Origin of the sequence: Paenibacillus sp. FSL R5-0914, from assembly GCF_038004525.1 — a bacterium.
Taxonomy (GTDB): Bacteria; Bacillota; Bacilli; order Paenibacillales; family Paenibacillaceae; genus Paenibacillus_AQ.
In genome coordinates, this window is record NZ_JBBORH010000001.1 from 2,537,543 (window position 1) to 2,595,213 (window position 57,671).

General features: G+C 45.3%; 49 protein-coding genes and 1 other annotated feature (2 of these 50 running past the window's edge). Of the genes, 46 read left to right on the forward strand and 3 right to left on the reverse strand.

Annotation, left to right across the window (positions count from 1 at the left end; translation table 11 throughout):
- Both MKX60_RS11105 and MKX60_RS11110 read right to left on the reverse strand, forming a co-directional pair.
- On the reverse strand, positions 1 to 770 hold the 5' portion of the coding sequence (locus MKX60_RS11105; RefSeq protein ID WP_262495767.1) for a coiled-coil domain-containing protein. Its footprint begins 358 nt before the window's first position; the window shows 770 of its 1,128 coding nt (coding positions 1–770); it begins with the start codon at positions 768 to 770; its stop codon lies beyond the left edge, outside the window.
- A 327-nt stretch (positions 771 to 1,097) separates the two neighbouring features.
- The gene (locus MKX60_RS11110; protein ID WP_042130273.1) at positions 1,098 to 1,334 is read right to left on the reverse strand and encodes a DUF2626 family protein; all 237 of its coding nucleotides are present in this window, start codon (positions 1,332 to 1,334) and stop codon (positions 1,098 to 1,100) included.
- A 345-nt stretch (positions 1,335 to 1,679) separates the two neighbouring features.
- Here MKX60_RS11110 and MKX60_RS11115 point away from each other — a divergent pair, with 345 nt between their 5' ends.
- The 37 genes from MKX60_RS11115 (at position 1,680) to MKX60_RS11295 (ending at position 44,694) form a co-directional block, all read left to right on the forward strand.
- On the forward strand, positions 1,680 to 2,330 hold the full coding sequence (locus tag MKX60_RS11115) for an RsfA family transcriptional regulator (protein WP_042130271.1): 651 nt from the start codon (positions 1,680 to 1,682) through the stop codon (positions 2,328 to 2,330).
- A 164-nt stretch (positions 2,331 to 2,494) separates the two neighbouring features.
- Complete coding sequence (locus MKX60_RS11120) at positions 2,495 to 3,457, forward strand: ketopantoate reductase family protein (protein WP_341059793.1); 963 nt, start codon at positions 2,495 to 2,497, stop codon at positions 3,455 to 3,457.
- Between the two features lie 21 nt (positions 3,458 to 3,478).
- A complete protein-coding gene (locus MKX60_RS11125) occupies positions 3,479 to 3,865 on the forward strand; it encodes a DUF3397 domain-containing protein (protein WP_076284770.1) in 387 nt (128 codons plus the stop codon).
- 151 nt (positions 3,866 to 4,016) lie between these two features.
- Entirely contained in the window at positions 4,017 to 5,726 is a 1,710-nt protein-coding gene (locus tag MKX60_RS11130; protein ID WP_076284769.1) for a peptide ABC transporter substrate-binding protein, read from the forward strand.
- A gap of 222 nt (positions 5,727 to 5,948) precedes the next feature.
- On the forward strand, positions 5,949 to 6,881 hold the full coding sequence (locus tag MKX60_RS11135; protein ID WP_042190878.1) for an ABC transporter permease: 933 nt from the start codon (positions 5,949 to 5,951) through the stop codon (positions 6,879 to 6,881).
- A 33-nt stretch (positions 6,882 to 6,914) separates the two neighbouring features.
- Entirely contained in the window at positions 6,915 to 7,829 is a 915-nt protein-coding gene (locus tag MKX60_RS11140; RefSeq protein ID WP_042194363.1) for an ABC transporter permease, read from the forward strand.
- 11 nt (positions 7,830 to 7,840) lie between these two features.
- Positions 7,841 to 8,836, forward strand: coding sequence for an ABC transporter ATP-binding protein (locus tag MKX60_RS11145; RefSeq protein WP_042190876.1), 996 nt, complete (start codon positions 7,841 to 7,843; stop codon positions 8,834 to 8,836).
- Positions 8,833 to 9,753: an ABC transporter ATP-binding protein gene (locus MKX60_RS11150; protein WP_042190873.1), complete on the forward strand. Its 921-nt coding sequence runs from the start codon at positions 8,833 to 8,835 to the stop codon at positions 9,751 to 9,753. Before MKX60_RS11145 ends, MKX60_RS11150 begins: the two co-directional genes overlap by 4 nt.
- A 231-nt stretch (positions 9,754 to 9,984) precedes the next feature.
- Complete coding sequence (gene bshC / locus MKX60_RS11155; protein ID WP_341059795.1) at positions 9,985 to 11,616, forward strand: bacillithiol biosynthesis cysteine-adding enzyme BshC; 1,632 nt, start codon at positions 9,985 to 9,987, stop codon at positions 11,614 to 11,616.
- Positions 11,617 to 11,738: 122 nt separating this feature from the next.
- Entirely contained in the window at positions 11,739 to 13,010 is a 1,272-nt protein-coding gene (locus tag MKX60_RS11160) for an adenosylhomocysteinase (RefSeq protein ID WP_179085783.1), read from the forward strand.
- A 364-nt stretch (positions 13,011 to 13,374) separates the two neighbouring features.
- Positions 13,375 to 13,812, forward strand: coding sequence for a division/cell wall cluster transcriptional repressor MraZ (gene mraZ / locus MKX60_RS11165; RefSeq protein ID WP_036683674.1), 438 nt, complete (start codon positions 13,375 to 13,377; stop codon positions 13,810 to 13,812).
- A gap of 36 nt (positions 13,813 to 13,848) precedes the next feature.
- The gene (gene rsmH / locus MKX60_RS11170; protein ID WP_042190866.1) at positions 13,849 to 14,802 is read left to right on the forward strand and encodes a 16S rRNA (cytosine(1402)-N(4))-methyltransferase RsmH; all 954 of its coding nucleotides are present in this window, start codon (positions 13,849 to 13,851) and stop codon (positions 14,800 to 14,802) included.
- A 23-nt stretch (positions 14,803 to 14,825) separates the two neighbouring features.
- Positions 14,826 to 15,218 (forward strand): septum formation initiator family protein, encoded by a 393-nt coding sequence (locus MKX60_RS11175; RefSeq protein ID WP_076284765.1) that lies wholly within the window; start codon positions 14,826 to 14,828, stop codon positions 15,216 to 15,218.
- A 45-nt stretch (positions 15,219 to 15,263) separates the two neighbouring features.
- Positions 15,264 to 17,495, forward strand: coding sequence for a penicillin-binding transpeptidase domain-containing protein (locus MKX60_RS11180; RefSeq protein ID WP_341059797.1), 2,232 nt, complete (start codon positions 15,264 to 15,266; stop codon positions 17,493 to 17,495).
- 80 nt (positions 17,496 to 17,575) lie between these two features.
- Complete coding sequence (locus tag MKX60_RS11185) at positions 17,576 to 19,501, forward strand: stage V sporulation protein D (RefSeq protein WP_076284763.1); 1,926 nt, start codon at positions 17,576 to 17,578, stop codon at positions 19,499 to 19,501.
- 55 nt (positions 19,502 to 19,556) lie between these two features.
- Positions 19,557 to 21,044 (forward strand): UDP-N-acetylmuramoyl-L-alanyl-D-glutamate--2,6-diaminopimelate ligase, encoded by a 1,488-nt coding sequence (locus tag MKX60_RS11190; RefSeq protein ID WP_339243128.1) that lies wholly within the window; start codon positions 19,557 to 19,559, stop codon positions 21,042 to 21,044.
- Positions 21,044 to 22,447, forward strand: coding sequence for a UDP-N-acetylmuramoyl-tripeptide--D-alanyl-D-alanine ligase (locus tag MKX60_RS11195; protein WP_341060295.1), 1,404 nt, complete (start codon positions 21,044 to 21,046; stop codon positions 22,445 to 22,447). The genes MKX60_RS11190 and MKX60_RS11195 overlap by 1 nt, the downstream gene beginning before the upstream one ends.
- A 21-nt stretch (positions 22,448 to 22,468) precedes the next feature.
- Positions 22,469 to 23,434 (forward strand): phospho-N-acetylmuramoyl-pentapeptide-transferase, encoded by a 966-nt coding sequence (gene mraY, locus MKX60_RS11200; protein ID WP_042190854.1) that lies wholly within the window; start codon positions 22,469 to 22,471, stop codon positions 23,432 to 23,434.
- A gap of 3 nt (positions 23,435 to 23,437) precedes the next feature.
- Complete coding sequence (gene murD, locus MKX60_RS11205; RefSeq protein ID WP_076284760.1) at positions 23,438 to 24,859, forward strand: UDP-N-acetylmuramoyl-L-alanine--D-glutamate ligase; 1,422 nt, start codon at positions 23,438 to 23,440, stop codon at positions 24,857 to 24,859.
- Positions 24,860 to 24,913: 54 nt separating this feature from the next.
- Complete coding sequence (gene spoVE / locus MKX60_RS11210; RefSeq protein WP_042130238.1) at positions 24,914 to 26,011, forward strand: stage V sporulation protein E; 1,098 nt, start codon at positions 24,914 to 24,916, stop codon at positions 26,009 to 26,011.
- A 5-nt stretch (positions 26,012 to 26,016) separates the two neighbouring features.
- Entirely contained in the window at positions 26,017 to 27,129 is a 1,113-nt protein-coding gene (gene murG / locus MKX60_RS11215) for an undecaprenyldiphospho-muramoylpentapeptide beta-N-acetylglucosaminyltransferase (protein WP_042190850.1), read from the forward strand.
- Between the two features lie 308 nt (positions 27,130 to 27,437).
- The gene (murA, locus tag MKX60_RS11220; protein WP_042190848.1) at positions 27,438 to 28,721 is read left to right on the forward strand and encodes a UDP-N-acetylglucosamine 1-carboxyvinyltransferase; all 1,284 of its coding nucleotides are present in this window, start codon (positions 27,438 to 27,440) and stop codon (positions 28,719 to 28,721) included.
- 63 nt (positions 28,722 to 28,784) lie between these two features.
- Positions 28,785 to 29,555 (forward strand): cell division protein FtsQ/DivIB, encoded by a 771-nt coding sequence (locus MKX60_RS11225; RefSeq protein WP_042190846.1) that lies wholly within the window; start codon positions 28,785 to 28,787, stop codon positions 29,553 to 29,555.
- A gap of 344 nt (positions 29,556 to 29,899) precedes the next feature.
- Positions 29,900 to 31,162 (forward strand): cell division protein FtsA, encoded by a 1,263-nt coding sequence (gene ftsA, locus MKX60_RS11230; protein WP_042190844.1) that lies wholly within the window; start codon positions 29,900 to 29,902, stop codon positions 31,160 to 31,162.
- Between the two features lie 61 nt (positions 31,163 to 31,223).
- Entirely contained in the window at positions 31,224 to 32,345 is a 1,122-nt protein-coding gene (gene ftsZ, locus MKX60_RS11235) for a cell division protein FtsZ (protein WP_076284759.1), read from the forward strand.
- A 635-nt stretch (positions 32,346 to 32,980) separates the two neighbouring features.
- Positions 32,981 to 33,928, forward strand: coding sequence for a sigma-E processing peptidase SpoIIGA (spoIIGA, locus tag MKX60_RS11240; protein WP_042194361.1), 948 nt, complete (start codon positions 32,981 to 32,983; stop codon positions 33,926 to 33,928).
- A gap of 91 nt (positions 33,929 to 34,019) precedes the next feature.
- Entirely contained in the window at positions 34,020 to 34,742 is a 723-nt protein-coding gene (gene sigE, locus MKX60_RS11245) for an RNA polymerase sporulation sigma factor SigE (RefSeq protein ID WP_028530613.1), read from the forward strand.
- A gap of 78 nt (positions 34,743 to 34,820) precedes the next feature.
- Positions 34,821 to 35,603 (forward strand): RNA polymerase sporulation sigma factor SigG, encoded by a 783-nt coding sequence (gene sigG, locus MKX60_RS11250; protein WP_036683631.1) that lies wholly within the window; start codon positions 34,821 to 34,823, stop codon positions 35,601 to 35,603.
- A 209-nt stretch (positions 35,604 to 35,812) separates the two neighbouring features.
- Complete coding sequence (locus tag MKX60_RS11255) at positions 35,813 to 36,157, forward strand: YlmC/YmxH family sporulation protein (protein WP_076284758.1); 345 nt, start codon at positions 35,813 to 35,815, stop codon at positions 36,155 to 36,157.
- Between the two features lie 133 nt (positions 36,158 to 36,290).
- Positions 36,291 to 37,148: a peptidoglycan editing factor PgeF gene (gene pgeF, locus MKX60_RS11260; RefSeq protein WP_339266544.1), complete on the forward strand. Its 858-nt coding sequence runs from the start codon at positions 36,291 to 36,293 to the stop codon at positions 37,146 to 37,148.
- A gap of 3 nt (positions 37,149 to 37,151) precedes the next feature.
- A complete protein-coding gene (locus MKX60_RS11265) occupies positions 37,152 to 37,838 on the forward strand; it encodes a YggS family pyridoxal phosphate-dependent enzyme (RefSeq protein WP_042190837.1) in 687 nt (228 codons plus the stop codon).
- An 11-nt stretch (positions 37,839 to 37,849) separates the two neighbouring features.
- Complete coding sequence (locus tag MKX60_RS11270; RefSeq protein ID WP_042190833.1) at positions 37,850 to 38,290, forward strand: cell division protein SepF; 441 nt, start codon at positions 37,850 to 37,852, stop codon at positions 38,288 to 38,290.
- Between the two features lie 34 nt (positions 38,291 to 38,324).
- Complete coding sequence (locus MKX60_RS11275; protein ID WP_042194359.1) at positions 38,325 to 38,564, forward strand: YggT family protein; 240 nt, start codon at positions 38,325 to 38,327, stop codon at positions 38,562 to 38,564.
- Positions 38,565 to 38,573: 9 nt separating this feature from the next.
- Positions 38,574 to 39,356: a YlmH family RNA-binding protein gene (locus MKX60_RS11280; protein WP_341059799.1), complete on the forward strand. Its 783-nt coding sequence runs from the start codon at positions 38,574 to 38,576 to the stop codon at positions 39,354 to 39,356.
- 227 nt (positions 39,357 to 39,583) lie between these two features.
- Positions 39,584 to 40,105, forward strand: a complete 522-nt coding sequence (locus tag MKX60_RS11285; RefSeq protein ID WP_076284755.1) for a DivIVA domain-containing protein — start codon at positions 39,584 to 39,586, stop codon at positions 40,103 to 40,105.
- Between the two features lie 231 nt (positions 40,106 to 40,336).
- Positions 40,337 to 40,611 (forward strand) — a binding site (T-box leader).
- A gap of 364 nt (positions 40,612 to 40,975) precedes the next feature.
- Positions 40,976 to 44,068: an isoleucine--tRNA ligase gene (gene ileS / locus MKX60_RS11290; protein WP_341059800.1), complete on the forward strand. Its 3,093-nt coding sequence runs from the start codon at positions 40,976 to 40,978 to the stop codon at positions 44,066 to 44,068.
- A gap of 335 nt (positions 44,069 to 44,403) precedes the next feature.
- On the forward strand, positions 44,404 to 44,694 hold the full coding sequence (locus tag MKX60_RS11295; protein ID WP_371915735.1) for a DUF5665 domain-containing protein: 291 nt from the start codon (positions 44,404 to 44,406) through the stop codon (positions 44,692 to 44,694).
- Between the two features lie 428 nt (positions 44,695 to 45,122).
- On the opposite strand, the gene MKX60_RS11300 is transcribed toward MKX60_RS11295, so the two are convergent.
- On the reverse strand, positions 45,123 to 45,848 hold the full coding sequence (locus MKX60_RS11300) for a TraR/DksA C4-type zinc finger protein (RefSeq protein ID WP_341059802.1): 726 nt from the start codon (positions 45,846 to 45,848) through the stop codon (positions 45,123 to 45,125).
- Between the two features lie 246 nt (positions 45,849 to 46,094).
- Between MKX60_RS11300 and lspA the strand changes: the two genes are divergently transcribed.
- From lspA to pyrF, 9 genes are all read left to right on the forward strand, one after another.
- Entirely contained in the window at positions 46,095 to 46,607 is a 513-nt protein-coding gene (gene lspA, locus MKX60_RS11305; RefSeq protein WP_042190823.1) for a signal peptidase II, read from the forward strand.
- Entirely contained in the window at positions 46,600 to 47,571 is a 972-nt protein-coding gene (locus MKX60_RS11310) for an RluA family pseudouridine synthase (RefSeq protein WP_042190820.1), read from the forward strand. Before lspA ends, MKX60_RS11310 begins: the two co-directional genes overlap by 8 nt.
- A gap of 201 nt (positions 47,572 to 47,772) precedes the next feature.
- A complete protein-coding gene (locus MKX60_RS11315) occupies positions 47,773 to 49,026 on the forward strand; it encodes an LL-diaminopimelate aminotransferase (protein ID WP_341059804.1) in 1,254 nt (417 codons plus the stop codon).
- A 626-nt stretch (positions 49,027 to 49,652) separates the two neighbouring features.
- A complete protein-coding gene (gene pyrR / locus MKX60_RS11320; protein WP_042130202.1) occupies positions 49,653 to 50,216 on the forward strand; it encodes a bifunctional pyr operon transcriptional regulator/uracil phosphoribosyltransferase PyrR in 564 nt (187 codons plus the stop codon).
- A 4-nt stretch (positions 50,217 to 50,220) separates the two neighbouring features.
- Positions 50,221 to 51,126 carry an aspartate carbamoyltransferase catalytic subunit gene (locus tag MKX60_RS11325; protein WP_042190812.1) on the forward strand — a complete coding sequence of 302 codons (906 nt, stop codon included), beginning with the start codon at positions 50,221 to 50,223 and terminating at the stop codon, positions 51,124 to 51,126.
- A gap of 110 nt (positions 51,127 to 51,236) precedes the next feature.
- A complete protein-coding gene (locus MKX60_RS11330; RefSeq protein ID WP_188114730.1) occupies positions 51,237 to 52,520 on the forward strand; it encodes a dihydroorotase in 1,284 nt (427 codons plus the stop codon).
- Positions 52,521 to 52,638: 118 nt separating this feature from the next.
- Positions 52,639 to 53,817: a glutamine-hydrolyzing carbamoyl-phosphate synthase small subunit gene (gene carA, locus MKX60_RS11335; RefSeq protein WP_042190808.1), complete on the forward strand. Its 1,179-nt coding sequence runs from the start codon at positions 52,639 to 52,641 to the stop codon at positions 53,815 to 53,817.
- Between the two features lies 1 nt (position 53,818).
- On the forward strand, positions 53,819 to 57,046 hold the full coding sequence (gene carB / locus MKX60_RS11340; protein ID WP_341059807.1) for a carbamoyl-phosphate synthase large subunit: 3,228 nt from the start codon (positions 53,819 to 53,821) through the stop codon (positions 57,044 to 57,046).
- 110 nt (positions 57,047 to 57,156) lie between these two features.
- On the forward strand, positions 57,157 to 57,671 hold the 5' portion of the coding sequence (gene pyrF / locus MKX60_RS11345) for an orotidine-5'-phosphate decarboxylase (protein WP_076284747.1). The gene runs 232 nt beyond the window's last position; 515 of the gene's 747 nt are visible here — the first part of the coding sequence; its start codon is at positions 57,157 to 57,159; the stop codon falls past the right edge of the window.

The window sequence follows — 57,671 nt, forward strand, 5'->3', positions numbered from 1 at the left end:
TAAGTCATCCCCTTACGAGTAAGAACTCCCTCTCGATTCTGGACAAACTGCGGTAATTTATTCATTGCGGAAGACAATGCTTTGAAGTAGGTCTTTACCTCGCGCAAACCAATATTCTCCCAATATAATGTGAATTCTTGAAGTAGAGCGCTCATATTATCAGGATCACTACTGTCTTTAATCCCGCCTTCAATTTCTTTATTGAGCGCGGCTACCCGAATTTTCTGTTCCTCCAGAGCGGTTCGCAGCTGTGCAAGATCCTTCGAGCTGCGCTGTGCAGTCTGGAGGGTCTTCTTTAGATCCTTATATTGGTCCTCGTATTGTGTGAGAATGTTGCGGTCATTTCCGATAATAATTTCATAATAATCGAATAGTGCCAGGAATCTGCTAATGCTCTTCGCGGATAGAAATGCGGCCAAGAGACCGTCTCTATCCCCCATATAATAAGAACGAAGGACCGCGCCTGCACGCTCTTGTTGGTTTGCGATGGCAGATTTTTTCTGGATAGCTTGCTCTTCTAGGTAATCTACCTTTTCTTCAAGCGCTTTTTGTTCAGCTGTAATCTTGATGATCTCCCGTTCGATTTCTGCGGAAGATAAGGTCTGCTCCAGAAGTTTACGGGTTTCTTCATTATCTGGTATAGAGGAATTGAAAAAAGAACCGCTAGGATCGGCAGACAGGTACATCGTAGATTGTAACGGAAACAATGTACAGCAGAAGAGAATTAGTATGGTTGCCATCATGCGGCTTTGGGCATTGCGGGAGCGCACCACACCACCACCTTTTTTTGAAATTTAAGATAAAAATTTATCTGTTTCACTCCATAAATCATCCTTCTATTTCTCGTAGAAACGGAAACTGTCTGTAAAAGACGGCAAAACCGGTTCTTCCTGAATGGATATATGTATGTACTAATAATATGTTTAACCCTTCTAAAATAGCATACATACAAAAAATCCCCACAAAGTGAGGCTATCCTTCAATGCGTACACAGGTATTTGAGGGACCTCATATATAATATATTAACTGATAAACAAAAAAACGGAAGTGATCCTTATTAGATAAGGACCTCATCCGCTTCAAGAGAGCACTGCAATTTATAGTGGAAGACCCATTTGAAAGATCGTCCAATAGCTGAAACCGGTGAAAGTCAAAATCATGTATGCCCAGAAAAGTAGGACATAAGTTTTTTCAGTAAACTTCAAATAACCGAGAATTACGAAAAAAGCGGTTTGCAAAAAGAAAAGCAAGGCCATTTCTGTCAGACCTCCGGCGAAAGCCATCAATCCAATAGCCAATGTAAAAAAACCTAATACCCGAAACATGCGGTCCAAGAGAGAGTCCCCCTTCCAGTATGTATCTCACGAATATTCCTTCGACTTATTATACCCGTTCAGTAAAAATGTGTAAACGAATTCATTGAAAAAAATACACTAATCTTGAAAAAATGTGATTTTTATAATTGACTGAAGTGATTAGTGCTTGAAAAAAGAGAATTTATTACTTAAAGCGTATGATGTGGGCAGATAATGGAAATACAATTTAGTATCAAATAGATTCTATGAACTCTATGAGAAGCATAGAAATGGAGTAAGCAGCTTTTATCCCTATTCACTACCCGGCAGAGCTGTCGGTTATGGAGATGGTTATTTCAAGATGTTGTTAGGAGGTTTGGTTGGATGACAGCCGTTAGACAGGATGCTTGGAGTGCAGAAGATGATCTAATACTGGCAGAAGTAACCTTGCGCCACATTCGGGAGGGCAGTACACAACTTGCTGCTTTTGAAGAAGTGGGTGAGAAAATCGGCAGAACGTCGGCTGCTTGCGGATTCCGCTGGAACAGCTGTGTTCGAAAAAGCTATGAAGGTGCAATTGGAATCGCTAAAGGCCAACGTCAAAAGAGAAGTTACCTGAAAAAGCAACCGTCGGTAAGAGGAGCGCAGGTAGCGGGTCTGATTCTCGGGGATACCGATGAGGAATTCGGACGAGGCGAAGGATTAAGTGAAAACACATTATCCATTGATGCGGTTATACGTTTCCTGAGACAATGGAAAGGTACGATCCAGGAGGCAGGACGCCAGCTGAAAATGCTGGAGAGAGATTTGCGCGAGAAGGAAGATGAATTAACAGAATTAAGATCTGAGAATGAGCGGTTGTCAAAAGAGGTTAATCTTGCTCAAAGTGACTACCGGGTAGTCAATGATGATTACAAAGCTTTAATTCAGATTATGGATCGTGCGCGTAGGCTAGCTTTCTTAAACGAAGAAGAAGAAGAAATGAAGACTCGTTTCAAAATGGATGGGAACGGAAATTTAGAACGTATTGAATAAAAGATAGGCAAACTAAAACACCCGTAAGTGGTTCGCTTTATTAGCGCCATTTGCGGGCGTTTTGGTTTTGTATTGTCATTTATGGAGGACGACAACGGCGGTTCTTCTTGGTATATTAAGGCTATACTTAGAAAAATTGCGCTTGAGATCAACAGGAGGATCAGATGAAAATCGATATAATCGGTGCGGGTTCACTTGGGCTGCTTTTGGCAGGGAGGCTGACCCAGTCCGGGAATGAAGTGAGATTGTGGTGTCGAGGGGTAGAGCAGTACCGGAAATTAAAAGATGAGGGCTTAACTGTGAGCTATGAGGATGGGCGCGATCCAATTTCGATTTCGGGGGATCGATTTGTGTCCGCACCAATAGAGGGATTTGCAGATGCCTATCTCCGTGAGCCCAGTGATTGGATCATAGTAACGGTTAAACAGGACATACTACATAATGTTTTACCTGAATTTCTATCCCCTCTTAGGGAACAACAGGTACACATCATTTGTTTTCAAAATGGCATTGGACATATGGAGATGCTCAGTAACTTGCTGCCGAAAGCAAATTTATATGCTGCCGTAACAACAGAAGCTGCGAAGCGAAAGTCTTTAACTGAGGTCATTCATGCAGGTGCGGGGGAGGTATGGATAGGGAAATGGAGCTTAAAGAATGGACAAGCCCATAGTATACATACTGATTTACAAGTGAATTATTTAATAGAAGTTCTCATTATGGCAGGATTCTCAGCCTTTTTGTCGAATGAAGTGGATACCATGATTTACCGGAAGCTCCTAATCAATGCCGTTATTAATCCGCTCACAGCGATTTGGCGTATTCCAAATGGTGAACTGCTTGCTTCAGAAGAGCGCCTGCAGTTAATGAGAGAACTTTTTAGAGAAGTTACTATGGTATATGATGCCTGCGGAATTACTTATGATCATGATGCGTGGGATAACATCCTTAAAGTGTGCAGGACAACGGCTGGCAATACTTCGTCCATGCTGGCAGATGTTCTAGCTTCAAGAAGCACAGAAATTCATTGGATCAATGGAAGTCTTGTAGAAATGGCAGAACGCACTGGAACATTGGTTCCTTTACATCGCTTGATCTGCCAATTAGTAGAGGGAATAAAGGTATGATCTCGGAGGAGAGGTGAAGCTATGGGATTGCTGATGAATTCGGTTGTTACTTTAAGCTTGATTCCAATAATACCGTTTTTAATTGTTTATTTCATTGGAAGAGGCTTAAAAAAAGATAAAAAGAAAACTTTTATGCTCGCTATGGACGTGACTACATTTTTTTTATTATTATCGGTCTCCGCATTATTTAACAACTTGTTTAATAACGGTTTTGGGTTTTATCTTATACTACTTATTGTATTAATATCCACTGGATTGATTGGCGGCGCTCAGAATCGACTGAAAGGAAAAGTAGATGGGAAGCGGTTATTTCGGGCAGTTTGGAGACTTTCCTTCTTTTTTATGAGCGTCGGATATTTATTATTTATGTTTGTAGGGCTAATTAAGTACATATCACAAGCGATGTAATGTTCCACTGCTCCGGTGAAGCGGCAACGTCACAAAAGTTTAAAGTTTTAATAAAAAAAGAATTTTCTGAAAACATACCACTAGATTTTTTTGACCACTGGTTGTATAATCATAAACCATATACCACATTCTATTTAGGGGGAACTGCTAGATGAAGAAGAGTAAAAGTCTATTGCTAATGCTTGCATTAGTACTTGTTATCGGCACAGTGCTTGCTGGCTGCGGCGGAAACAACGCGAACAGCGGCAATAAAGGTAACGCTGGTAACACTGGTAACACGGCAACTGGTAATGCGGCTACAGAAGAGAAATTGGCTGCGGACCAAACATTGAGAATCAACCTAAGCTCTGAGCCTCCGACATTTGATCCAGGATTGGCACAAGATAGCCAAGCTAACACAGTCCTGAAGACTATGTATGAAGGTTTGACTCGCATGAATGATGAATCTGGTCAAGCTGAACCAGGTGTTGCTGAAAGCTGGGACATTTCTGCTGACGGTCTGGTATATACTTTCAAACTCCGTGATTCACAATGGAGCAACGGCGATCCTGTAACAACAGAAGACTTCGTTCGCGCTTGGAAACGCGTGCTCGATCCTGCTGCTGCATCTGCAGCGCCTTACGCTTATCAATTGTACTACATCAAAAACGCTCAAAAGTATTACAACAAAGAAATTACAGATTTCAGTCAAGTTGGTGTCAAAGCGGTTGATGAGAAAACTCTAGAAGTTACTCTTGAAGCCCCAACTCCATACTTCCTTGGATTGCTTTCCTTCTATACTTATTACCCAATTCACAAATCCACTGAGGGTAATGCTAAATGGGCAACAAGTAAAGACAGTATGATCGTTAACGGTGCTTTCACTCTTACTGAGTGGACTACTGGACAAACGCTTGTTGTATCTAAAAATGATAAATATTGGGATAAAGATGCCATTAAACTTAGCAAAATCGACTTCTCCCTTGTAAACAGCGGTGCAACTGAACTACTCAGCTACAAGAATGGTGAATACGATCGTGCCGGTGGACCAACTGGTGAAATTCCATCAGAACAAATTCCAATCGTGCAAAAAGAACTTCCAAAAGAATTCAGCCGTAAAGGTATTGCTTCCGTATACTACTACGAATTCAATATCACTGAAAAACCTTTCACAAACGCTAAAATCCGTAAAGCTCTTGCAATGTCCATTAACCGTCAAGCTTTGATTGACAATGTAGTACAAGGTGGACAATTCCCAGCATTCGGTTATGTACCTCCGGGTATCGCTGGTGCTGATGGTGAATACCGTACAGCAGTTAAAGATAACTACTTCACTGAAGATCTAGAACAAGCTAAAACTTTGCTTGCTGAAGGTCTGAAAGAAGAAGGTATGGATAAACTGCCTACATTCTCTTTGACTTACAACACAAGTGAAGGTCACAAGAAAATCGCTTTGGCGATTGCTGATATGTGGAAAAACAATCTTGGTATCGACGTGCAAACCGTTAACCAAGAGTGGGCTGTATTTATTGAAAACCGTCAAAACCTGAACTACCAAGTTGCACGTGCTGGTTGGACTGCGGATTACAATGATCCAATGACTTTCCTTGATATGTGGGTAACAGGTGGCGGTAACAATGATACTGGTTACGCTAACCCTGAGTATGACAAATTGATCAGCGAAGCTAAAGCAAGTACTGACTTGAAAGTACGTCAAGACAAGTTTGCAGCAGCTGAGAAATTGCTCATCGAGCAAGATCAAGTTTTGATTCCTTTGTACTACTACACTAACAACTCCCTGACTAAAGAGTACCTCAAAGGTGTTACTCTTGACTTCAGTGGTGCAATTGACTTGACTCGTGGATACTTGCTTGAGCACTAGGATTTAGCTCATGTAATTTAAACAGAATAGTTAGTTGACTGAAGTAACACAATACTTCGGGATATATATGTGGAACTCCATATATATCCCTTTTTTTTGTATTTCCGTCTATTTGTTATTTATTGTTATTTATAACATATTTAGAAAATGGACAAAAATCCGTTTTTTTCATAAAATCAATATAATGCTCTCAAAAAATTTGTCGGAGGAGGTGTGATGGGGATGGTTCGTTATGTCGCAAATAAATTCTTCTATATGTTGGTTTCATTATTTGTACTGATTTCAGCAACTTTTTTCTTGATGAAAGCTATTCCAGGGGATCCGTTTACTTCTGAGAAAAAAGTACCGCCAGAAATTAAAGCGCGTTTGATGGAGCAATATGGTCTGGACAAGCCGCTCTCTCATCAGTATTTTAAGTATTTAGGTGATATTATCCAAGGTGATCTGGGTGTATCCATGAAACGCCTGAATCAAGATGTATCACATTTGATCGGTCAAACCTTTTCAGCGTCGCTGAAGCTGGGACTCGTCGCAATTGTTGTGGCGGTTATTGTTGGGGTTCTTCTCGGCATGTTAGCGGCACTCTATCACAGAAAGTTTCTTGACAGCGCCGCGATGGTGTTGGCAGTTCTGGGGATTGCGGTTCCGAGCTTTGTAGTCGCGTCATTATTACAGTATGTGTTCGCTTTCAAATTGGGTTGGGTACCGGTTTCAGGTTTTAAAGGGCCAATCTATTATTTCCTTCCTGTAGCAGCGCTCTCGGCACAGCCAATAGCATTTATAGCGCGCTTGACACGTTCAAGTATGCTTGAAGTTCTGAATGCGGATTATATCAAAACGGCTAAGGCTAAGGGATTAAGCTGGATGGCTATTCTAAGCCGTCACGTACTTCGTAATGGTATCCTGCCGGTTGTTACTTACATGGGACCTATGACAGCTAACATCGTAACTGGTTCGGTTGTTATCGAGCAGATCTTTGGTGTTGGGGGTATTGGTAAACAGTTCGTGGAAGCGATTGGTGTCCGTGACTATACCGTTATTATGGGGATAACCATTTTCTATGGTGTACTACTCATGGTGGCCCGTTTCATTACTGATATTGCTTATGTATTGATTGACCCACGTATGAAATTAAGTGGAGGAAAGGAGGGCTAAAGAGTGGCATCTGATAATAACTTGTTAAAGAACATGAATCTAAAACCGGAAGACTTTCAAAAAGTCGGTGTAGATGAAAAAGAAGCCGAGGTAATTCAGCGGGAGAGTCTCTCTGCCTGGAAAGATTCTTGGCAACGGTTGCGTCAAAACAAAATGGCGATGACCGCGCTTGGGATTCTAGGCTTGATCGTGCTTGCAGCGATTATCGCTCCTTTATTCTCGAAATATAACTATTACTCCAATGACTTGATGAATACCAATAAGCCCCCTTCCTCCGATCACTGGTTTGGAACGGATGATCTTGGACGTGATATTTTCGTTCGTACTTGGTACGGCGCACGGATCTCCTTGATCGTTGGTCTAGCTGCGGCAGCCATCGACTTGTTTATCGGTGTTATCTATGGAGGTATTATGGGCTTCTTCGGCGGCCGTGTAGATAATATCATGAACAAATTCTCTGAAATTTTGTACTCCATTCCTTATCTGCTTGTTGTAATTTTGCTTTTGGTTGTGCTTGAACCAAGTCTTGGTACCATCATCCTGGCCTTAACCATCACGGGTTGGATTACGATGTCGTGGATTGTACGCGGTGAAATTATGCAGCTCAAGAATCGCGAGTTCGTATTGGCTTCTCGTTCCATGGGTGCAGGTTCTGCGAGACTGTTGTTCAAACACCTTCTGCCGAACGCAGTGGGTCCGATTATTGTAACGATTACACTTTCTGTACCAAATGCAATTTTTGCTGAGGCTTTCCTAAGCTTCTTGGGTCTTGGTGTACAAGCTCCTATCGCTTCACTTGGATCTATGATTAACGATTCACTCACCGGTTGGTTGTACTATCCATGGCGCTTCCTGTTCCCTGCCATTCTGATCAGTTTAACCATGCTTTCTTTCAACATTTTCGGTGATGGTCTTCGTGACGCGCTTGATCCTAAGCTGAAAAAATAGGAGGGTTATGGATGGAACCTATTTTACAAGTCAAAGATTTGCATGTTTCGTTTTTTGTTAAAGGCGGAGAAGTGCAAGCTGTCCGTGGTATGAATTTTGAAATTGGCAAAGGTGAAACGGTTGCCATCGTCGGCGAGTCCGGCAGCGGTAAGAGTGTAACTGCACAATCGATTATGCGGTTGATCCCTTCCCCACCCTCTAAAGTGAAAAAGGGAGAAATTATTTTCCAAGGACAAAATCTGCTAGACAAAAGCATGAAAGAAATGGAATCCATTCGCGGTAAAGATATTGGCATGATTTTTCAAGACCCGATGACTTCTTTGAACCCAACCATCAAAGTGGGCAAACAGATCACTGAAGTTTTGATTAAACATCAGAAAATGTCAGCGGCCGAAGCGAAAAAGCAAGGTATTGAGATGCTCAAATTAGTTGGCATCACAAATGCTGAGGCTCGCTTTAACCAATATCCCCACGAGTTTTCAGGCGGTATGCGCCAGCGTGTAATGATTGCAATCGCGCTAGCCTGCCGTCCGGCTTTACTCATAGCGGACGAGCCTACAACGGCTCTTGACGTAACCATTCAGGCGCAGATCATGGAAGTTATGAGAGAGATGCAGCAAAAACTAGGTACCTCCATCATTTTGATTACCCATGATCTTGGCGTCGTTGCCGGTATGTGTGATCGGGTTATTGTAATGTATGCAGGTGAAGTTGTGGAGACCGGAACAAGATGGGAAATCTTTAAGAATCCACAGCATCCATATACCAAAGGTCTGCTGCGCTCGATGCCGCGTCTGGACCAAAAGAAGGGCGAGCCGCTCATTCCGATCATCGGCACACCGCCAGATCTGATCAAGCCGCCGATCGGCTGTCCGTTCACCGCGCGTTGCAATGAAGCAATGCATGTTTGCGAACAAATCGATCCCGGCGCCACAGAATTCAGCGAAACGCATATGGCGCGTTGCTGGAATCTGCATTCGATGGCCAAGGAGGTGCAGTACTCTTGAGTAAGAACCTAATAGAGGTAGAAGGTCTTAAGAAATATTTTAATGTAGGTCAAGGCAAGGTTCTTAAGGCTGTTGATAATATTAACTTCTCCATCCGTGAGGGCGAGACGCTTGGAATGGTAGGGGAATCCGGTTGTGGTAAGACTACTGCTGGACGTACAATTCTTCGCTTGTATGAGCCAACTGCCGGAAGTGTGAAATATAATGGTACAGACATTTATAAATTGCCTTCTAACAAAATGAAAGCAATGCGCCGTGACATGCAGATGATTTTCCAAGATCCGTACGCATCACTTAACCCGCGTTTTACGGTTTCTGATATCATCGGCGAGGCACTGGACATTCACGGAATGGCTGGCAGTCGTGCAGAACGTAAAAAACGGATCGAAGAGCTGCTCGATATGGTTGGTCTTAACCATGATCACGCTACTCGTTATCCGCATGAATTCTCTGGTGGACAACGCCAACGTATTGGGATTGCCCGTTCGTTAGCGGTAAATCCTAAGTTCATCGTTTGTGATGAGCCGATTTCCGCGCTTGACGTATCCATTCAGGCTCAGGTCGTAAACTTGCTTAAAGAATTGCAAGATCGTCTGGGATTGACTTATCTTTTCATCGCGCATGATCTGTCCATGGTTAAACATATCAGTGATCGCGTAGCAGTTATGTATTTGGGTAAAATGGTAGAATTGGCGGAAAGTGAAGAGCTTTATGCAAATCCTATCCACCCTTATACCAAATCTCTCTTGTCAGCTATTCCAATTCCGGATCCGGAAATTGAAGTGAACAAGAAACGTATTCACTTGCATGATGAGCTTGGTAGTCCTATTTATTCTGCTAACGAAAAGAGCAATGATAGTGACTTTGAATTAGTAGAAGTATCCAAAGGACACTGGGTAAGCAAAAAATTTGCTTAAATCTATAGCGAGTATTAGACAGGCGGGAGCGTTATGCTCTCGCCTCTTGTATGTAGTGGGGATATTTAATAATCATTTTAATGGATAAGAAAATAAAACGGCTGCTCTTGCATTGCTTTTTTGCAGGTATGTAATTCTTTTGACGCGGCACCTAACTTTGGATACAATCATATAGAGTTTACGAACTTGGATTTACATATAACTGCTCAGTAGAACTGGAGGCACTAGCAAATGAATATTGTTAAGGAACCGCTCCGGGGTGGATCTGCACTCGCGCGCGACTATATAGAAAATTTTGAGAAGGTTAGTCATTTGTATGGTGGGGATTTCCGAAGCAAAGAGAGTCGAAGCATTCGGGCAGAATGGCTGGATCGTAGTGATGGTCTCCGTGCAGACCGGACACAAGTTGCTGCATGTCTACGGCAATATAATGAAAAGCATAATTCACATGATGCGGTGATGTCTTCCCTGGCACTTTTAGAACAGCCGGGAACGTTAGTGGTTACTGGCGGACAGCAAAGCGGATTATTTACAGGACCACTACTTGTAGTATATAAAGCAATGACAACCATTATGGCGGCAAAAGAAGCAGCAGAACAGCTCGGTCGGCCTGTAGTCCCATTATTCTGGATTGCAGGAGAGGATCATGACTGGGATGAAGTGAATCATACGTATGTATTGAATCGTACGCAAGAGATTACAAAGATTAAGATAGAGAAATCAGATGAGAAACGCTCCTCGGTGAGTAATATTCGTGTAGAAGATGAAAGCTGGCAGCAAGTAGTGGAACAGCTGGATGCGCTACTTCAAGATAGTGACTTTAAACCGCAAATTATGGAATTTATTCGATCTTCTTCGTTTAGAGCAGATAGTATGACGGATGCTTTTGCCAAGCTGATGGGTTCTTTATTTGGTAAATTTGGTCTGATCCTGCTCGATTCTGCTGATCCTAACCTTCGTAAGTTAGAAGAGCCTTTCTTTACTTCGCTAATTATGCAGAATGATGCACTGGAAACAGCGTACATGAATTCTGCTTCTGATATCGTGAACGCTGGGTATGAGCTTCAAGCTGACGTTACGGCAGGCAATGCCAATCTCTTTTATATACATGAAGGTGTACGATTGTTGCTTCATAAGAAAGATGGCGTTTTTGCCGATCGCAAGGGCCAGGTATCGTTCACCCGGGATGAACTACTGGAGGAAGTGAAGGTTCATCCGGAACTATTCAGTAACAACGTGCTGACACGTCCGCTTATGCAGGATTATGTGTTGCCGGTTCTAGCAACGGTGCTAGGTCAAGGTGAGATTGCTTATTGGGCCATTCCGCATCGTGCGTTTGAGATCATTGGGGGACAAATGCCCCTGATCATCCCGCGAATGTCTTTCACAGTGGTGGAAGGTACGCTTCATAAGCATATGGATAAATATCAACTAAGCTTTGAGGACGTAAGACAGGGACTAGATCGTAAAAGACATGAGTGGTTGGCTGCACAGGATGAGCTGGGGATTGAACAACGTTTCGAAGAAACTAAAGCTACTTTCTCCGCCATGTACGAACCACTGATTGAGCAGCTTGGAACCATTCAGGCAGGTCTGCTAAAACTAGGGAATAACAATAAAGATAAGATTTTAGATCAGATCACTTTTTTACAAGCGAAAGCCCAAGATGCAATGGCAAAACAGAATGAAGCTGCAATCCGTCAATGGGAGCGAATCGAGCTGTCGTTAATGCCACTGGGTAAACTGCAAGAAAGAGTGTACAATATCATGTATTACTTGAACCGCTACGGACTTCCATGGTTAGATGAGCTGATGGCTATTGAACCGGATTATAGTGGGACGCATCGTATCATTTATATGTAGAGAAGTATTGCTCCATAAAACAAGGAAGAAACGCTCACAAAACTTGGATTATGCTTACGAAGCGAGTTTTACTGCGAAGTAAAACATAGAAGTATCGCTCCATAAAACTTTTAGGAGGTTTCATTATGAGTTCATCAAAACAAAATAGTATCGTGGCTGATATGTCACTCGCACCCGAAGGTCATTTGAAAATCGACTGGGTTCGTCAACATATGCCGGTATTGAACCGTATCCGTGAGCAGTTCGAAGCTGAACAGCCATTCAAAGGACTAAAAGTATCTATTACACTTCATTTGGAAGCTAAAACCGCTTATCTGGCGAAGGTAGTCAAAGCAGGCGGTGCAGAAGTAACCATTACTGGATCGAATCCACTGTCTACACAGGATGATGTATGTGCGGCGCTTGTAGAGGACGGAATTACCGTATTTGCTAAATACAACCCGTCACCTGAAGAGTTCAAAGCCCTTAATATCAAGGCGCTGGAAAGCAAACCGGATTTGATTATTGATGATGGTGGGGATTTTGCTACATTGCTGCATTCGGAGCGTCCTGATCTAATGGAGAATATTCGTGGGGGTGCTGAAGAAACAACAACCGGCATCATTCGTCTAAAAGCTCTTCAAAAGCAAGGTGTGTTGAAGTTCCCAATGGTCGCAGTAAATGATGCTTATTGCAAATATTTGTTTGATAACCGCTATGGCACAGGCCAATCCGCATGGGATGGAATTATTCGAACAACCAACCTGATCGTTGCGGGCAAAACCGTAGTTGTTGTCGGATACGGCTGGTGCGGTAAAGGTGTTGCTATGCGTGCCAAAGGTTTGGGCGCAAAAGTGGTTGTCACAGAAGTGGATGCTATTAAAGCCGTTGAAGCACATATGGACGGTTTCGAAGTTATGCCTATGCTGGAAGCTGCTAAGGTTGGTGATTTCTTCGTTACAGTAACTGGTAATCGTTATGTCATTCGCGGTGAACATTATGATGTGATGAAGGATGGCGCAATTATGTGCAATGCAGGTCATTTCGACGTTGAAGTGAATAAGCCTGAATTGTCTGAAAGATCCGTATCTCAGCGTACTGTTCGCAAAAATATCGAAGAGTACCAGCTTCACGACGGACGTAAACTATATCTGCTTGCAGAAGGCAGACTTGTAAATCTGGGTGCTGCGGATGGACACCCTGCCGAAATTATGGATACGACCTTTGCGCTACAAGCGCTGTCGTTGAAATATGTAAATGATAATTATAAGAGCATCGGCGTAAAAGTTGAGAATGTTCCTTACGAGCTGGATGAGCAGGTAGCACGCTACAAGCTGCAAAGTCTGGGCATTAACATTGATAGTCTGACTCCAGCACAAGTGGATTATTTGGACAGCTGGAATCTGAACGATTAATTACGGAACGCACAACAATAAAGTATATTAACCAAGTGTACCTTGAACTGAAGCAACTTTTGTAAAATATAAGAGAGTATAAGTTTTACGCTATACATTATCCTTATATTTCTCGCTTAAACGCTTCGGCGTCCTTATAAGGACACCGAAGACGTTTATGCTTGAAAAGCCATGCAGCGGACAAGATTCCGATTGTATGGCTTTTTTCTGTGGCGAAATGTTTTTTGGGTAACGATCCATCTGATTTAGCAAAAAATTCCTTTCACCAGAAAAAGGTTTTTGATTTTTAATGGCGAATCTATTATGCTTAAGTGGTGAAAAGTGGGGTAAAGTGGGGATTCGGGGATTAGGGGTGGGAAAAAGGATGTTCATGGGAGAGTATCAACACAGCATTGACGACAAAGGCCGAATTATTATTCCGGCTAAACTCCGTGAATTGCTTGGAACCTCCTTTGTGACGACCCGTGGTCTAGACTCCTGTTTATTTGTTTATCCCATGGAAGAATGGGCAATCATGGAACAAAAGCTAAAAAGCCTTTCACTGATGAAATCAGATGCCCGTGCATTCAGTCGCTTTTTTTTCTCAGGCGCAACAGAATGTGTATGGGATAAACAGGGAAGGGTAAATCTGCCGGCCAATTTAAGGCAGTATGCCAAACTGGACAAAGACTGTGTTATTCTGGGCGTTTCGAACCGGGTGGAAATCTGGAACAAAGAGCTATGGGAGCAGTACTTCGAACAGTCCGAGGAATCGTTCAACGAAATTGCCGAAAAATTGGTGGATTTCAATTTTGATCTATAAAACACAATATCGAATACTGTCCTGGAGGGATGCAGCTTGTTTCACCACATCACGGTGCTTAAAGAAGAAGCGACAGAAGGGCTGCACATCAAAAAAGACGGAATCTATGTAGATTGCACTCTCGGTGGAGCAGGCCACAGCGCACTAATTGCTTCCAAACTTAGCGGCGAAGGCCGATTAATCTGTTTGGATCAAGATGATTGGGCTCTGGAGAACGCAAAAGAAAGACTAGCTGAATACGGAGACAAGGTTGTACTCATTAAGACCAATTTCCGTGATCTGGAGAGTGTACTTAAGGATGTGCCCTTTGTACCACAAAAAGATGGCATTCCCCAAGTGGATGGGGTCCTCTTTGATCTTGGCGTATCCTCTCCCCAGTTTGATGAGGGAGAACGCGGATTTAGTTACAATCATGATGCTCCGCTGGACATGCGAATGGATCAGACGGCGCTATTAACGGCTGCTGATATTGTGAATACGTGGTCTGAGCAGGAGATTGCCCGTGTGCTTTTCCAATATGGAGAAGAGAAGTTCTCGCGGAGAATTGCTAAGAAAATTGTAGACAGAAGAGAAGAAAGTCCTGTGGAGACCACAGGAGAATTAGCTGAGCTTATCAAGGAAGGTATTCCGGCGGCTGCACGAAGAACGGGAGGACACCCCGCTAAACGTAGCTTTCAAGGTTTACGGATTGCTGTAAACGACGAGTTGGGTGCTTTTGAAGAAGGATTACATAGCGCAGTACGTTGCCTTGCACCAGAAGGTAGAGTATCCGTTATCACTTTTCATTCACTCGAGGACCGAATTTGCAAGCAAATACTAAGCAGCTATTTAAGCAGATGTACATGCCCGCCTGACTTTCCGTTTTGTGTATGTGGCGCGAAAGGCACGCTTAAGTTAATCAACCGCAAACCGCTTGTGCCTTCTGAAGAAGAGCTTGAGCTTAATACTCGAGCCCGTTCAGCTAAGCTGCGCATTGCAGAAAAATTGTAATTGACGATAAAGGAGAGTCAGAGATGGCCTATACCCGCGGCAATTTAGCAGTTCAGCCCAAAAGAAAAGAAGAGGTAAACCCCCTTTACCGCGAGAAGACAAAAGTAGTTACCAAACGAAGAGTACTTCCGCTGCAAGAGAAACTTTTGTATATGCTGACGCTAGGAGTATGCGTTTTGGTGGCTATCACCCTGATTTCACGTTACGTTCATATTTATGATTTGAACTTGCAGGCCCAGAAATTAGATAAGGATATAGCGACTGCTAAGAAGCAAATTTCCACGTTTGAGATGGAGAAGCAGAACTTGGAGCAGAAGGTTGCCCAAAAGGCAAAGGATCTTGGATACGTAGCACCGGATGAAAATGCTACAATCTTTATTCCGGCGAATCCGATATCGACAGAAGGCGATAATTAGTGAGCGATTGGCAAGATCGCAATAAAAAAATTGTGAGGTTCGCTTATGGTAAAGAGAATAAAACTTCGCACGCTGTTTATAGGAGGGTGTATTACCCTCTTTTTTCTTGTTTTGATAGCTAGAGTGTTCTGGATTCAAGTTATGGAGGGCTCAGAATGGCAAGAAAAGGCTGCTACACTTTGGGCGCACACTTCGACTATCAAAGCAGAGCGAGGAACGATTTCTGACCGTAATGGGAGTGTGCTCGCAAGTGATGTCCCTGCTTATACTGTGGTTGTAAACCCGGCAGTCATTGCTGAAAAGGGAATTGGTGATGAGGTCGTCAAGGGATTGCATGAGCTACTCGGCAAGCCAGAAGATGAGCTGCGGAAACTGGTTGAAGCGAAAGACGAGAACGGTAATTACCTCAAGAATCGTGAGGTTCGTAACGAAGGCTGGAAGATCGATCAGGAACTTGCGGATAAGGTGAAAGAATTTTATGTAGCCCTAGGTAAAGAGCATAAAATTCAAGAGACTGGGATTGGTCTTGTTAGAGAGCAGAAACGATATTACCCTAAGGGTTCGCTTGCTGCGCATATATTAGGCTATACAGATCGAGATGGCAAGGCGATTATGGGTCTGGAAAAATCCCTGGATGAACAGCTTAAGGGAGCCGATGGCAAGCTGCTTTATCAAAGTGACGGTCAAGGGGTTAAGCTGCCGGATTCAAAAGATACCTATAAACCTGTAGTAAATGGAAGTAATTTCAAGCTTACAATCGACAGTACAATCCAGCAATATATACAAGCGGCCATGGAAAAGGCATATGCGCAATATAAGCCGAAAAGTATGAGTGTCATTGCTGCTGATCCGAATACGATGGAGATTTTGGGGATGGCGAATATGCCTACCTTTGATCCTAATAAATATATGGATACGGGTGCTGATGCAGCGGGTTTCTACAATCATGCTATCAAATCAACTTATGAGCCCGGTTCGACCTTCAAAATTGTAACACTTGCTGCAGCTGTAGAAGAGAAGCTTTTTGATCCCGTAGCTACATTTCTGTCAGGATCTATCAGAATTAAGGGATACAGTAAGGCATTACATGATATTAATCGTGCCGGCTGGGGGCAAATCAGTTTCCTGGAAGGTGTGAAGCGGTCTAGTAACGTTCTTTTTGTAAAACTTTATGAAATGCTCGGACAAGATAGACTTTTACAGTATATTGATGATTTTGGCTTTAATGGGAAGACAGGAATCGATTTGCCAGGGGAAGCCAGTGGGGTCGTTAACCCTAACCTTGGACGTCCTATCGAAATTGCTACACTTGCATATGGGCATGGTAAAGTGCTAGTTACCCCGCTTCAACAATTGGTTGCTGTATCTGCTATCGCCAATGGTGGGAAACTGATGACTCCATATGTGGTAAAAGAGGTTACGGACCCAAACACCGGTGACACTAAGGTTACTCAGCCTAGTGTAGTGCGTCAGGTGATTGATGAGGCAAGCGCCAAGAAAACCGGTGAATACTTGGAGCAGGTAGTTGCCGACCAAGTCAAAGGTACAGGACGCAACGCTCACATAGAAGGTTACCGTGTCGCAGGTAAGACAGGAACGGCTATCAAGGTTGAAGGTAAGGACTACGTGAAGTCCAAAGTACTGGTCTCCTTTATTGGTTATGCGCCTGTGAATGATCCAAAGATCGCTGTTATTGTTATTATTGATGAACCGAACGTTGAGGTTGGCGGCGGTAAAGCTGCAGCTCCTGTATTTAAAGAAATCGTATCTCAGTCTCTGCAATACATGGGAGTTCCAAAGTTAGCGACTGAAACTAGCGATAAGGATAGTAAAAAAACAGTTGAATCTGAAGCGCCTGTGCTCCGGACCACACCTGATCTGATGGGCAAAACGATGAAAGAAGCAAGAGAGACACTTCTGGATCAAGGATTTGATTTTGAAGTGGTCGGTGAAGAAGCTTCTGTGGAAACCCAATATCCAGAGGCTGGAACGAAGCTTGCTCAAGGACAGCGTATATACCTATTAAGCAAGCAAGGGGACAAGCCTACCATTCCAAAATTACAAGGAGAGTCGCTGCGTGATGCGCTTGAGATTCTAACACTTCTAAAAGTGGAGATTGCGGTAGAAGGCGAAGGATATGTCTCGGAACAGATTGAAGGAACAAAGAACGGCAAAACATTGGTTACTTTGAAGCTGAAACCATTAAATGATAAGAGTGAAGAGGATCCTACAACTTCGACTGCTGATGAGGGTACGGAATCGGAGAGTGGGCCATAGGCTTGTTCTAACCCCTGTTTGTCCCGAATAGTCATGAAGATAAGAGCTCATGTCTATAGGTGAAAGCGGGGGAGAACGGAATGAAAGTTTCGAAGGTCGTAACACGGCGGAGAATGTTGTGGACGCTGCTGGGACTGGCAGTGTTATTCGGTTCGCTGGTCGTGCGTCTTGCTTATGTGCAATTATCCCAAGGCGAGAAATTAAGTGACAAGGTAGAAGATTCCTTGCGCCGCAATATTCCTTTTACAGCCAAGCGTGGTGAAATTTTGGATCGTGAAGGTATACCGCTGGCCTATAATATCAGTACGCCTACGGTTTATGCGGTGCCTGTGCAGGTGAAGGAGAAGCAAAAGACAGCGCAGCAATTGGCGCCTCTGCTTGGGATGACCGAGGAGAAGCTGATGAGCTTGCTGACTAAAAAATCAATGTCGGTGAAACTACAGCCCGGCGGCCGCAAAATTACGATGGAACTTGCCGCGAGCATCCGTGATTTGCAGTTGCCGGGCATCGTTGTCGCTGAGGATAGCAAAAGATATTATCCGTACGGCGATCTTGCCGCGCATATACTAGGCTTTACAGGTATTGATAACCAAGGAATTACCGGGGTCGAGAACATATACGATAATTTACTTAAAGGAATAGCAGGCAATATTTCGTATTTGTCTGACGCAGGTGGAAGACTCATGCCTGGATCATCGGAGAAGTATTCTGCCCCTCAGGATGGACTTAATCTGCAATTGACGATTGATAAACAGATTCAATCCATTATGGAACGTGAGCTAGATCAAGCTATGGTAAAATATCAGGCGCAGGGTGCTTGGGCTATAGCGATGAATCCGAAGAATGGTGAAATTCTGGCCATGGCTAGTAGACCGGGTTATGAACCGGGTTTATATAAGGAATATGATCCGCAGATCTATAATCGGAATTTGCCCATTTGGATGACTTACGAGCCTGGTTCGACGTTCAAAATCATCACACTTGCTGCAGCACTGCAAGAAGGTAAGGTAGACCTGCAAAATGATCATTTCTATGATCCTGGGTTTATCGAAGTGGCGGGTGCGAAGCTGCGCTGTTGGAAAAAAGGCGGCCATGGCAGCCAAACCTTCCTTCAGGTGGTTGAGAACTCCTGTAACCCTGGTTTTGTTGCTCTTGGGCAACGGCTGGGCAAAGAAACCCTCTTCAAATATATTCGTGATTTTGGTTTCGGCAGCAAAACAGGAATTGATCTAAACGGAGAATCTAATGGGATTCTGTTCAAGCTTAGTCAAGTAGGTCCGGTGGAGCTTTCGACTACGGCCTTCGGCCAAGGGGTCTCGGTTACACCTATTCAGCAGATTGCTGCGGTATCCGCGGCTATCAATGGTGGCAATCTCTATAAACCACATGTAACAAAATCATGGGTTAATCCGGAAACGGGAGAGACTGTATCAGAGGTGAAGCCTGAGCTTGTGCGGCAGGTCATTTCGGAGGAGACATCCAAGAAGGTGCGGGCAGCACTTGAGAGCGTGGTTGCCAAAGGCACGGGACGGCCGGCTTTTATCGACGGCTATCGTGTAGGTGGCAAGACGGGTACTGCACAGAAGGTTGTAAATGGACGTTATTCTCCGACAGAGCATATTGTTTCTTTTATTGGCTTTGCGCCGGCGGATGATCCACAGATCGTTGTCTACACTGCAGTGGATAATCCGAAAGGGATTCAATTTGGGGGTGTAGTTGCAGCTCCAATCGTGCAAAATATTTTGGAAGACTCGCTGCACTATATGAAGGTTCCTGAGCGCAGTGATCAGCTTCCAAAAACTTATAAGTATGGTGAAACTCCGATTGTGACCGTGCCTGACCTTACAGGTGCAACCGTACAAGATATCTATGAGGATTTAAATATGAATTTTAATCTGGCGCGTTCAGGCTCTGGCAATACGGTCATCAATCAGGCTCCGAAAGCTGGGGCAAGAGTAGAACAGGGCTCAACCATCAGGATTTATATGGGAGCTTCTAGTGAATAATGATAAAGGTATAAGGGTTCAGTTTGTATCCGAAAATGTAGAGTGAGGGATTACTATGAAAGTTAATGAATTATCTGCTTGTCTTGCCACTTCGCGTCTATATGGGGACGGGGAGGTGGAGATTACTGATCTTCAGACGGATTCCCGCCGTGTAAGTCCGGGTGATCTGTTTATCTGTTTACCGGGTCACACTGTAGATGGACATAAATTTGCGCCGCAAGCCGTAGCCTCTGGAGCATCTGCTATCGTATGTGAGCATAAGCTAGAGCTTGATATCCCACAGATCGTTGTGGATGACTGCCGTTTTGCGATGTCTGTCATGTCGAATGCATTCTTTGGCTCACCTAGCAGCCGAATGAGAATGATCGGGGTTACGGGTACAAACGGGAAGACAACTACGACTTATCTTATTGAGCGAATTATGCAAGACCAGAATATGAAGACGGGTCTGATTGGGACCATTCAAATGCGCTATGACGGCAAAAGCTACCCTATGTCAGGGACCACTCCAGAATCGCTAGATCTGCAGCGCTCGCTTCATGATATGGCCTCCAAAGGTGTGGAATGTTGCGTCATGGAAGTCTCCTCCCATGCGCTTCAGCAAGGACGTGTGAAGGGTGCGGACTTCCGTACAGCAATATTTACGAACTTAACCCAGGATCATCTGGATTATCATCATACAATGGAGGAGTATCGGGCGGTTAAAGGTCTATTCTTCTCTAGACTAGGAAATGTGATCTCTCCTTGGAAAGAAGAACGCAAATATGCGGTGCTTAATGCTGATGATGAGGCGAGCCACTATTTTGCAACCCAAACTGCAGCGGAAGTGATTACATATGGCATTGATAACAACGCTAATGTCCGAGCTTCGCAAATCTCGATCACTGCAAAAGGAACTTTTTTCCATGTAGATACGTTTAAGGGTGAGACGGACATTTCGCTTCGTATGGTTGGTAAGTTCAATGTCTATAATGCACTTGCGGCGATTACGGCAGCGTTGTTGGAGGATGTGTCACTGTCAGATATCAAGACTAGTCTTGAGGCGATTGATGGGGTAGCTGGACGGGTAGAGTCAGTAGATGAGGGGCAAGAATATGCCGTTATCGTTGACTATGCACATACACCAGACGGGCTGGAAAATGTATTAAGAACGGTCTGCGAATTTGCTACAGGTAAAGTGCTTACTGTGTTTGGCTGCGGAGGAGACAGAGACCGCACGAAACGTCCTTTAATGGGTAAGATAGCTGCAAAATATAGCGACATGATATTCGTAACCTCTGACAACCCTCGGACGGAGGACCCTGGGCTAATTCTGAAGGATATAGAAGCAGGACTAGTAGAGGATGGAGTCACCTCTGACCGGTATCATATGATTGTTGATCGCCGAGAAGCAATTGGGAAGGCTATTGAAATGGCAAGCTCTGGCGATGTAGTATTGATTGCGGGGAAAGGTCATGAGACCTATCAACTGATTGGCGGAGTGGTTCACGATTTCGATGACCGCATCGTCGCTAAAGAAGTTATAAGGGGTCGAAGCTATTGATTACAAGAACACTGGGACAAATTGCTGTGATGTGCGCAGGGGAACTTCCTGCTGCCGAAGCTATGAATATACCACTTACGGGCGTCGTTACTGACTCCCGTAAGATAACTACAGGTTGCCTGTTTGTTCCTCTAACGGGAGACAAATTTGACGGTCATCATTATGCAGCTACAGCTATGGCTGCTGGTGCTGCAGGGACCTTATGGCAGCGTGATAAAGGTCCTGCGCCTGAGGGTGGCGGAGTCATAATTGTTGAAGATACGCTAGAGGCGCTTCAGAAGCTGTCCGCTGCGTATTTAAATGAGGTCGCTCCGAAGGTTGTCGCAGTTACGGGCAGTAATGGCAAAACAACGACAAAAGATATCATTATGGCCTTGCTCGAAACGCAGTACAAGGTGCACAAGACAGAAGGAAACTTCAATAATCATATCGGTCTTCCGCTCACGATTCTATCCATGGCTGAGGATACAGAGATTGCAGTGCTTGAAATGGGTATGAGCTCGCGGGGAGAAATTGCTCTGCTGGCTTCTTTGGCTGCACCAGATGTTGCAGTCATTACTAATGTAGGTGAGTCACATCTGCTGCAACTGGGATCCCGCAAAGAAATCGCCCGTGCCAAGCTGGAAATAGTTGAAGGGCTAAAGCCAGATGGACTGCTAATTTATAACGGTGATGAACCGCTGCTGACTGAGGTAATGCAAGAGTCCACTTTTGAGGCTCCGGAGGGGATGGTGTCCTTCCGTTTCGGCCTGAACGGAGATAATGATGATTATCCGACTGGGATGATGTCCCATAGTGGTGGTATGACGTTTACGTCAAGCCTTCATAAGGAACATGCTTTTACATTACCGCTGCCAGGCCAGCATAACGTTGTTAACGCGTTGGCTGCACTAGCGGTTGCTCGCCATTTTGGAATTACAGAACAAAATGTAGAGAATGGGTTAAGTAATCTTAAGTTGACGGGCATGCGGATTGAAGTGATTCGGACTTCTTCCGGGCTTACACTTTTGAATGATGCTTATAATGCCAGTCCGACTTCTATGAAGGCGGCCATTGATGTGCTTCAAACTATGAAATGCAGTGGCAAAAAAATCGCAGTACTGGGGGACATGCTGGAACTTGGGCCGGATGAGATACAGTTTCATAAAGAAATTGGCTACTACCTAGACCCCGCAGTGACTGATTTTGTATATACCTATGGTCCATTGTCAGTCCATATTGCAGAAGCTGCAAAGGAAAGATTCGGAAACGAGCGTGTGCTGGCTTTTACGGATAAGTCAGAATTAACAGCCGTCCTTATCGAGAAAAGCAGCTCCAAGGATATTGTACTATTCAAAGGATCTAGAGGGATGAGGCTTGAGGAAGTGCTTCAGAGCCTTAATAAAGAGATTAAAGAGACCTAAAAAAATGGAGGGGGTGCACCCATGGATTATCAACTATTGTTATTGACTATTGCTGTTTCCTTTATCCTTGCGGTCATTGCCGCTCCGCTCTTCATTCCGCTACTGCGCAGGATGAAATTCGGACAGCAGGTGCGAGATGACGGACCGCAATCCCATTTAAAGAAAGCGGGAACGCCGACGATGGGCGGTATCGTAATCATCGTGGCTTTTACATTGGCTTATCTGAAATTTTCCGTGGTGAATAACGATTTCTACGTACTACTAGTGGCTACGCTTGGTTTTGGACTGATCGGATTTTTGGATGATTATATCAAAATCGTATTCAAGCGTTCTTTGGGCCTTACGGCGCGTCAAAAATTGTTCGGGCAGCTGTTGGTAGGTGCTGTGATGTGCGGTCTGCTGATTTCTGCAGGACATAGCACAAGTATCAGCGTTCCGGGTACTGATTTCAGCTTTGACTGGGGCGGCTTTTTCTACTATCCATTCATTATTATTATGATGATGGCAGTAACGAATGCTGTTAACTTTACCGATGGAGTAGATGGTTTGCTGTCTGGTGTAAGTGCTATTGCTTTGGCAGCTTATGCTGTTGTAGCGATGCAGGCTACGTCAATTGCAGCTGGCGTGTGTGCAGCGGCAATGATCGGGGCCGTTCTTGGATTTCTGGTCTTTAATGCCCATCCGGCTAAGGTGTTCATGGGAGATACCGGTTCATTTGGTATTGGCGGTGCGATAGGTGCGATTGCCATTGTCACAAAGAGCGAACTGCTGTTTTTAATTATTGGCGGTGTGTTTGTGGTGGAAATGTTATCTGTCGTGATACAGGTAGTTTCTTTCAAAACCCGTGGCAAACGTGTATTCAGAATGAGCCCGATTCACCATCATTTTGAACTTGGTGGCTGGTCGGAATGGCGTGTGGTAATTTCGTTCTGGGCGGTAAGCTTGATATTAGCCGCTGTTGGACTATTTATTAGCAAGGGGTTGTAGCGAATGAAACATCCAGATATGTATCATGGTGAAGAAGTTGTGGTTCTTGGGCTCGCAAAAAGCGGTGTCCAGGTTGCTAAAGTGCTGCATGATCGAGGCGCTGTAGTTACGGTGAACGATAAAAAGGAAAGAGATCAAAGTCCCGAAGCTTCCGAATTGGAATCTTTGGGAATTTGTGTTATAAGCGGTGGGCATCCGGATGGACTGATTCATGAAGGTGTAAGTCTGGTCATTAAGAATCCAGGCATTCCTTATTCTGCGCCTCCTGTGCAAAAGGCTCTTGAGCTTGGCATTGAAGTAGTTACAGAGGTAGAGGTTGCTTACCGTCTTTGTGCAGCACCGATGATTGGCATCACGGGATCCAATGGCAAGACGACAACGACGACCTGGGTAGGTCAAATGCTGGACGCTGCAGGTATGAATCCGATTGTTGCAGGTAACATTGGCACGCCTCTCTGTGAGGCTGCGCAAGAAGCTACAGAGGATAACTGGATGGTGGTCGAACTCAGCAGCTTCCAGCTCAAAGGTACGGAGACTTTCCGCCCCAAAATAGGTTGTTTGTTGAATATTGCGGAGACCCACCTGGATTATCATGGGAGCATGAAGGATTATGTCGATTCCAAAGCAAAGCTGTTCGCCAATCAAGTAGATACGGATACGGCTGTGCTGAACTGGGACGATCCTTTTTGCCGGGAGCTTGTGCCGTATATGAAAGCTACTATTCTTCCGTTCTCTATGTCCGAGGAGCTCACTCATGGTGTGTTTGTTAGCCCATCCTATATTACGGGTCAAGATGACGATCTGAAGCGCCGTATCATCTATCGCGAATCTGCAGACCGTGAAACAATCATTGCTGATGTAGATTCCATTAGCATTCCGGGACGGTTCAATGTGGGAAATGCACTGGCTGCATGTGGAATTGCCATTGCTGCTGGAGCGGACCCCTCTTTATTGGGTGAAGTGCTTGCTTCATTTCGCGGTGTGGAGCACCGGCTGGAGTATGTGGCTGATAAGGCTGGAGCCACTTATTATAATAACTCCAAAGCAACAAACTCCAAAGCGACGATTATGGCATTAACGTCCTTTGAGCGCCCTGTAGTGCTGATCGCTGGTGGATTAGACCGTGGTTCCGATTATTTGGAACTGCTGCCTGTCCTGAGCGGACGTGTTAAAGCGCTAGTGGCGTTAGGGGAAACTAAGGACAAGCTAACGAATGTAGCGCAGCTTGCAGGATTAAAGCAGATTATCTCCGTCGATAATGGGGAGAGTGCCGCTGCCGTGCTTGAGCAAGCTGTGCAGGAAGCTTCCGCTCTGGCGGAAGAAGGAGATATCGTTCTTTTGTCTCCTGCCTGTGCAAGTTGGGATATGTTTACATCCTATGAAGAGCGCGGGCGTATTTTTAAAGAGGCGGTGCATAACCTTTAAGTAGGGGGGTGGATAAGCCCCATCCCTACTACGGATGCAAGAGGTGTGCTCCTGATGAACAAAACTCGTCATGCTCCCGATATTTGGTTGCTGATTCCTATTCTATCTTTGCTGGTGATCGGCATGGTGATGGTATACAGCGCCGGGTCCGTTCTGGGCTTCCGCAATTATGGAGATTCGTTTTACTTTGTAAAAAGACAGCTTTTGTTTGCAGGACTAGGATTAGTCGCAATGTTCGTTACGGCGAATACCGATTACAGGGTGCTGAAAAAGCTGGCTAAGCCGGCACTTCTGATCTGCTTTTTCTTACTTGTTATTGTGCTTATCCCTGGTATTGGTGTAGTACGCGGGGGAGCGCGCAGCTGGCTAGGAATTAGCTCCTTCGGGATCCAGCCTTCCGAATTCATGAAGATGGGGATGATTCTATTCTTAGCCAATTGGCTAGGAAAAGAGGAATACGACATCACTTCCTTCACACGCGGCTTGCTCCCACCACTTGCGCTCATTGGGTCAGCCTTCGCGCTGATCATGCTCCAGCCGGATTTGGGTACAGGTACCGTCATGTTTGGTGCAGCCTTGATGATGGTCTTCACAGCAGGGGCTAGAATGAAGCATTTACTTTCACTTGGAGTAGCTGGTGCGGCAGGGTTTGTTGCTTTGATTGCAGCAGCGCCTTACCGGTTGCAGCGGATTACCGCTTTTCTTGATCCTTGGTCCGACCCCCTTGGTGCAGGCTACCAGATCATTCAGTCGTTATATGCGATCGGTCCTGGTGGGCTCGGTGGCCTTGGATTAGGAATGAGTCGGCAGAAGTACAGCTATGTACCTGAGCCACAAACAGATTTTATTTTTTCTATATTGGCCGAGGAGCTGGGGTTTATCGGTGGTTTGGCTGTGTTGATCCTATTTCTTATTCTAATCTGGCGCGGGATGAAGGTGGCGATGAGTCTACCTGACCGTTTTGGAAGCTATCTGGCCGTTGGCATCGTCTGTATGGTGGCTGTGCAAGTCATTATTAATATTGGTGTTGTTATTGGTCTAATGCCTGTAACGGGCATCACGCTTCCTCTGATTAGCTATGGCGGATCTTCACTTACACTGATGCTAACATCCCTTGGCATTCTATTGAACTTATCCCGTTTTGCGAGGTGAAAGAGATGCGTATCGTATTAAGCGGCGGAGGCACGGGTGGACATATCTATCCTGCGGTCGCTGTTGCTAGGCAAATGGAGTTGGAAGATAGCAAATCTACCTTCCTGTATATTGGTGGAACGCGTGGCTTAGAGAGCAAGCTTGTTCCTCAAGAGAATATCCCTTTCAAATCTATTGACATCACTGGTTTTCGGCGCAAGCTATCCATAGACAATGTCAAGACCGTGATGCGTTTCTTGAAGGGTGTTAAGGCGTCCAAAGAAATGTTAAGAGAATTCAAACCAGATGTTGTGATTGGAACAGGCGGTTATGTGTGTGGTCCAGTCGTTTATGCTGCATCCCGGTTGGGCATCCCTACTTTGATCCATGAACAAAATGCCATACCAGGTCTAACCAATCGCTTTCTGAGTCGGTATGCGAGTACAGTTGCCGTAAGCTTTGAAGGAACAGAGTCCTCTTTTCCGGGCAGCAAAAATGTGATCTATACTGGCAATCCACGTGCCACAACAGTTACTACAGCAAGTCCGCAACGTGGATTCGCATCGCTGGGGATTTCGGATGGCAGTACTGTTGTTTTGGTGGTTGGTGGCAGTCAGGGAGCTAAGGCTATTAATAGAGCCATGATTGAAATGGCCCCTAAAGTGGGTAAGGGTAATGGTGTTCATTATGTGTATGTTACAGGTGAACCTTATTTCGAAGAGACTCGGGCTGAATTGCGTCAAAAGCTGGGTAGCATACCAAACTGGTTGCATGTCCTTCCTTACGTTCATAATATGCCAGAGGTGTTGGCTTGTACCTCCTTGATCGTTAATCGGGCGGGAGCCTCTTTTCTCGCTGAGATTACAGCGCTGGGTATTCCCTCTGTACTCATTCCATCTCCTAATGTGACGAATAACCATCAGGAGGCGAATGCAAGACAGTTGGAACGTGAAGGTGCTGCTGTGGTGCTGCTTGAGAAAGATTTAAACGGCACGGCACTATATGAGGCGGTTCAAAAAATCATCGGAACTGAAGCCGTGCGTGAGCAGATGTCCGTGGCCTCCAAACGACTCGGCAAAAGAGATTCTGCGGCAGTAATCACAAGCGAGCTCCGAAGACTTGCGGGTAAGAAGTCTTAAGATATCATCGTTTTCCATACGGGTTTTCCTTATTGGCAGCTCTCTGTCACACACTTGGAGGAACGAACATAGGATAATCCTATAATCGTGACAATCACCCAGGACACTTCCAAACCTGAGATGTAGTGCAGGATATTCTTGAAATATAAGAAAGTATAAGTTTCACGTTATACATTATCCTTATATTTCTCGCTTAAACGCTTATCGTCCTTCTAAAGGACGCCGAAGACGTTTATACTTGTACATTTCATATGAGCTTGTAACGGAAGTGTTTGTGGTGGGTGAGCGGTAATCTCGGAGGTGATACATTGGACAAATTGGTGATTGAGGGTGGAAGTCCCCTGTCAGGCACCATTCGTATCCATGGAGCAAAAAATGCGGCGCTGCCGATTCTAGCGGCAAGCCTGCTGGCCGAAGGAGTTCACTCACTGCATAATGTGCCGAAGCTGCTGGACATCGAGACTATGCTAGACATCCTAGATCGGCTGGGCTGCAGGTGCGTGCATCAAGAGGATACGGTGACGATAGATACGTCTGCCGTCGGGACATCTCATATCCCTGAGGATTTAATGCGGCAGATGAGATCTTCCATTTTTCTAATGGGACCGCTGTTATCCAGATTTGGAGAGGTAACGATCTATCAGCCTGGGGGCTGTGCGATCGGAGAGCGTAAAATCGATCTTCATCTACAGGGACTTAAGGCGTTAGGGGCGGAGATCGAGGAGAGCAACGGAAGAATATTCTGTCGGGGTTCTAAGCTTATAGGGAGTGATATTCATCTCGACTATCCAAGTGTAGGAGCAACGGAGAATATTATGATGGCTGCCGCAAAGGCAGAGGGAACAACAACAATATCGGGGGCAGCGAGAGAGCCGGAGATACAGGACCTACAGCAGTTTCTAAATAGCATGGGTGCTCAGATTATCGGTGCAGGTACGGACACCATTACAATTCAAGGGGTGAAAAACCTATATCCCTGTACGTATGAGGTGATACCTGATCGGATTGTGGCTGGAACCGTAATGATTGCTGCGGCAGCTACACGAGGGAATGTGACTTTGACACATGCCAATGCGGGGCATCTGACTTCGCTTATTCATGTGCTCAAGCGGGCTGGTGTTCAAATCACAGTGTGCAATGATATAATTAATATCAGTTGTATGGGGCGTCCACGTGCTGTTGAGAGAATTGTGACTTCTCCTTATCCTTCTTTCCCAACCGATCTGCAATCTCAGGTCATGGTGCTGTTGTCTCTCGCTGATGGTTTCAGTGTAATCAAGGAGACGGTGTTTGAGGGACGATTCAAGCATGTTGAAGAAATGGCGCGGATGGGCGCTGATATTTCTATTGATTTGAATCGTGCGTTTATTCGCGGCGTTCAGAGATTGTATGGTGCTACTGTGGAAGCTACTGACTTGCGTGCGGGTGCGGCTCTGGTTATTGCTGGGCTTGCTGCACAAGGGACTACAGTCGTTGAGCAAGCACACCATATTGACCGCGGGTATGATGGAATAGAGAAGCTGTTTCAGAAGCTTGGCGCGCGCATAAGCCGCAAGGTACCCGTACCGGATCCACTTGATTTGGCCAATTAAAGCTCCCTGTCTCCTTCAGTTCTACCAAGGAAGGAGACAGGGCCTTATTACGGAGATATGAGAATGACAACAACCCGATTACCTCTTCTTAAAGAGGACAAGCCTAAGAAAAAAATGAGCCGTAAGATTACGGCGATCCTGCTGCTACTGTTCACTGCGCTTCTTGCTGTGATTTTTTTCAGATCGTCTATTAGTCACATTACAGTGATAGATTTTCAGGGAAGCAAGTATTCTACTAGTGAGGAATTACTCTCGCAAAGTGGAATTCATATAGGTGGACAATTCTTTGCCGTTTCTACGAAGTCTGTGGAACAATCTTTGCTGGAGCTTAAGACGGTTAAGGCTGTGGCCGTAAAGAAGGATTTTCCCGGGGTAATCACAGTGAAGATTGAAGAGTTCCCTGCGGTGGCCTATGAACTGGAACAGGGCGGCATCTTGAAGGCGATTCTGTCGAGTGGAGCAGCGGTGACTGTTAATGAGACTGGTATTGCTGTAGAGAAACCTATATTAACCAACTGGGATCCAGCTGATCCTAATAAGGCTATCCTATGCCAAACGCTTGGAAGCATTTCTAATGAATTGACAAGTGATATCTCTGAGATTGTTCCCTCGCCAACCTTGTCATTTCCGGATCGTATCAAGCTCTATACTAGATCCCGTTTCGAGGTGATCACTTCCATCTCTTTATTGAAGAGCAAAGTGTCATACTTGAATCAGGTAATAGAGACAAAGGAGCCTGGACTTATCACGATGCTTGAAGCCGACTCGTATGTTCCTTTTCAGGTCGAAAGTGAGGAGCAAAAGGGCGATGAGCAAAAAGATGTGCAAGAGTAGAGTAGAGGTAAATAGTCCCTACTAATAGAGTTCAAAAAATGCTACAATCGGAGTTACGGGCAAGAAGCTATATCCCTCTTTTTTCTTCGATTTTTTTGAAATATAATCTTATATATGGTTAGTAATAACCGAATAGGTATATATTTCTTGTGATAATTATCATTCTTATAAAAAATTATGAGTAACTAATCACATTTAGGGATGTTGGAATATTATTCCGTTCAAAAAATTTGTAGAAAAAAGAGGGAAAGGGTTAGGTATGTTGAATATGTACAGAGAAGTTTCCCGGGACCGGGAAAAGGTTATGCAAATTATTTCGATTATAACAGGAGGTGCCATAGGACTTGAGCAACAATGACATCATTGTTAGTTTGGACATCGGTACATCCAAAGTTCGGGCAATAATTGGGGAAGTTACCAATGGAACCTTTAATATTATTGGCGTTGGATCTGCTGATTCGGAAGGAATACGTAAAGGCGCGATTGTAGATATCGACCAAACTGTGCAATCGATCAAAAGTGCTATAGATCATGCAGAGCAAATGGTGGGTATTCAAATATCAGAAGTTTATGTAGGCATTTCCGGTAATCATATTGGCCTGCAATCCAGCCACGGTGTCGTGGCCGTTCAGAATGAGGATCGTGAAATCGGTGAGGATGATATCGATCGCGTTATTAAAGCTGCGGAAGTCATCGCTATGCCTCCGGAGCGAGAAGTGATTGATGTTGTTCCTAAACAATTTATCGTCGATGGTCTCGAAGGTATTCAGGACCCGCGCGGGATGATTGGTGTTCGTCTAGAAGTGGACGCAACCATCATTACGGGTGCTAAGACGCCAATACATAATCTACTACGATGTGTTGAGAAATCAGGGCTGAAAGTGAAGGATCTTGTGCTGATGTCTCTTGGTGCTGGTGGATTGGCGCTGTCCAAAGACGAGAAATCGATGGGATCTGTTCTGGTTGATATCGGGGCCGGGTCGACAACGATAGCCATATACGAAGAAAGTTCCCTTTGTGCAACCTCTACGATTCCGATCGGCGGAGAATTTGTAACTAATGACATTGCATACGGACTACGTACACTTACTGATCAAGCGGAGAAAGTAAAGCTAAAGTATGGTTGCGCATGGATTGACGATGCAGCCTCTGACGTTGTCTTCAAGGTGCTGCGCATTGGCAGTAATGTAGAGAAGGAATTTAACCAAGAGGATTTAGCGGCAATTATCGAACCACGGGTGCAAGAAATCTTCCATTTGATTAAACAGGAAGTGAAACGGCTTGGTTACAGTGAACTACCTGGAGGTTATATATTAACGGGTGGAACTGTTTCGATGCCTGGCGTATTAAAGGCGGCTCAGACTGAACTGGCTGCATCTGTACGCATCGCTGTACCGGATTATATCGGTGTACGGGACCCTGGGTTTACCGGAGGTGTTGGTATCCTGCATAATGTTGTCCGTAGCTTTCGTGGAAGAAGCAGTGGTGGAAGCAGCAACAAAAAGACGGTCAACCGGAGTAAGCAGAACGCCACTCCAAATCAGGAAACGGTTCAGAAGACCGGGTTTGTCGAGCGTCTAAAGAACATGTTCAGCGAGTTTATATAAGTGTAAGTCCAGATATACTTGGACCGGCCATCCAAGCACATTGAGGGGGAGATGGAACAATATGTTAGAATTTGATTTTGAAATGGAGAGCTTGGCGCAAATAAAAGTCATCGGCGTAGGCGGCGGAGGTAGTAATGCTGTCAACCGGATGATTGAAAATGGCGTTCAGGGTGTAGAATTTATTACGGTTAATACAGACGCCCAAGCGTTGCATATGGCCAAATCGGAGCACAAGCTGCAAATCGGGGACAAGCTGACCCGCGGGTTGGGTGCAGGAGCTAATCCTGAAGTCGGTAAGAAAGCAGCGGAAGAATCCCGTGACTTGATCTCTAATACCCTTAAGGGCGCAGATATGGTGTTTGTTACTGCAGGGATGGGTGGCGGTACAGGAACAGGTGCAGCACCAGTTATAGCTGAGATTGCTAGAGAGTGTGGAGCCTTGACTGTGGGGGTAGTTACTCGCCCGTTCACTTTTGAAGGAAGAAAACGTTATAACCAGGCAATGCTTGGAATCGAAGCTTTGAAAGAAAAAGTCGACACGCTAATCGTCATTCCAAATGACCGTTTGCTTGAGATCGTTGATAAGAAAACACCGATGTTGGAAGCTTTCCGTGAAGCAGATAATGTTCTCCGGCAGGCTGTTCAAGGTATCTCTGACCTAATTAAGGTTCCTGGTCTGATTAACCTTGACTTTGCGGATGTAAAGACGATCATGACAGAGCGCGGTTCAGCGCTTATGGGTATTGGTATTGCAAATGGTGAGAACCGTGCGTCTGAAGCAGCACGTAAAGCCATCATGAGCCCACTCTTGGAAACGTCTATTGAAGGCGCCCGCGGCGTAATCATGAACATTACGGGAGGATCCAACCTCTCTCTATATGAAGTTAATGAAGCGGCTGAGATCGTTACATCCGCCTCTGATCCTGAAGTGAATATGATCTTTGGTGCGATTATTGATGAAGGCCTGAAGGATGATATCAAAGTAACAGTAATTGCTACTGGCTTTGAACATAAACCATTGCCTGAAACTCCAGGACGTCGTCCGGTCTCGACGAATAACGAGCCTGCGGCAGCACCGGATAAGAGTTCAGCTAATTTACGTCCTTTCGGCAATCAGAGTTCTTCTGACCAGCTCGATATTCCGACGTTCCTGCGTAATCGTACTCGGGGCAACAATGACTAATTAAATAGAATCAAGATTATACGAGAACACCGTATCGCTTAGCTGATTAGCTATAGCGGTAGGTGTTTTTTTTGCGTAAATGTAATAAGGATCAAGCAAGACTATGAACGGCACTGTGTAGCTCCAAGGGGGTGATGGTTGACTAGGTAGTTACAGTAGGTGGTAACTGGTAGTCGGAGAGCGGCAACCATTAACCATCAAATAATCCTGCAAAAATACAGTATTTAATAATAAGTAGATGGTTGAAGCGATGATTCCTGCGAATCTGCAGTAATTCCTGCTCCAAATAAAGATTTCTAGCCAAAAGTGAGGATAATCCTGTATATTTGCAGTTTTTGGACTTCATGAAGCGGAAGTTTTGCACAAAAAGTTGTATATTTGCAGGATTCCTCTATTCCATTAAATGATCCAGCGAATGATGGAGCGAATGACGCAGTGAATAAAAGATATAAAAAATTCCATAAAGAAGGAATAAATCCCCACGCGCTATAACTCGACAAAAAAACCGTAAGAATGCCCCCCAAGTTTAGACAGACTTTGAATGCGAGACTTTCTATACTAATCATATCGTCCAAAAACAGAGCCTGATCCAATTTGGCTAGAGGATAGATTCCGCCATTAAGCAGGTGAATGAACTGGTTGTTTATATTGACTTGATATTCGCCGCCAATCTAGTGATCGACGGAATTCTTTTGTGGCTGACAGGCTGGATGGTTAAGCTGAGAATCTCATGGTGGCGTTTAATCCTCTCAGCTCTCGTTGGCGCACTGTATGTAGTGATGATGTTTGTACCGGAGCTGTCTTTCATGTATACCTTCCTTATCAAGTTTGGATTGTCGGTGGTTATGTTATGGATTGCCTTTGGTTTTGGGAGTCTGCAAAGCTACCTTCGCACTATGGGAGCTTTCTATATTATCAATTTTGCAGCCGCAGGTGGAATTGTTGGTATTCACTATTTGCTGCAGAGCTCCAGCGACATTTGGAATGGTATTATGTTCACTGCTTCAGGAGGGCATGCCTACGGCTTAAAGATCGGCTTTTGGTTTGTCATTGCAGTATTCCCCCTGGTGTTAATCTGCTTCAAGGCAGTGCATTCTTCACGAATCAGAAGGGAGCAGCTTGAAACCTATATCGGTGAGGTGGTTGTTGAAATTGATGGTGTAAGTGTTTCCTGTCCTGGCCTGCTAGACACAGGTAATCGTCTCTGTGATCCTTTGACCCGCATACCGGTGATGGTGATGGAATCGACGCTCTGGGAGGGGCATCTGCCTGCTGCATGGAAAGGGAGACTCACTCAGGATGGTGCGGACAGACTTTTGCTAGAAACGGACGGGCAGTCGTTTGCTTGGCAGGATAGGATGCGACTAGTACCTTACAGGGGGATTAACCGAGGGGCATCATTTATGCTCGCACTGAAGCCAGACCTTGTGACGATAAAGCTCGGTGAAGATATCTTTTATAGTAAAAGAGTCTTAATTGGGCTGGATGGCGGGACACTCTCAGGAGATGGAGCCTATCGGGCGGTCATACATCCGGATTTAACTCAAAAAGAGAGCGCCACTGATGCAGCACTACCTTCCTAATCTTTAAAGCTAGCTGAACCAAACTTCTGATGGCTGAAAGCGGGAATTAAAAGCTTCATACGCTAACCGTGTACTTCTTGGAGGAGGAACAATAATGGTCAAATGGAAAATTGCTCTGCAGCTGCAATATTACCGCATGCTGTTTCTACTGGGGCTGAAGAGTCAGGAAATCTATTATATCGGCGGGAGCGAGGCTCTACCTCCACCGCTGACACGGGAAGAAGAAGAGTATCTGCTTCAGCGGCTATCTAGCGGCGATGCTGCTGTTCGTGCGATGCTGATTGAGCGTAACCTGCGCCTCGTAGTGTATATCGCTCGTAAATTTGAGAATACCGGAATCAATATTGAAGACCTGGTTTCGATAGGGGCTATCGGATTAATTAAGGCGGTTAACACTTTTGATCCCGAGAAAAAAATAAAACTAGCAACATATGCATCACGTTGCATAGAGAATGAAATTTTGATGTATTTGCGGCGTAATAGCAAGACACGGAGTGAGGTTTCTTTTGATGAGCCTCTTAATATCGATTGGGATGGTAATGAGTTGCTGCTCTCAGATGTTTTAGGGACGGAAAATGATACCATCTATCGGAACATTGAAGAACAGGTCGATCGCAAGCTGCTGCAAAAGGCGCTGGAAAAGCTGAGCGAACGGGAAAGACTCATTATGGAGCTGCGTTTCGGACTGCGTGGGGGCGAAGAAAAGACACAAAAAGATGTGGCGGATCTGCTCGGCATTTCCCAATCTTACATCTCTCGTCTGGAGAAACGAATTATAAAGCGGCTGCGTAAGGAGTTTAACAAGATGGTGTAAGGTGAAATTAGCAAGGAATAAAATGGCCAACCCGGGAGATAATGTACAGTAATGTTTCTCCTTGGGAGGTAAATCATCATGACCCGAAATAAAGTCGAGATTTGCGGTGTGGATACTGCTAAGCTGCCTGTTCTAACGAATGTGGAAATGCGGCAACTGTTCACTTCGCTGCAGCAGCAGGGCGAGCGATCCGCCAGAGAGAAATTGGTAAATGGTAATCTTAGGCTCGTTCTAAGTGTTATCCAGAGGTTCAATAATAGGGGAGAATTTGTTGACGATTTGTTCCAGGTGGGCTGCATCGGTCTGATGAAAGCCATCGATAATTTCGATTTATCACAAAACGTTAAGTTCTCCACATATGCGGTTCCGATGATTATTGGTGAGATCCGCCGTTACTTGCGTGATAACAATCCGATTCGAGTATCGCGTTCACTCAGAGACATTGCTTATAAGGCGCTGCAGGTACGCGATAGTCTGACCAATCAGAATTCGCGGGAACCGACGATATTCGAAATCTCTGAAGCACTTGGCGTACCGAAGGAAGATGTAGTCTTTGCCCTTGATGCTATTCAGGATCCAGTGTCCTTATTCGAACCGATCTATCATGACGGTGGCGATCCTATTTATGTAATGGACCAGATTAGCGATGATAAGAATAAGGATGTGTCGTGGATCGAAGAAATCGCCTTACGTGAAGCGATGCGTAAGTTAGGTCAAAGGGAGAAACGAATTTTATCCATGCGGTTTTTCGAAGGGAAAACACAGATGGAGGTCGCAGATGAGATTGGTATCTCACAGGCACAAGTCTCACGTCTAGAGAAATCTGCGATTCAGCAAATGCAAAAGCATGTGAAGTCTTAAATCGTCTGAAATGAGGAGATATCCAGAATCCGTGATAAGGATTTTGGGTGATCTCCTCTTTTTACTGTTTCAGGAATTATATTGAGCCCCCGCAAAGTACCTTGGTAAGCATCTAAGCATAGCCTCACTTTGTGGGGATATTTCATGCATGTGGCCAAGCTTTCATAACATATATTGGACTATAGGTCTGATTGTACAGGGGTGGTGAGATGAACGAGGATTATTTAGGATCAGCCAAAAAAATGAAAATCTCTGATTTTCAGACTAAGGACGTTATTAACATTGTGGACGGCAAGCGGCTGGGCCAAATCAGTGACTTAGAGCTTGATTTACGCCGAGGTGTCATTGATGCAATCGTAATTCCCGGATACACTCGGTTTATGGGGTTGTTCGGAGGCGGAACCGATCTGATTATTCCATGGCGAAATATTGTCAAAATCGGGTCTGATGTAGTGCTTGTGAAGATTGAAGAATCAAGAATGCCTCAAGGGCAGGACGAACGAGAAACGATGTATTTGGAACGAGGGGACCGAGGCGAACGGCGCACTTATTAATTAGGTGCGTTTTTTGTTTTTTATAAAATGATTCGAAATGGCATGGCTTAAAAGTTAGTAAATTTGATGTTCTAGCTTAAGCGGCATTTTGTAGGGGTATTTACATGTGGTACACTAAGGCGGAGGTGAGGATATGGAACCGTTTGTGCAGGGGAAGGAAACACTTATGCTGCTCCATCTGGAGCCTTGGCGTGTGAAGCATAAAGAAATTACAGCAGGTTTTACGGGTAGACAGGGAGGGGCTAGCAAAAAGCCTTATGACAGCCTGAATTGTGCATTTCATGTTGGGGATGCTCCGGAAGATGTCTTAACGAATCGTAGGGCGCTTGCGAAAGCTCTTGATTTCAAACCTGAAGCTTGGACCTGTGGAGAACAAACCCATGGAGCAGAAATAGCAGTGGTAAGGGAAGCCGATCGTGGGCGGGGTCAAAAGGATAGAACCTCGGCATTTCAGGCAACCGATGGTTTGCTTACGGATGTACCGGGAGTTTTTCTGACTTCTTTTTATGCGGATTGTGTACCCCTTTATTTTTATGATCCTGTGCACCAAGTCGTCGGTCTTGCCCATGCTGGCTGGAAGGGAACTGTGGCCCAGATTGCAGCCGCTATGGTGAGTAAAATGGAGACCATTTACGGAAGCCATGCGCAGGACATTATTGCTGCGATCGGACCATCCATTGGTGACTGCTGTTATGAGGTGGACGATTATGTGATGGAGCATGTTCATCGACTGGAAGGTGATCTGACTAAGCCAACAGAAACAGCCAGTACTGTGGAGCTGTACAGAACATCTGACACAGATGAGAACAAATACATGCTAAACTTGAAAGAAATGAATCGACGCATTATGATTAAAGCAGGAATATTGCCGACTCATATCGAATGTACATCTTGGTGTACAAGCTGTAATCAAGATTTGTTCTTTTCTTATCGTAAAGAAGATGGGGTTACAGGCAGGATGACGAGCTGGATCGGAATAAAGGAGAGTTGAAAGTTGGCTTTAACACTGCAGGAGAGAATTGCTGAGGTAGAGGAACGTGTAGCACGTGCCTGCGCGGCAAGCGGCCGGGATCGAAATGACGTCAAGGTAATTGCAGTGACGAAATATGTTTCTCTGGAAATGGTGTCCTCCGTATTGGAGGCAGGCCTGGAGCATATTGCCGAGAGTCGCTGGCAGGATGCTGAGCACAAATGGAAGGTTTTAGGGGACCAAGGGACATGGCATTTTATCGGGCATTTGCAGACCAATAAGGTTAAAGACGTTATTGGCAAGTTTCAATATATACACTCTTTGGACCGGATATCTCTGGCGCAAGAATTACACAAAAAGGCGATTGCCGCAGATCAAGAAGTGAATGTCTTTCTTCAAGTAAACATCTCTGGAGAAGATACGAAATTTGGTCTGTCGCCTGAGGCGGTACCTGGATTTTTGCGTGAAATTGCTAGTCTAGACCGTGTAAAAGTAATTGGACTAATGACGATGGCACCTTTAGAAGGTGATCCGGAGCTTACCCGCCCTGTATTTCGCGGACTTCGTGAGCTGCGCGATGAGCTCAATCAACTTGCTTTGACACCTGAACCGATTACGGAGCTATCAATGGGAATGTCGAATGATTTTGAAGTGGCGATACAGGAAGGAGCCACCTGGGTACGCCTAGGTACGGTGTTAGTAGGCCATTAGGAGGGATCGTGATGAGCGTTATGAACCGATTTATGAGTTTTTTGGGCTTGCAGGAGGAAGAAGAAGTTGTGGAGCGGGAGCAAATCCACGAAGAGGATGAGTATGAGCCAGCCCCTGTCGAAACCCGCAAAAATCAAAGGGGCAACGTTGTCAGTATCCATTCGCAGAAGAATGTAAAAGTTGTACTTTATGAGCCACGTTCATACGATGAGGCTCAGGAAATTGCGGACCATCTCCGTTCTCACCGGACGGTAGTAATCAATCTTCAGCGTGTCCGTAATGATCAGGCAATGAGAATTATTGATTTTTTAAGTGGAACCGTTTATGCCCTTGGGGGAGGAATCTCTAAAATTGGGGGCAATATATTTATGTGCACGCCAGATACCGTTGAAATTCAAGGTGCCATTACGGAAATCCTAGGTGACGATCCAGACTATAACAGAATGAGGTGAATGAGCTTTGCCCCAAATTGATTACATTATTGATATGCTGTTTAATATTTATTTTTACATGATTATTTTCTACGTACTGATGTCGTGGTTACCAAACGTTCGTGAGAACTTTATCGGAGAACTGCTGAGCAAGCTTGTTGAGCCGTATTTGACACCATTTCGTCGATTTATTCCGCCACTCTTTGGTACGCTTGATATTTCCCCGATCATTGCACTATTCGTCTTGGAATTTGCGGCAGGTGGACTCAAATCCATTCTGCACTTAATTTTTTAGGCAGAAGTGATGAAGACAGAAGTTTACGGGCATTTTCATCCCGATGAAAGACAATTTGTGGACAAGGCTTGGGAATGGGTTACCCATGCTGAAGAATATCATGAGACGAAACTGACCGAATTTCTAGATCCGCGCCAAGGATTTATTCTGCAAAGTCTCGTCAATCGACATCCAGATGTTATCGTTAGATGGGAAGGCGGCCACCCTGAGGCAGAGCGGAAGCGAGCACTCATTGCGCCTGATTACCGTGATCTGGATCATGAGGACATGGAGCTGAGCGTTCTTGCGATAACCTCTGGTGAGCAAAAGTTTCTGGCGTTAGAGCATGGGGACTACATGGGCTCTATTCTGGGTCTTGGAGTAAAACGTGGAAAAATCGGTGATATTCATGTTCTGGACGATGGTTGTCATGTGGTAGTAGCTGCAGATATTGCAGATTATTTAGACATGAATTTAACTGGAGTACACCGAATACAGGTGAGCACGGAGGTATTGCCACTTTCTGCCTTGCGTAATAGTGAGGTGAAGCTGGAAATGATGGATTTGACTGTAGCGTCCCTACGATTGGATGGCATAGCCGCAGATGTAACACGGCTTAGTCGAAGCAAAATTCTTGCTCCCATCAAGGCTGGGCGCGTTCGGGTAAATTGGAAAGTGGAAGAAGACCCTTCCTGCGGACTTAAAGATGGTGACATGGTATCTATTCAAGGATTTGGTCGATTCAAGGTTCTAGAGGTTGGTAGTTTGACGAAAAAGGGCCGATACCGTGTTCAGGTTGGTAAATTTGTGTGAATCCCTTGCAGGAATCCGGCTTTACTTGTCGAAATTGATTATTTCGAGGGAATCAAACATTTTTAAAGCAGGACGCCGATATTTTATAAAAGAGGCGAACCATGAATGGCAGTTGGAACGTCGATACATCCTCTGCCTTTACTTGAAGTACAGTCTTTCTTCTTTGTCTGCTGCGCAGGTATGGTTCAGAGACTTAGAAGGTCCGAAATTTCTAGGAGGTGCACAGCATGCCATTAACACCGCTCGATATACATAACAAGGAGTTCTCTCGGAGACTTCGCGGTTATGATGAGGACGAGGTCAACGAATTTCTGGATCAAGTAATTAAGGATTACGAAAGTGTCATCCGTGAGAACAAAGAGCTGCAGAATCAGCTTTTGTCCATTCAAGAGCGTTTAGATCATTTTGTGAATATTGAAGAGAGTTTATCGAAAACGATCTTAGTCGCTCAGGAAGCGGCGGATGATGTGAAGAACAACTCCAAGAAGGAATCGCAGCTCATTATCAAGGAAGCGGAAAAGAACGCGGATCGGATTATTAACGAAGCGTTATCCAAATCCCGTAAGGTTGCTATTGAGACTGAAGAATTGCGTAAGCAAGCTTCAATCTATCGCACTCGTTTCCGCACATTGGTGGAAGCACAGCTCGAGCTGTTGTCACAAGATGACTGGAATGCCTTGGAGAGTCGTGAGGCAAGCGAGAACGTAACCTTTAAGGATGATGTTCTACATCGTTCTAATGCATTATGATGAATGAATGCTGCTTGAATTTATAGGGGGGAATTCCCTCTAATTTATAATTTCATGCTATAATCGGTTAAATAGAGGGAGTTATTCCCTCTATTTTTATTTTCCGCTAAAATCGATCATAATAAAGTATTCCGCCTGCACAGGTATACTCCTAATTGCGGATTTGGCTAGCGGTTGTTGACATTTAGACTTAAAAAGTCTATAAATAGAACATATCTGTATAATGTTTATATGTATTCGATGACGGGACAAGTACGACAAGGTAACGTTCTCCAGAGAGTCGGCGATTGCTGAGAGCCGATTGTTCGAACCCTGCCGGAAGATCTTCCCCTAGAAGTTAAGCTGAAGCGTTGATCGTGCGTAAGCTTAGCCGTCCGCCGGACGTTACACCGGACCTGTGCATGAGATTTACGCGCAGGACTGAGATTGTGCTGAATACACTCCCCTTAAGGATGTGCTCATGCGCAGAATTAGGGTGGTATCGCGAGCGTTGTCTCGCCCCTTTGGGGGTGAGATGACGCTTATTTTGTTGTTCCGGGGTGGCCATCCCCCTTTCTAAGAGGGACCCCAAAGGGCTGCCGCCCTCTGGACACCCGCAATGTAAAGCCTCGTGCAAACGGGTACGGTGGTGGAAGCGAACGGACTCATGTGGCTGAAGGAACGGCCCTTCTTAGGCTCCCCTGGCGGGTTCGCCTGCGGGGCCTTCATTGCTAGAGCAGACCGACGTTTCACTCGCCGCTCCATGTGGCACCCCGAGCCAGTGCTGCCCTGCGGGATCGCGGCTCGGGTACCGAAGGCAAGAGCTGAATCAGACTGCCCAAGGATCGAAAAGAGCTTTAAAGACTAAACCATGAAAGGATTGACCATCACATGCAAAAAGTAGATGTCAAAGAAAAAGCACGGGCAAGAGATGTCCGCATATTGAAGAAATGGAGCGACGAAAATACGTTCCGTAAATCGATGGAGAATCGTGAAGGACGTCCGAACTATGTATTTTACGAAGGTCCTCCAACAGCGAACGGTGCACCGCATATCGGGCACGTACTGGGCCGTGTAATCAAGGATTTCATCGGTCGTTACCAAACGATGAAAGGTTACCGCGTGGTACGTAAAGCGGGCTGGGATACACACGGTTTGCCAGTAGAACTAGGCGTACAAAAGAAGCTTGGCATCTCCGGCAAACAAGAGATCGAGGAATATGGCGTAGAAAAATTCATTCAGGAATGTAAAGACAGCGTCTTCGGTTATGAGAAGCAATGGCGCGAGTTTACAGAGGGTATCGGATACTGGACGGATCTAGATAATCCTTACGTAACTTTGGATAACACGTATATCGAGAGCGTGTGGAACATCTTGGCTACTGTGCATGACAAAGGGTTGCTCTACCGCGGACACCGTGTTAGTCCTTACTGCCCAAGCTGTCAGACTACCCTAAGCTCCCATGAAGTAGCCCAAGGCTACAAGACCGTCAAGGATCTCAGTGCGACTGCAAAGTTCAAACTGGATGACAGTGGAGACTACGTACTAGCTTGGACGACTACACCTTGGACGCTGCCAGCACATATGGCGTTAGCCATGAACCCTGACATGGATTATGTACGTGTACAACAAGAAGACGGTATCTACATTGTTGCCAAAAATTTGGTGGAGGAAGTAATGAAAGGCGAGCACACAGTCCTTTCTACACATAAAGGTTCCGAGTTTATCGGCAAAACCTACGCTCCTCCATTCGGATACATCAAGGCAGAGAAAAGCAATGTCATCGTAGGTGCTTCCTTCGTTACAGATTCCAGTGGTACTGGGATCGTACACATGGCACCAGCGCATGGTGAAGATGACTATAAGACTTGCCGCGAGAACGGCATCAGCTTCGTGAACGTGGTTGATAATTCCGGTAAGTATACGGATGTAGTGTCTGATTTTGCTGGACGCTTCGTGAAAGATTGCGATTTGGATATCGTTAAAGCTTTGTCTGAAAAAGGACTGCTTTACGGCAAAGAAAAATACGAGCACAGCTATCCGTTCTGCTGGCGTTGTGATACACCACTCTTGTACTACGCAACAGACAGCTGGTTCATCAACACTACAGCGATCAAAGATCAGCTGATTGCTAACAACAACAGTGTAGATTGGTATCCTGATCATGTACGTGAAGGACGTTTCGGGAAGTTCCTGGATGAACTGGTGGACTGGAATATCAGCCGTAATCGTTACTGGGGCACACCGCTTAATGTTTGGGTATGTCAAGAAACGGGCAAAGAGTTCGCTCCACACAGCATTGAAGAACTAAGAGCGATGGCGATTGGTGATGTTCCTGAGGATATCGAGCTGCATAAGCCTTTTGTAGATAAGATCAAGCTACGCAGTCCTTTCAGCGAAGGCGCAGAGATGGTTCGCACACCAGAAGTTATCGATGTTTGGTTCGATAGTGGTTCGATGCCATTTGCGCAAAGTCATTATCCATTTGAGAACGAGGATAAGCTGAATGATCAATATCCAGCGGATATGATCTGTGAAGGGATCGACCAGACACGTGGATGGTTCTACAGCTTACTAGCTGTATCTACCTTGTTTAAAGGTAAAGCTCCATATAAAGCTGTTATTGCTCACGGTCATATCCTTGATGAGAATGGTCAAAAAATGTCCAAATCAAAAGGCAATGTTATTGATCCTTGGGATATCATGAACGATTACGGCACGGATGCTTTCCGTTGGGCGATTCTATCCGATAGTGCACCGTGGAATAACAAACGTTTCTCTCGTGGCCTTGTAGGGGAAACCAAATCCAAAGTTGTAGATACACTGGTGAATACGCATGCGTTCTTGACGCTTTATGCAGGCATCGATGGTTATGATCCTGCCGATCATCCTTTTAAAGTATCGGAACATAAGCTGGACCGCTGGATTTTGTCCCGTCTGAACAGCTTGATTCTTTTGGTAGACAAAGGACTTGCAGTTAATGACTTCGTGAATACATCCAAAGGTATTGAGAACTTTATAGATGAGCTGAGTAACTGGTATATCCGTCGTTCCCGTGATCGTTTCTGGGGTAGTGGTCTAGGTGAAGATAAGCTGGATGCTTACCGTACACTGACCCATGTGCTTTTGAAGACAGCGTCTTTGATGGCTCCATTTACACCGATGTTGTCTGAAGATATCTTCACGAACCTTGGCGGCGGAGAAAGTGTGCATTTAGCAGATTATCCGGTTGCTGATGAGAGCTTGATCGATAAAGAGCTGGAAGAGGATATGGAAAGTGCGAGACAAATCGTTGAGCTGGCGCGTAACGTGCGTAACGAAACAGGCATTAAGAATCGTCAACCGCTGTCTGAGCTGATCGTTTCGATGAACCGTGACTTCCATTTGGCTGAGTATGAAGAGATCATCAAAGACGAGATCAACATCAAGAACATCGTGCTAGAGACTAGCGATAGTGGATTTGTTGACTTCACACTCAAGCTGAATCTTAAAGTTGCCGGTAAAAAATACGGTAAAAACGTCGGCTTCCTGCAAGGCTTCCTAAAAGCTTTGGACAGTGACTCTACCCGCAAAGCGGTGCAAGATGGCTCAATCGCGATTGCGACGCCAGAGGGAGAAGAACTGGTGATCACTTCTGAAGAGCTACTCGTTGAAAAAGAAGCTAAAGCAGGTTTCGCCGCAGCTTCCGGATATGGAATTACGGTTGCGCTCAATACCGAAATCACACCTGAGCTTGAACAAGAAGGCTGGGTTCGTGAGATCATTCGTGCGGTTCAAGATTACCGTAAACGTTTGGATCTGCCGATCGAGAAACGGATCGCACTCACGCTGAGTGTAGACGATGAGCTTAAAGCAGCAGTTACAGCCTTTGAGAATGTATTGCGAGACAATGTACTTGTGACTACGGTTGATTTTGGCGGAGAACACGCTTTTGAAACGGTAGATGTCGGTGGTAAATCCATCGGTATCCATATTGAAGTGTAAATCTGCATTACCTGTCCCAAAACAGCATATACTAGCGGCACAAGTGTAAACAGAGAACTTCTGTTTATGCGGGAAATATAGTCTTTATATTTCGCCCGCGAAAATAACGAGCCTCGTGCTCAAGGAGATGTATTCTCTTTGACCGGGCTCGTTTACTTTGTGGCGAATATAGACGTATGAGAGGAGCTGTGGCTGTGGAGGATCAGAAGAACAGAATCTCCGTCAAGACATCCGGCAACAAGAACAGCCCAGATAAGGGAGTGGAGAAAAAGGTTATTCCTGAGGAAAACCCTGAGCGTTTAACAGCAGATCATCGCAATCCAGAAGACATTCCACTGGAAGAAAAAATGAATACAATGTATCGATTAACCTTTGAATGGGCCCATATCTTAGAGAAATCACGAATTTATCAGTATACGGAGCTGTTATATTCACCTTGGACTCTAATTTGGAAAAATATTTTATATGGAGCGGCTCGTGGAGTAGGGATCGCGCTTGGCTTTACTTTTTTTGCGGCAACGATCATCTATGTTCTTCAGGTTCTTGGAGCCTTGAATCTACCGATCATCGGAGATTATATTGCGGATATTGTACGAATTGTTCAGCGTCAGCTGGAATTCAAATAGCTTTTTAAGGCGTAGCTGTCTTTACTTGGTTTGTAGGAGAGAGTGGGGTTAGGTCAATCTTCTTTGGTGGATTTATCCAACCTTGGACTTCTAAGTTTCTCCCCAGTCCGTACCTTTCCTTTTTTAATCTTTGGAGAGGGCTGCGCTGCTTTTTTTCCTCGTGTAAGATGCGTAAGCCTCTCATTAATAATAAATATCGTCGGTCATCTTCATGACTGAGTTGTTGTACATTTTTAAAATAGTCGTGATTCACTTACGTTACACTCCTTGTATGTCGATTTCAGCATGCGTTAGATCAGTTTACCAGCTGAATCTGAACATTTTCTTAACAAAATGACATAGCGCAAAAAAAATAAAAAAACAGCGGGCCATTCCACAATGAAACTGGAACCGCTCGCTGTTCATTTTTTTGTATGGGGACGATGCTTTTACTCCTCGCCTTCGAGCGGATCAAGCATGTAACTTCCCTCGCTACTATCCTTGTAACGCTCGTAGCTACGTCCCGGTACTACAACTACATTGTTGCCTGTAATATCGGTGGCGATAAAGTTCTCCCAAGGCTCTACGCAGCCTTCAAGCTCATCGGCTTCAATTTCCATATCATTATAGGAGTCAATGTTGCTGCCCTCCGCCATGGCGGGGGAATCGGAGTTGCCATAGCTTTCTACAATCTGCCAGGCATCCTCACCGTCAAAGCCGTTTTGATCCTCTCGTTCATCCAGACTCGTACGCCCAAATGGAGGAGACAAAAATTCTTCTTCAATGGGCCGAGTAAAAGGTGCATTTTGACGTGGGGCATGCTCTTTACAATAAAGCGTGGAGGGAATAGCGGATAGACGCTCAAAAGGGATCGATTTACCGCTAGCTTTACATATCCCATAGGTGCCTTCATCCATAGCGTTGAGAGCAGCTTCAATATCATCCAGCTCATGCTCGTCCCGCTCTAGCAGTGAAATATCCATGGAGCGATTATACAAATCGGTGGCTGCATCGCCTGGATGGTTGTCATTCTCGGAAAGTTCTCCGGTGCCATCCCGCATGGATTCCTGTAAGCCGTAATTTTCATTATTCTGAAGCCTGTGCTGAATAGTATCACGGTCTTTTTCTAATCGGGCGCGTAGCTCTGAGAGCTGCTGTACTGTCAGGTGCGTCATGATGAGTAAGCTCCTTTCTGTACTTTATTAAGAATCCTTCCGACAAACCGATTTGCACCGGATGGTTCTTTGTTAGGTTGACCTGAGAGGCGTTATTTTAGCGATGGAAAATAGTCCCCAAGATTAAGCGCCCGAGAGGTGTCACGCAATAGACGATCTTCTAAGGGCTGTGCTACAATATACAAGTCTTATAACAGTATTCGTACCGCATTTGGCGGGAAAAATAAGAACGGAGTGACAACTTCTGTGGTGTACTATTTGATTGCTCTTATTGTATTTTTGGTGGATCAGGGAACGAAGTATCTCATTGCCACACGTCTGGAGCTTGGGGAACAGATTCCGGTGATCGGGAATTTCTTCCTAATTACCTCACATCGTAATCGCGGGGCTGCTTTTGGGATTCTACAAGGTCAGCAATGGTTCTTCTTTTTAGTTACGGTTGTAGTGGTTGCAGGTATCGTTTGGTACTTGAACAAAACTAGACATTCGCGGAAGATGCTATCGGTCGCCCTTGGACTTGTTCTGGGTGGAGCGATAGGTAACTTCCTAGACCGGATGATCAGTGGTGAGGTTGTCGATTTCCTTCTGTTTAATTTTGGAAGCTATAGCTTCCCGATTTTTAACGTTGCGGATTCATGTATCGTCATTGGGGTTGGGTTGATTCTTTTGGACTCCTTCCGCGATCTTAAGAATGGTGAAGAAATCACGGAAATCAAAGAAGTAAAAGAAGCAAAGGAAGTAAAAGAAGGGAATGAATGATTTGAGTAAAGACGTCAATCACCAAGCGGCATCTACGAGCGAAGAAGAGAGGGACGTCACGGAGTGGACCGTTTCAGCAGAGAACGCGCGGGAGCGAATCGATAAATATATAACGGAATCTTGGGAAGAGGATATTTCTCGTTCTCAGGTGCAGCTGTGGATCAGTGGTGGCCATGTTACGGTTAATGGGGCACCGGTTAAAGCTAACTATAAGCTCTCAGAAGGCGATAAAGTTTCCATTGTCGTACCAGAAGCGGAAGTTACAGACTTGATCCCAGAGAATATTCCACTTGAAGTTGTATACGAAGACAGCGATGTCATTGTTATAAATAAGCCGCGTGGTATGGTTGTACATCCGGCTGCCGGGCACCCGTCAGGCACCTTGGTAAATGCACTGATGTATCACTGCAAGGATCTGTCCGGTATTAATGGTGAGATTCGTCCAGGTATTGTACACCGTATTGATAAGGATACCTCTGGTCTTATTATGGTGGCTAAAAATGATGCCAGTCACGCGTCGCTCGCAGCACAGCTTAAAGAGCATAGTGTAACACGCCGCTATATAGCAGTTGTACACGGCAATTTGTCGCATGACAAAGGAACGGTTGACGCTCCGATCGGTAGAGATCCACATGATCGCAAGCTATACACTGTAACGGAAAAGAACAGCAAGAAATCTGTGACCCATTTTACAGTGATGGAACGTTTCGGTGACTGTACACTACTGGAGCTGCAGCTGGAGACTGGCCGCACGCATCAGATCAGAGTGCATATGAAATTCATTGGTCATCCGCTTGTGGGTGATCCGATTTATGGACGCAGTAAAGGAACAGCTATGAATGGACAGGCGTTACATGCGGCGGTGCTTGGATTTATTCATCCTACGACAGGTGAATATAAAGAATTCAGCAGACCTATTCCGGAAGACATGGAAGATGTTCTGTTCACATTGCGCAGCAGATAAGTACAAATGAAGTGATAATTAGTCTATGGTATTGAACTCTGCTTTCCATCATATTTAATAACATAAGGATAAAGAGAAGGTTATGCCTTATTCTTTATCCTTATTTTTTATCGCAGAAACGGATCTCTAGAAACATAAGCCATCCAAGGGACGGCGAAGCCGTTTCTTCTAAATGAGAATAGATAGCCAGGAGATGAGAGTATGAGTATTGAACAATACCAAGACAGCTTCATTCAGACTAATTTTGCAGACCGCATCGGCGGTGCGAACTACGGCAAGGACACTTCGATTTATAAATTTGAGAAAATCAAACGTGCTAAAGCATCCGCAAAACAGGATTTCCCTGATATTGAATTGATCGATATGGGCGTAGGCGAGCCAGATGAGATGGCTGATGCAGGTATCGTGGCTAAACTTGCAGAAGAAGCAGCTAAGGAAGAAAACCGTGGTTATGCGGACAATGGAATTGCTGAGTTTAAGACAGCTGCTGCTGATTATTTGCGGGAAGTATTCCGTGTTGAAGGCATTGATCCCGTTACGGAGGTAGTTCACTCTATCGGTTCTAAGCCTGCACTGGCGATGTTGCCTTCTTGCTTCATTAACCCAGGAGATATTACGATCATGACGGTGCCGGGTTATCCAGTGCTGGGTACACACACTAAATACTTGGGTGGACAAGTGTTTACAGTAGAGCTGAAGAAAGAGAATAACTTCCTTCCAGATCTGAACGAAATTCCAGAAGAAGTTGCTCATAAAGCCAAGCTTCTTTACTTGAACTATCCAAACAATCCGACGGGCGCTAGTGCGACTCCTGAGTTTTTTGCTGAGGTAGTTGCATGGGCTAAAAAATATGATGTAGTCGTTGTACACGATGCACCATATGCTGCCTTGACCTATGACGGTTTGAAGCCGCTTAGCTTCTTGTCAGTTCCGGGTGCGAAGGATGTTGGCGTGGAGCTGCATTCCTTGTCCAAGTCCTACAATATGACAGGCTGGAGAATCGGCTTTGTTGCTGGGAATCCTTTAGTTGTTAAAGCCTTCAGTGATGTGAAGGATAATAATGATTCCGGTCAATTTATCGCGATTCAAAAAGCTGCGGCTTACGGTCTTGCTCATCCAGAGATTACTGAAGCGATTGCTGCCAAGTATTCTCGTCGTCACAACCTGTTGGTAGATGCACTGAACAGCCTGGGCTTCCAAGCTGAGAAACCAAAGGGCTCCTTCTTCCTTTATGTTGCAGCACCTAAGGGTGTCAAAGGTGGTCGCCGTTTCGAATCCGGTGAGGATTTCTCGCAATTCCTGATCCGTGAGAAGCTAATCTCCACCGTGCCTTGGGATGATGCAGGTCCGTTTGTACGTTTCTCTGTTACCTTTATTGCTAAAGGGGAAGAGGAAGAAAGACGTGTCATCTCTGAAATCCAAAGACGCTTAAGCGATGTGGAGTTTGAATTTTAAACATTAGTTAGACATTGAAGCCGTCTAGGGGAAACCTTGGGTGGTTTTTCTTTATGTGATGGCTAGTCTACTGTGGATTAGACTACTGTAGAATAGAGCTACTGTAAGATAGGAAATTCTTCCCTCTAATTTTGTGTTTTAGCTTCAATCCGCTAGAATATAGGGAATTTCCCCCTCTATTTCAGCATATTTGGTTGTACTCAAGGAAATCCTTCAATTTATAGGGAGGAATTCCGCATAACCTGATCATAATGACTATTGTGTCCTAATTATAGGGAGGTTTTCAGGTTTTCCCTATAATACCGCCTTCCTTTTGTTGTTAATAGAAGCAGGCTTGGAAAGTGTTGTAGTTTAGGCAGATAAAGTTGACATGCAGGGTTTGTTCTGTCATAATTCTCATTAAATGAATAGCGCCTTTAATTCAGTCCTGTGAGGCTGGCAAGGTAACGTGAATCGAGGTTCGCGACTCTTAGAAAGGTATCCGTGTGTATACACCGGACTGTCTTTTTATGCGCGCGGCCACCATCTTCTTCATCTGCGGATTTCACTCCTTGCCTGTTATAGGCAAGGAGTTTTTTGATTTCCAGGAACTTGAACAGGCGAAACAAGTGGAGGGTGACAAGATTATGGTTACTGAGAAAAATGTAATTATGGACGAAACGGCGATCCGCCGGGCATTATCGCGTATTGCTCATGAGATTTTGGAGAAGAACAAAGGGATTGAGAATTGTCTGCTGGTCGGTATCCGGACACGAGGCGTATACCTAGCACAGCGCATCGCTGAGCGGATCAAGGAAATTGAAGGCGTCGAGATTCCTTACGGCGAACTCGACATCACGCATTATCGGGATGACCGTGAAGTAGGAGGCAGTGAAGCGGTAGTGAAGAGTAACGTCATTATTACTTCCGGCAGTGATGGCATCCATGATAAGAAGGTCATTTTGTTCGACGATGTGCTTTACACTGGACGCACCATCCGCGCGGCGATGGACGCTTTGATGGATTGCGGACGCCCACGAATGATTCAACTGGCAGTACTGGCTGACCGTGGACACCGCGAGCTGCCGATCCGACCAGACTACATCGGTAAGAATGTACCTACCTCAAAGCATGAGCAGATTGAAGTGGCGCTGAAGGAATACGACGGCAAAGATGAGGTCTACATTATTTCAAACCGGGAGGAACGATAACATCATGACACTTACCAAGGTAAAGGAACGTAGTCTGCTGGGAATAAAAGAGCTTGACCGGTCGGAAATCACTGGGCTGCTGGACAGAACGGCATACTGGGACAATCAGAGCGAGAAGCTAACTCCCATTTTGAACTCGCATTTTATTTCTAACATGTTCTTTGAGAACAGCACACGCACTCGTTTCTCCTTTGAAATGGCAGAGAAACGACTGGGTGCACAAGTACTGAATTTTACGGCTGCAGCTTCTAGTGTAGAAAAAGGGGAGTCGATCTACGATACAGTACGCACACTGGAATCGATGGGGATCGATGCCGGAGTTGTGCGTTTGAAGCCTGCAGGTGTGCTGCAGCAGTTAGCTGAGAAGGTGTCCATACCGCTTATTAATGCGGGTGACGGCAACAATGAACATCCAACACAAGCGCTGCTTGATCTTTACACAATGACCAAAACGTTTGGAGATTTAAAGGGTCTCACGGTTTCTATTATCGGGGACATCATGCATAGCCGGGTAGCACGCTCCAATCTGTGGGGACTTACAAAGCTAGGGGCTAAAGTGCAATTCTGTGCACCGGAGAATATGAAGGCTCCTGAGCTTATGGAATACGCACCTTATGTAACCATAGAAGAAGCTCTTAAAGCAGATGTAGTCATGATGCTTCGTGTGCAGCTGGAACGTCATTCTTCTGGTATCGTACTTTCCGCGGAAGATTACCGCAGACATTATGGTTTAACGGAAGAACGCGCAGCTAAGCTCGCAAAAGATACAATCATTATGCACCCAGCTCCGGTTAACCGGAATGTCGAGATTGATGATGCAGTTGTAGAGAGCAGTCAATCAAGGATTTTCCCGCAAATGTCTAATGGGGTTCCGGTTCGGATGGCAGTTCTCGAAAGAGCTTTATTATAAAGTTCAAAGAATGATGATGAATAAGGACTAATAAATATACACAAACATGAATTTTTATTATATAATAACGAGAGGGCCCGCAGCCGGGATCTGTGGGTAAAGGTAGAATCATGACAGTGATTATTAGAAACGCCAGCGTATTGAATAAGGAAGGCTTGTTAGAGCGGAAACATATTGTGCTTGAAGAAGGTGTTATCTCGGCCTTAATCGATGGAAATGAAGCTGCTCCAGAAGCTGGAGAGATCATTGATGCTGAAGGCAAGCTGCTCATTCCAGGACTCATTGATATGCATGTGCACTTACGCGAACCGGGATTTGAACACAAGGAAACAGTGGAAACCGGAAGTCGTTCGGCTGCCAAAGGCGGATTTACAACCATCGCTTGTATGCCTAATACCCGTCCAGTAACAGATACCCCGGAAATCGTACAATTTGTCAAAGACAAAGCGCGTGAAGCTGGACTCGTTAAAGTACTTCCTTATGCAGCCATTACGAAAAATGAGCTCGGACGTGAGCTGACTGATTTTGCAGCACTTAAAGAAGCTGGAGCTATTGGTTATACCGACGACGGCGTGGGCGTGCAAAGTGCTCAAATGATGAAAGATGCTATGAACATCGCCGCAGCACTGGATATGCCAGTCATTGCTCACTGCGAGGATAATTCACTGGTTGAAGGCTGCTGTGTAGCCGAAGGTGAGTTCGCAAGAAAGCATGGCCTGAAAGGAATTCCAAATGAGTCAGAAGCCATCCATGTTGGACGCGATATTTTGCTGGCTGAAGCGACAGGCGTTCATTACCATGTGTGCCATGTAAGTACTGAACAATCGGTGCGACTGATTCGCCAAGCGAAAGAAATCGGCATTAAAGTAACTGCTGAAGTGTGTCCGCATCACTTGCTGCTCTCTGAAGAAGATATTCCAGGCCTTGATGCCAATTGGAAAATGAACCCGCCGCTTCGCTCCCGCCGCGATGTTGAAGCATGTATCGAAGGTTTGCTTGACGGCACACTAGATATGATTGTTACGGATCATGCGCCGCATAGTGAGGAAGAGAAGGCTAAAGGTATGCAACTTGCACCTTTTGGTATCGTTGGATTCGAAACAGCTTTCCCACTACTATACACAGCGTTTGTAGCAACAGGGAAATGGGATTTATCCTTACTAGTACAAAGAATGACTGCTGATCCTGCACGGGTATTCAGACTGAACACCGGTGTGATGGATATCGGAGCTCCTGCAGATTTGACACTGATTGATTTGGAGCAGGAGAAAGAAGTAGACCCAGGATCTTTCGCAAGTAAAGGACGGAATACTCCTTTTGGTGGCTGGAAGCTTAAGGGCTGGCCAGTAATGACATGGGTAGACGGCAAAGCCGTATGGACTGAGAAAAACTAGCGGACTGGTGGGGCGGAGTTGCTGATCTTTACGGATGCAGCGATTGTGTACACGTTCACTCCGGAAGGCTTGTAAGGCATAAGCATTAGACTACAGAAACAAGAAGGAGTGGAATGGAATGCAGGCGAGATTGCTGCTGCAAGACGGAACTTTATTTACAGGTACCGCATTTGGCGCTGAGGGCGAGAAGACAGGCGAGGTTGTTTTTAATACAGGAATTACAGGATATCAAGAGGTGCTGTCTGACCCTTCATATTGCGGACAAATCGTTACAATGACTTACCCATTGATCGGGAACTACGGGATTACTCGGGATGACTTTGAATCTGTTCGACCTTTTGTACACGGCTTTGTAGTGCGCCGTCATGAAGAAGTACCTAGTAACTGGCGTGCTGAATATAGTGTGGACGACTTGTTGAAAGAATACGATATTCCAGGGATCAGCGAGATTGATACTCGGATGTTGACTCGGATTATTCGCCACTACGGAACAATGAAAGCGATCCTGACCACCTCTAACAAACGTGTAGAGGAACTGATGGAAATGATGGGAAATACTACGATTGAGGAATTGCGCAATCAGGTAGCTCGTACATCAACTGCAAGTTCGTACAGCAGCCCAGGCAACAAAGAAAGAATTGTACTTGTGGATTACGGTGCGAAGGCTGGTATCTTACGTGAGCTTAACGAACGTGGTTGTGATGTTGTTGTAGTGCCACATGATGTAAAAGCGGAAGAAGTTCGCCGTCTGAACCCAGATGGTATCCTACTGTCCAACGGCCCTGGGGACCCGAAAGATGTGCCTCACGCTGTCAAGACGATTTCCGAATTGCTTGGTGAATATCCGATCTTCGGCATCTGCCTTGGTCATCAGTTGTTTGCACTTGCTTGTGGAGCGGATACAGAGAAGCTGAAATTCGGTCACCGCGGTGGGAATCACCCTGTGAAGGAACTGGAAAGCGGACGCTGCTTCATCACTTCCCAGAACCATGGTTATACCGTGAATGAGGAATCTGTGAAGAACACTGAACTAGAAGTTACTCACATTAATAATAATGATAAGACTGTTGAAGGTATTAAACATACACGTTACCCAGCATTTTCGGTGCAATATCATCCAGAAGCGGCGCCAGGACCACATGACAGCAGCTACTTGTTCGATCGCTTCCTCCAATTGATTGCCGATCATAAAGCAAAGACACCTGTTGTTTCACGTCAGGCACAACTTGCGGCAAACGCCAGAATCACGGCGCCAAAAACTAACTTACAGCTTGAAGCCGTGAAAGGAGCTCTATAACATGCCAAAGAACGATAAACTTAAAAAAATACTAGTGATCGGTTCCGGACCGATCGTCATCGGCCAAGCAGCGGAGTTTGACTACGCAGGAACTCAGGCTTGCCAAGCCCTTAAAGAAGAAGGCGTGGAAGTCGTACTGATTAACAGCAATCCAGCAACGATTATGACAGATACAAATATTGCAGATAAAGTGTACATCGAGCCTATTACGCTTGAATTCGTAACTGCGATTATTCGCCAAGAGCGTCCAGATGGATTGCTTCCAACGCTGGGCGGTCAAACTGGCCTAAATATGGCTGTAGAATTGGCTCGTGCAGGTGTACTTGAGCAAGAGAATGTTAAGCTTCTCGGTACACAACTTGATTCCATTGAGAAAGCAGAAGATCGCGATTTGTTCCGTGATCTAATGCGTGAATTGGATCAACCTGTACCGGACAGCACCATTATCACTACTGTAGATGAAGCAATGAATTTCGCTGAGGAAATTGGATTCCCTCTGATTGTACGCCCAGCTTATACACTTGGCGGCACTGGCGGCGGGATCTGCGATAACGAAGAAGAGCTGCGTGAAACTGTCAAAGCAGGAATTCGTTACAGCCCGATCGGACAATGTCTGGTTGAGAAGAGTATTGCCGGCATGAAGGAAGTTGAATACGAGGTTATGCGTGATGCTAATGACAACTGTATCGTTGTCTGCAACATGGAAAACTTTGATCCTGTAGGCGTACATACAGGTGACAGTATCGTTGTGGCACCTAGCCAGACGTTATCGGATCGCGAATACCAAATGCTGCGCACAGCTTCGCTGAAAATCATCCGCGCCCTGAATATTGAAGGTGGATGTAACGTACAATTCGCACTTGATCCGCAAAGTTATCAATATTATGTAATCGAAGTAAACCCGCGTGTCAGCCGTTCCTCGGCTCTGGCGTCCAAAGCAACTGGATATCCAATTGCCAAAATGGCTGCCAAAATCGCGATGGGTTACACGCTGGATGAAATCGTCAATCCGGTAACCGGACAGACTTATGCATGCTTCGAGCCAACACTTGACTATATTGTAAGTAAAATACCACGCTGGCCGTTCGACAAGTTCATTCATGCGAACCGTAAGCTGGGTACGCAAATGAAAGCGACAGGCGAAGTAATGGCGATCGGCCGTACTTTTGAAGAGTCGATTCATAAAGCGATCCGTTCTTTGGAAATTGGTGTTCACCGGTTCCGTCTGCCAGGTGCAGAGACACTGGAAGAGAGCGTGCTGCGTGAACGTCTTGCGAAGCCTGACGATGAGCGTCTGTTCCTGATTGCTGAAGCTTTCCGCCGTGGTTATGGTTTGCAAGAAATCCAGGATATTACGAACGTGGACTGGTGGTTCCTCTCCAAAATTGAAGGTTTGATTAACTTTGAAGAGGTTATTCGCGGCGAAGAAACGTTGTCTGCGGAAACTCTATACCAAGCGAAACGTAAAGGTTTTACAGACCGTGCGATTGCTGAGATTCGTGCAGAAGGACAAGCGAACGGGAAATATACCAAAGAAGCTGATGTGCGCGCGCTACGTTTGGAGCAAGGTTTAACACCTGTGTTCAAAATGGTAGATACTTGTGCGGCTGAGTTCGAAGCTTCTACACCTTATTACTACTCGACTTATGAGACTGAGAACGAGGTCATTCATTCTGATAAGCAAAAGGTTATCGTGCTGGGATCTGGTCCAATCCGGATCGGTCAAGGGATTGAGTTCGATTACTCCACAGTCCATGCGGTATGGGCCATTCAAAAGGCTGGATATGAAGCGGTTATCATCAATAATAACCCTGAGACTGTATCTACAGACTTTAATACTTCGGACCGGTTGTATTTTGAACCCCTATTCTTCGAAGATGTCATGAACGTAATTGCGCAAGAGAATCCGATTGGAGTTATTGTTCAATTCGGAGGTCAAACAGCGATTAACCTTGCGGCACCTCTAAGTGCTGCTGGTGTGAAGATTCTTGGAACTAGCCTTGATAGCATTGATGAAGCTGAGAACCGTAAGAAATTCGAAGCTTTGCTGGCACGCCTTGATATCGCACAACCGAAAGGCAAGACGGTTACCGACGTGGATCAAGCTGTAGAAACTGCACAATCCCTTGGGTATCCGGTGCTGGTACGTCCTTCCTACGTACTAGGCGGACGTGCAATGGAAATCGTATATAACGATACTGAACTGCTTAGCTACATGGTAGAAGCGGTGAAAGTGAATCCGGAGCATCCGGTATTGATTGACCGTTACATGCTAGGTAAAGAGGTTGAGGTAGACGCGATTTGTGATGGTGAGACAGTAGTTATTCCGGGCATCATGGAACATGTCGAACGCGCAGGTGTTCACTCCGGTGACTCTATCGCCGTATATCCTCCGCAATATCTGGATAAAGGTCTAAAAGAGAAAATCGCTGAGATCACAATTAAAATCGCTAAGGAACTGAAGACGATTGGACTGGTCAACATCCAGTTTGTTATCTATCAGAACGAAGTATACGTAATCGAAGTAAATCCACGCTCCTCGCGTACGGTTCCTTTCCTGAGCAAGGTGACAGGAATTCCAATGGCGCATTTGGCAACTAAAATCATTCTCGGCAGCAAGCTGAAGGATGACGGTTATACAGAAGGTCTGTGGCCGGAAAGCGATTATGTATCGGTTAAAGTGCCAGTGTTCTCTTTTGCCAAACTGCGCAGAGTAGAACCTACACTCGGACCTGAAATGAAATCAACCGGTGAAGTTATGGGCCGTGATAAATTGTACGCAAAAGCTTTATACAAAGGTCTGATCGGAGCAGGGATGAAAATTCCAGCTACAGGTGCTATCATCGTTACGGTGGCAGATAAAGATAAAGCAGAAGCTGTTGAACTTATGAAAGGCTTCCACTCCATGGGTTACAAAATCATTGCTACTGGAGGCACGGCACAAGCGCTTGAAGAAGCAGGCCTCAACGTAATGAATGTGAATAAACTGGATGAAGGTGCGCCAAACATTCTCGACTTGATTCGTGGTGGGCAAGCCAACTTCGTCTTTAATACACTGACTAAAGGCAAAACACCAGAACGTGACGGATTCCGTATCCGCCGTGAAGCGGTTGAGAATGGCGTCGTATGTATGACTTCACTGGATACAGTGACGGCACTTCTCAGAATGCTGCAGACGATTAACTTCTCGTCACAGTCCATGCCTGCTTTTGTCGGACAATTGAACTAATCTCATAAAGATGCATAGGGCGGTTTGCGTTTACGCAGACCGTTCCGCTATGCCTAGGGTCTAATAAATAAAGGGTGTGGATGTAGTCTGCACTGGATAGGAGCATGGTTATGGGAGTAGGAGAAGTAGAGTGGAAAGCAATGGCGAATCGTCTGATGGTCGCCTTGGATTATCCTGATGTTACTGGAGCAAGAGCCTTAATCGACAAGCTGGAAGGAATTCCTTGCTATATGAAGGTAGGCATGCAGCTGTTCTATACGGCAGGACCGGAATTTATTCAAGAGCTGAAATCTCGTGGCTATTCTGTGTTCGTTGACGTGAAAATGCATGATATCCCTAACACGGTAAAAGGTGGCGCTCAAAGTCTTACAAATCTTGGTGCTGATATGTTTAACGTACACGCAGCAGGGGGCTCAGCCATGATGGCGGCAGCACGCGAAGGAGCGGCTTCAGCAGTTAGTGCTAATGCTGCCCTTAAGATGCCTTTGATTATTGCAGTTACCCAGCTAACCAGTACGAGTCAAGAAGTGATGAATAACGAAATTGGGATCGCTGGAGAGGTAGCGGATACTGTGGTAAGATACGCCAAGCTGGCTGCCGATGCGGGTCTAGATGGTGTAGTAGC

What these genes read in the sequence shown, in the direction of transcription:
- MKX60_RS11115 (WP_042130271.1), top strand. Translation starts at nt 1,680, where the DNA reads ATGACAGCCGTTAGACAGGATGCTTGGAGTGCAGAAGATGATCTAATA.
- MKX60_RS11120 (WP_341059793.1), top strand. Translation starts at nt 2,495, where the DNA reads ATGAAAATCGATATAATCGGTGCGGGTTCACTTGGGCTGCTTTTGGCA.
- MKX60_RS11125 (WP_076284770.1), top strand. Translation starts at nt 3,479, where the DNA reads ATGGGATTGCTGATGAATTCGGTTGTTACTTTAAGCTTGATTCCAATA.
- MKX60_RS11130 (WP_076284769.1), top strand. Translation starts at nt 4,017, where the DNA reads ATGAAGAAGAGTAAAAGTCTATTGCTAATGCTTGCATTAGTACTTGTT.
- MKX60_RS11135 (WP_042190878.1), top strand. Translation starts at nt 5,949, where the DNA reads ATGGTTCGTTATGTCGCAAATAAATTCTTCTATATGTTGGTTTCATTA.
- MKX60_RS11140 (WP_042194363.1), top strand. Translation starts at nt 6,915, where the DNA reads ATGAATCTAAAACCGGAAGACTTTCAAAAAGTCGGTGTAGATGAAAAA.
- MKX60_RS11145 (WP_042190876.1), top strand. Translation starts at nt 7,841, where the DNA reads ATGGAACCTATTTTACAAGTCAAAGATTTGCATGTTTCGTTTTTTGTT.
- bshC (WP_341059795.1), top strand. Translation starts at nt 9,985, where the DNA reads ATGAATATTGTTAAGGAACCGCTCCGGGGTGGATCTGCACTCGCGCGC.
- mraZ (WP_036683674.1), top strand. Translation starts at nt 13,375, where the DNA reads ATGTTCATGGGAGAGTATCAACACAGCATTGACGACAAAGGCCGAATT.
- MKX60_RS11175 (WP_076284765.1), top strand. Translation starts at nt 14,826, where the DNA reads ATGGCCTATACCCGCGGCAATTTAGCAGTTCAGCCCAAAAGAAAAGAA.
- MKX60_RS11180 (WP_341059797.1), top strand. Translation starts at nt 15,264, where the DNA reads ATGGTAAAGAGAATAAAACTTCGCACGCTGTTTATAGGAGGGTGTATT.
- MKX60_RS11185 (WP_076284763.1), top strand. Translation starts at nt 17,576, where the DNA reads ATGAAAGTTTCGAAGGTCGTAACACGGCGGAGAATGTTGTGGACGCTG.
- MKX60_RS11190 (WP_339243128.1), top strand. Translation starts at nt 19,557, where the DNA reads ATGAAAGTTAATGAATTATCTGCTTGTCTTGCCACTTCGCGTCTATAT.
- mraY (WP_042190854.1), top strand. Translation starts at nt 22,469, where the DNA reads ATGGATTATCAACTATTGTTATTGACTATTGCTGTTTCCTTTATCCTT.
- murD (WP_076284760.1), top strand. Translation starts at nt 23,438, where the DNA reads ATGAAACATCCAGATATGTATCATGGTGAAGAAGTTGTGGTTCTTGGG.
- spoVE (WP_042130238.1), top strand. Translation starts at nt 24,914, where the DNA reads ATGAACAAAACTCGTCATGCTCCCGATATTTGGTTGCTGATTCCTATT.
- murG (WP_042190850.1), top strand. Translation starts at nt 26,017, where the DNA reads ATGCGTATCGTATTAAGCGGCGGAGGCACGGGTGGACATATCTATCCT.
- MKX60_RS11225 (WP_042190846.1), top strand. Translation starts at nt 28,785, where the DNA reads ATGACAACAACCCGATTACCTCTTCTTAAAGAGGACAAGCCTAAGAAA.
- ftsZ (WP_076284759.1), top strand. Translation starts at nt 31,224, where the DNA reads ATGTTAGAATTTGATTTTGAAATGGAGAGCTTGGCGCAAATAAAAGTC.
- sigG (WP_036683631.1), top strand. Translation starts at nt 34,821, where the DNA reads ATGACCCGAAATAAAGTCGAGATTTGCGGTGTGGATACTGCTAAGCTG.
- MKX60_RS11255 (WP_076284758.1), top strand. Translation starts at nt 35,813, where the DNA reads ATGAACGAGGATTATTTAGGATCAGCCAAAAAAATGAAAATCTCTGAT.
- pgeF (WP_339266544.1), top strand. Translation starts at nt 36,291, where the DNA reads ATGGAACCGTTTGTGCAGGGGAAGGAAACACTTATGCTGCTCCATCTG.
- MKX60_RS11270 (WP_042190833.1), top strand. Translation starts at nt 37,850, where the DNA reads ATGAGCGTTATGAACCGATTTATGAGTTTTTTGGGCTTGCAGGAGGAA.
- MKX60_RS11275 (WP_042194359.1), top strand. Translation starts at nt 38,325, where the DNA reads ATGCTGTTTAATATTTATTTTTACATGATTATTTTCTACGTACTGATG.
- MKX60_RS11280 (WP_341059799.1), top strand. Translation starts at nt 38,574, where the DNA reads ATGAAGACAGAAGTTTACGGGCATTTTCATCCCGATGAAAGACAATTT.
- MKX60_RS11285 (WP_076284755.1), top strand. Translation starts at nt 39,584, where the DNA reads ATGCCATTAACACCGCTCGATATACATAACAAGGAGTTCTCTCGGAGA.
- ileS (WP_341059800.1), top strand. Translation starts at nt 40,976, where the DNA reads ATGCAAAAAGTAGATGTCAAAGAAAAAGCACGGGCAAGAGATGTCCGC.
- MKX60_RS11300 (WP_341059802.1), bottom strand. Translation starts at nt 45,848, where the DNA reads ATGACGCACCTGACAGTACAGCAGCTCTCAGAGCTACGCGCCCGATTA.
- MKX60_RS11310 (WP_042190820.1), top strand. Translation starts at nt 46,600, where the DNA reads ATGAATGATTTGAGTAAAGACGTCAATCACCAAGCGGCATCTACGAGC.
- MKX60_RS11315 (WP_341059804.1), top strand. Translation starts at nt 47,773, where the DNA reads ATGAGTATTGAACAATACCAAGACAGCTTCATTCAGACTAATTTTGCA.
- pyrR (WP_042130202.1), top strand. Translation starts at nt 49,653, where the DNA reads ATGGTTACTGAGAAAAATGTAATTATGGACGAAACGGCGATCCGCCGG.
- MKX60_RS11325 (WP_042190812.1), top strand. Translation starts at nt 50,221, where the DNA reads ATGACACTTACCAAGGTAAAGGAACGTAGTCTGCTGGGAATAAAAGAG.
- MKX60_RS11330 (WP_188114730.1), top strand. Translation starts at nt 51,237, where the DNA reads ATGACAGTGATTATTAGAAACGCCAGCGTATTGAATAAGGAAGGCTTG.
- carA (WP_042190808.1), top strand. Translation starts at nt 52,639, where the DNA reads ATGCAGGCGAGATTGCTGCTGCAAGACGGAACTTTATTTACAGGTACC.
- carB (WP_341059807.1), top strand. Translation starts at nt 53,819, where the DNA reads ATGCCAAAGAACGATAAACTTAAAAAAATACTAGTGATCGGTTCCGGA.